This window comes from Streptococcus sp. oral taxon 058 str. F0407 (genome assembly GCF_000235485.1).
GTDB lineage: Bacteria > Bacillota > Bacilli > Lactobacillales > Streptococcaceae > Streptococcus.
In genome coordinates this window covers 1-54664 of sequence record NZ_JH378883.1, presented here as the reverse complement: position 1 = coordinate 54664, position 54664 = coordinate 1, and the positions used below count along the sequence as shown (strand labels likewise).

Annotated in this window: 53 protein-coding genes, 6 pseudogenes and 2 riboswitches; of the genes and pseudogenes, 46 read left to right on the top strand and 13 right to left on the bottom strand. The window is 41.9% G+C overall.

The features are described from left to right. Window positions 1-33: 33 nt before the first annotated feature. The 3 genes from HMPREF9184_RS09605 to HMPREF9184_RS10015 all read left to right on the top strand — a co-directional run bounded on the left by HMPREF9184_RS09605 (window position 34) and on the right by HMPREF9184_RS10015 (window position 1723). Window positions 34-618, top strand: coding sequence for a hypothetical protein (locus HMPREF9184_RS09605; protein ID WP_232196689.1), 585 nt, complete (start codon window positions 34-36; stop codon window positions 616-618). Window positions 619-636: 18 nt separating this feature from the next. Continuing rightward, complete coding sequence (locus HMPREF9184_RS01150; protein WP_000448089.1) at window positions 637-1296, top strand: DUF6572 domain-containing protein; 660 nt, start codon at window positions 637-639, stop codon at window positions 1294-1296. 292 nt (window positions 1297-1588) lie between these two features. Next, the gene (locus tag HMPREF9184_RS10015) at window positions 1589-1723 is read left to right on the top strand and encodes a hypothetical protein (protein WP_269596677.1); all 135 of its coding nucleotides are present in this window, start codon (window positions 1589-1591) and stop codon (window positions 1721-1723) included. 14 nt (window positions 1724-1737) lie between these two features. On the opposite strand, the pseudogene HMPREF9184_RS10040 reads toward HMPREF9184_RS10015, so the two are convergent. Both HMPREF9184_RS10040 and HMPREF9184_RS09355 read right to left on the bottom strand, forming a co-directional pair. Continuing rightward, window positions 1738-1899, bottom strand: a pseudogene (locus HMPREF9184_RS10040) (transposase); the annotation flags it as partial. A 12-nt stretch (window positions 1900-1911) separates the two neighbouring features. Next, a pseudogene (locus tag HMPREF9184_RS09355) lies at window positions 1912-2343 on the bottom strand (ISL3 family transposase); the annotation flags it as partial. Between the two features lie 220 nt (window positions 2344-2563). Here HMPREF9184_RS09355 and HMPREF9184_RS01135 point away from each other — a divergent pair. Next, on the top strand, window positions 2564-3268 hold the full coding sequence (locus HMPREF9184_RS01135; protein WP_000788479.1) for a hypothetical protein: 705 nt from the start codon (window positions 2564-2566) through the stop codon (window positions 3266-3268). A 90-nt stretch (window positions 3269-3358) separates the two neighbouring features. Here HMPREF9184_RS01135 and birA read toward each other — a convergent pair whose 3' ends face one another. Continuing rightward, the gene (gene birA / locus HMPREF9184_RS01130; RefSeq protein ID WP_000835297.1) at window positions 3359-4297 is read right to left on the bottom strand and encodes a bifunctional biotin--[acetyl-CoA-carboxylase] ligase/biotin operon repressor BirA; all 939 of its coding nucleotides are present in this window, start codon (window positions 4295-4297) and stop codon (window positions 3359-3361) included. Between the two features lie 276 nt (window positions 4298-4573). On the opposite strand from birA, the gene HMPREF9184_RS01125 reads away from it, so the two are divergent. The 5 genes from HMPREF9184_RS01125 to HMPREF9184_RS01105 all read left to right on the top strand — a co-directional run bounded on the left by HMPREF9184_RS01125 (window position 4574) and on the right by HMPREF9184_RS01105 (window position 9468). Beyond that, window positions 4574-5767 (top strand): O-antigen ligase family protein, encoded by a 1194-nt coding sequence (locus HMPREF9184_RS01125; RefSeq protein ID WP_033585892.1) that lies wholly within the window; start codon window positions 4574-4576, stop codon window positions 5765-5767. Window positions 5768-5912: 145 nt separating this feature from the next. Beyond that, a complete protein-coding gene (locus HMPREF9184_RS01120) occupies window positions 5913-6362 on the top strand; it encodes a MarR family winged helix-turn-helix transcriptional regulator (protein WP_000359811.1) in 450 nt (149 codons plus the stop codon). A 17-nt stretch (window positions 6363-6379) separates the two neighbouring features. Beyond that, window positions 6380-7234 carry an SDR family oxidoreductase gene (locus tag HMPREF9184_RS01115; protein ID WP_033585890.1) on the top strand — a complete coding sequence of 285 codons (855 nt, stop codon included), beginning with the start codon at window positions 6380-6382 and terminating at the stop codon, window positions 7232-7234. Beyond that, the gene (locus tag HMPREF9184_RS01110; RefSeq protein WP_000575244.1) at window positions 7227-7955 is read left to right on the top strand and encodes an ATP-binding cassette domain-containing protein; all 729 of its coding nucleotides are present in this window, start codon (window positions 7227-7229) and stop codon (window positions 7953-7955) included. Before HMPREF9184_RS01115 ends, HMPREF9184_RS01110 begins: the two co-directional genes overlap by 8 nt. Then, window positions 7948-9468: an ABC transporter permease/substrate-binding protein gene (locus HMPREF9184_RS01105; RefSeq protein ID WP_000183021.1), complete on the top strand. Its 1521-nt coding sequence runs from the start codon at window positions 7948-7950 to the stop codon at window positions 9466-9468. Before HMPREF9184_RS01110 ends, HMPREF9184_RS01105 begins: the two co-directional genes overlap by 8 nt. An 83-nt stretch (window positions 9469-9551) precedes the next feature. Here the strand turns inward: HMPREF9184_RS01105 and HMPREF9184_RS09850 are convergent, their stop codons facing one another. Together HMPREF9184_RS09850 and HMPREF9184_RS01095 are read right to left on the bottom strand one after the other, a co-directional pair. Beyond that, window positions 9552-9884: a hypothetical protein gene (locus tag HMPREF9184_RS09850; protein WP_000935021.1), complete on the bottom strand. Its 333-nt coding sequence runs from the start codon at window positions 9882-9884 to the stop codon at window positions 9552-9554. Between the two features lie 26 nt (window positions 9885-9910). Beyond that, entirely contained in the window at window positions 9911-10465 is a 555-nt protein-coding gene (locus HMPREF9184_RS01095; protein WP_000919139.1) for a TetR/AcrR family transcriptional regulator, read from the bottom strand. A gap of 132 nt (window positions 10466-10597) precedes the next feature. On the opposite strand from HMPREF9184_RS01095, the gene HMPREF9184_RS01090 reads away from it, so the two are divergent. From HMPREF9184_RS01090 to HMPREF9184_RS01080, 3 genes are all read left to right on the top strand, one after another. Continuing rightward, window positions 10598-11497, top strand: coding sequence for a cation diffusion facilitator family transporter (locus HMPREF9184_RS01090; RefSeq protein ID WP_000095921.1), 900 nt, complete (start codon window positions 10598-10600; stop codon window positions 11495-11497). Between the two features lie 109 nt (window positions 11498-11606). Further along, the gene (locus HMPREF9184_RS01085; RefSeq protein ID WP_000939781.1) at window positions 11607-14132 is read left to right on the top strand and encodes an ABC transporter ATP-binding protein/permease; all 2526 of its coding nucleotides are present in this window, start codon (window positions 11607-11609) and stop codon (window positions 14130-14132) included. Between the two features lie 239 nt (window positions 14133-14371). Continuing rightward, window positions 14372-15409: a zinc-binding dehydrogenase gene (locus HMPREF9184_RS01080; protein ID WP_000754510.1), complete on the top strand. Its 1038-nt coding sequence runs from the start codon at window positions 14372-14374 to the stop codon at window positions 15407-15409. A gap of 66 nt (window positions 15410-15475) precedes the next feature. Here HMPREF9184_RS01080 and galR read toward each other — a convergent pair whose 3' ends face one another. Further along, a complete protein-coding gene (galR, locus tag HMPREF9184_RS01075) occupies window positions 15476-16477 on the bottom strand; it encodes a DNA-binding transcriptional regulator GalR (RefSeq protein ID WP_000212491.1) in 1002 nt (333 codons plus the stop codon). A 164-nt stretch (window positions 16478-16641) separates the two neighbouring features. Here galR and HMPREF9184_RS01070 point away from each other — a divergent pair, with 164 nt between their 5' ends. The 9 genes and pseudogenes from HMPREF9184_RS01070 to pyrE all read left to right on the top strand — a co-directional run bounded on the left by HMPREF9184_RS01070 (window position 16642) and on the right by pyrE (window position 25255). Then, window positions 16642-17820 carry a galactokinase gene (locus HMPREF9184_RS01070; protein WP_000191951.1) on the top strand — a complete coding sequence of 393 codons (1179 nt, stop codon included), beginning with the start codon at window positions 16642-16644 and terminating at the stop codon, window positions 17818-17820. Window positions 17821-17838: 18 nt separating this feature from the next. Further along, window positions 17839-19320 carry a UDP-glucose--hexose-1-phosphate uridylyltransferase gene (locus HMPREF9184_RS01065; RefSeq protein WP_000177008.1) on the top strand — a complete coding sequence of 494 codons (1482 nt, stop codon included), beginning with the start codon at window positions 17839-17841 and terminating at the stop codon, window positions 19318-19320. A 69-nt stretch (window positions 19321-19389) separates the two neighbouring features. Continuing rightward, window positions 19390-19794: a PaaI family thioesterase gene (locus tag HMPREF9184_RS01060; RefSeq protein WP_000651222.1), complete on the top strand. Its 405-nt coding sequence runs from the start codon at window positions 19390-19392 to the stop codon at window positions 19792-19794. Between the two features lie 71 nt (window positions 19795-19865). Next, window positions 19866-20042: pseudogene (locus tag HMPREF9184_RS09350) on the top strand (AAA family ATPase); the annotation flags it as partial. A 106-nt stretch (window positions 20043-20148) separates the two neighbouring features. After that, window positions 20149-21501: a UDP-N-acetylmuramoyl-L-alanine--D-glutamate ligase gene (gene murD, locus HMPREF9184_RS01055; protein ID WP_000863079.1), complete on the top strand. Its 1353-nt coding sequence runs from the start codon at window positions 20149-20151 to the stop codon at window positions 21499-21501. Window position 21502: 1 nt separating this feature from the next. Then, window positions 21503-22561, top strand: coding sequence for a UDP-N-acetylglucosamine--N-acetylmuramyl-(pentapeptide) pyrophosphoryl-undecaprenol N-acetylglucosamine transferase (locus tag HMPREF9184_RS01050; protein WP_000724808.1), 1059 nt, complete (start codon window positions 21503-21505; stop codon window positions 22559-22561). 9 nt (window positions 22562-22570) lie between these two features. After that, window positions 22571-23689, top strand: a complete 1119-nt coding sequence (locus HMPREF9184_RS01045; protein ID WP_000031118.1) for a cell division protein FtsQ/DivIB — start codon at window positions 22571-22573, stop codon at window positions 23687-23689. 189 nt (window positions 23690-23878) lie between these two features. After that, entirely contained in the window at window positions 23879-24580 is a 702-nt protein-coding gene (pyrF, locus tag HMPREF9184_RS01040) for an orotidine-5'-phosphate decarboxylase (protein ID WP_001209287.1), read from the top strand. A gap of 42 nt (window positions 24581-24622) precedes the next feature. Continuing rightward, window positions 24623-25255, top strand: coding sequence for an orotate phosphoribosyltransferase (pyrE, locus tag HMPREF9184_RS01035; RefSeq protein WP_000170979.1), 633 nt, complete (start codon window positions 24623-24625; stop codon window positions 25253-25255). 61 nt (window positions 25256-25316) lie between these two features. On the opposite strand, the gene HMPREF9184_RS01030 is transcribed toward pyrE, so the two are convergent. Genes HMPREF9184_RS01030 through HMPREF9184_RS01015 form a run of 4 tightly spaced genes read right to left on the bottom strand, consistent with a single transcriptional unit; the run spans window position 25317 to window position 28278 of the window. Then, the gene (locus HMPREF9184_RS01030) at window positions 25317-26183 is read right to left on the bottom strand and encodes a cysteine ABC transporter substrate-binding protein (RefSeq protein ID WP_000698080.1); all 867 of its coding nucleotides are present in this window, start codon (window positions 26181-26183) and stop codon (window positions 25317-25319) included. A gap of 18 nt (window positions 26184-26201) precedes the next feature. Beyond that, window positions 26202-26960, bottom strand: a complete 759-nt coding sequence (locus HMPREF9184_RS01025; protein WP_000004994.1) for an amino acid ABC transporter ATP-binding protein — start codon at window positions 26958-26960, stop codon at window positions 26202-26204. After that, window positions 26961-27638 (bottom strand): amino acid ABC transporter permease, encoded by a 678-nt coding sequence (locus HMPREF9184_RS01020; RefSeq protein WP_033585887.1) that lies wholly within the window; start codon window positions 27636-27638, stop codon window positions 26961-26963. Then, window positions 27598-28278 carry an amino acid ABC transporter permease gene (locus HMPREF9184_RS01015; RefSeq protein ID WP_000384101.1) on the bottom strand — a complete coding sequence of 227 codons (681 nt, stop codon included), beginning with the start codon at window positions 28276-28278 and terminating at the stop codon, window positions 27598-27600. Before HMPREF9184_RS01015 ends, HMPREF9184_RS01020 begins: the two co-directional genes overlap by 41 nt. 209 nt (window positions 28279-28487) lie before the next feature. Between HMPREF9184_RS01015 and lctO the strand changes: the two genes are divergently transcribed. From lctO to thiE, 8 genes are all read left to right on the top strand, one after another. Continuing rightward, complete coding sequence (lctO, locus tag HMPREF9184_RS01010) at window positions 28488-29624, top strand: L-lactate oxidase (protein WP_000120734.1); 1137 nt, start codon at window positions 28488-28490, stop codon at window positions 29622-29624. 148 nt (window positions 29625-29772) lie between these two features. Then, window positions 29773-29861, top strand: a riboswitch (TPP riboswitch). A gap of 148 nt (window positions 29862-30009) precedes the next feature. After that, window positions 30010-30570 carry an ECF transporter S component gene (locus HMPREF9184_RS01005; RefSeq protein ID WP_000915293.1) on the top strand — a complete coding sequence of 187 codons (561 nt, stop codon included), beginning with the start codon at window positions 30010-30012 and terminating at the stop codon, window positions 30568-30570. Further along, window positions 30571-31956, top strand: coding sequence for an ATP-binding cassette domain-containing protein (locus HMPREF9184_RS01000; RefSeq protein WP_000522134.1), 1386 nt, complete (start codon window positions 30571-30573; stop codon window positions 31954-31956). A 1-nt stretch (window position 31957) separates the two neighbouring features. Further along, a complete protein-coding gene (locus tag HMPREF9184_RS00995; protein WP_000598422.1) occupies window positions 31958-32608 on the top strand; it encodes an energy-coupling factor transporter transmembrane component T in 651 nt (216 codons plus the stop codon). A gap of 10 nt (window positions 32609-32618) precedes the next feature. After that, window positions 32619-33311 (top strand): thiaminase II, encoded by a 693-nt coding sequence (tenA, locus tag HMPREF9184_RS00990; RefSeq protein ID WP_000397224.1) that lies wholly within the window; start codon window positions 32619-32621, stop codon window positions 33309-33311. 3 nt (window positions 33312-33314) lie between these two features. Next, window positions 33315-33839 (top strand): energy coupling factor transporter S component ThiW, encoded by a 525-nt coding sequence (gene thiW / locus HMPREF9184_RS00985; protein ID WP_001244055.1) that lies wholly within the window; start codon window positions 33315-33317, stop codon window positions 33837-33839. Next, window positions 33839-34642, top strand: a complete 804-nt coding sequence (locus HMPREF9184_RS00980; protein WP_009444087.1) for a hydroxyethylthiazole kinase — start codon at window positions 33839-33841, stop codon at window positions 34640-34642. The genes thiW and HMPREF9184_RS00980 overlap by 1 nt, the downstream gene beginning before the upstream one ends. Then, window positions 34635-35267: a thiamine phosphate synthase gene (thiE, locus tag HMPREF9184_RS00975; RefSeq protein ID WP_001078200.1), complete on the top strand. Its 633-nt coding sequence runs from the start codon at window positions 34635-34637 to the stop codon at window positions 35265-35267. Before HMPREF9184_RS00980 ends, thiE begins: the two co-directional genes overlap by 8 nt. Window positions 35268-35314: 47 nt before the next feature. On the opposite strand, the gene thiD is transcribed toward thiE, so the two are convergent. Further along, entirely contained in the window at window positions 35315-36106 is a 792-nt protein-coding gene (gene thiD / locus HMPREF9184_RS00970) for a bifunctional hydroxymethylpyrimidine kinase/phosphomethylpyrimidine kinase (protein WP_000221722.1), read from the bottom strand. Between the two features lie 84 nt (window positions 36107-36190). Then, a riboswitch (TPP riboswitch) is annotated at window positions 36191-36289 on the bottom strand. Window positions 36290-36472: 183 nt separating this feature from the next. Here thiD and HMPREF9184_RS00965 point away from each other — a divergent pair. The 6 genes from HMPREF9184_RS00965 to manA all read left to right on the top strand — a co-directional run bounded on the left by HMPREF9184_RS00965 (window position 36473) and on the right by manA (window position 43037). After that, window positions 36473-36868 carry a CopY/TcrY family copper transport repressor gene (locus HMPREF9184_RS00965; RefSeq protein ID WP_001167187.1) on the top strand — a complete coding sequence of 132 codons (396 nt, stop codon included), beginning with the start codon at window positions 36473-36475 and terminating at the stop codon, window positions 36866-36868. A gap of 10 nt (window positions 36869-36878) precedes the next feature. Further along, window positions 36879-37250 (top strand): cupredoxin domain-containing protein, encoded by a 372-nt coding sequence (locus HMPREF9184_RS00960; protein ID WP_000933322.1) that lies wholly within the window; start codon window positions 36879-36881, stop codon window positions 37248-37250. Between the two features lie 9 nt (window positions 37251-37259). After that, the gene (locus HMPREF9184_RS00955; protein WP_000136341.1) at window positions 37260-39482 is read left to right on the top strand and encodes a heavy metal translocating P-type ATPase; all 2223 of its coding nucleotides are present in this window, start codon (window positions 37260-37262) and stop codon (window positions 39480-39482) included. A gap of 213 nt (window positions 39483-39695) precedes the next feature. Continuing rightward, window positions 39696-41471 (top strand): pyruvate oxidase, encoded by a 1776-nt coding sequence (gene spxB, locus HMPREF9184_RS00950; RefSeq protein ID WP_000191825.1) that lies wholly within the window; start codon window positions 39696-39698, stop codon window positions 41469-41471. 110 nt (window positions 41472-41581) lie between these two features. After that, window positions 41582-41929, top strand: coding sequence for a VOC family protein (locus HMPREF9184_RS00945; protein WP_001052667.1), 348 nt, complete (start codon window positions 41582-41584; stop codon window positions 41927-41929). Between the two features lie 163 nt (window positions 41930-42092). Further along, window positions 42093-43037 (top strand): mannose-6-phosphate isomerase, class I, encoded by a 945-nt coding sequence (gene manA, locus HMPREF9184_RS00940; protein WP_001294304.1) that lies wholly within the window; start codon window positions 42093-42095, stop codon window positions 43035-43037. Window positions 43038-43079: 42 nt separating this feature from the next. On the opposite strand, the gene HMPREF9184_RS00935 is transcribed toward manA, so the two are convergent. Beyond that, the gene (locus HMPREF9184_RS00935; RefSeq protein ID WP_009444086.1) at window positions 43080-44420 is read right to left on the bottom strand and encodes a sodium-dependent transporter; all 1341 of its coding nucleotides are present in this window, start codon (window positions 44418-44420) and stop codon (window positions 43080-43082) included. A 357-nt stretch (window positions 44421-44777) separates the two neighbouring features. Between HMPREF9184_RS00935 and HMPREF9184_RS00930 the strand changes: the two genes are divergently transcribed. Further along, on the top strand, window positions 44778-45518 hold the full coding sequence (locus tag HMPREF9184_RS00930; RefSeq protein WP_000274774.1) for a MerR family transcriptional regulator: 741 nt from the start codon (window positions 44778-44780) through the stop codon (window positions 45516-45518). A 28-nt stretch (window positions 45519-45546) separates the two neighbouring features. On the opposite strand, the pseudogene HMPREF9184_RS00925 reads toward HMPREF9184_RS00930, so the two are convergent. After that, window positions 45547-45786: pseudogene (locus HMPREF9184_RS00925) on the bottom strand (DNA mismatch repair protein MutT); the annotation flags it as partial. On the opposite strand from HMPREF9184_RS00925, the pseudogene HMPREF9184_RS09345 reads away from it, so the two are divergent. From HMPREF9184_RS09345 to HMPREF9184_RS00880, 10 genes and pseudogenes are all read left to right on the top strand, one after another. After that, window positions 45774-45917 (top strand): annotated as a pseudogene (locus tag HMPREF9184_RS09345) (GNAT family N-acetyltransferase); the annotation flags it as partial. The pseudogenes HMPREF9184_RS00925 and HMPREF9184_RS09345 sit on opposite strands and share 13 nt — an antisense overlap. A 163-nt stretch (window positions 45918-46080) precedes the next feature. Then, window positions 46081-46791, top strand: coding sequence for a thiol-disulfide oxidoreductase-associated membrane protein CcdA2 (gene ccdA2, locus HMPREF9184_RS00920; protein WP_000378662.1), 711 nt, complete (start codon window positions 46081-46083; stop codon window positions 46789-46791). A 13-nt stretch (window positions 46792-46804) separates the two neighbouring features. Further along, on the top strand, window positions 46805-47368 hold the full coding sequence (locus HMPREF9184_RS00915; RefSeq protein WP_000759243.1) for a redoxin family protein: 564 nt from the start codon (window positions 46805-46807) through the stop codon (window positions 47366-47368). Between the two features lie 9 nt (window positions 47369-47377). Then, the gene (gene msrB, locus HMPREF9184_RS00910) at window positions 47378-48490 is read left to right on the top strand and encodes a peptide-methionine (R)-S-oxide reductase MsrB (RefSeq protein ID WP_000998581.1); all 1113 of its coding nucleotides are present in this window, start codon (window positions 47378-47380) and stop codon (window positions 48488-48490) included. A 70-nt stretch (window positions 48491-48560) separates the two neighbouring features. Further along, on the top strand, window positions 48561-49298 hold the full coding sequence (locus HMPREF9184_RS00905; protein WP_000222626.1) for a response regulator transcription factor: 738 nt from the start codon (window positions 48561-48563) through the stop codon (window positions 49296-49298). Next, on the top strand, window positions 49295-50986 hold the full coding sequence (locus tag HMPREF9184_RS00900) for a cache domain-containing sensor histidine kinase (protein WP_000831099.1): 1692 nt from the start codon (window positions 49295-49297) through the stop codon (window positions 50984-50986). The genes HMPREF9184_RS00905 and HMPREF9184_RS00900 overlap by 4 nt, the downstream gene beginning before the upstream one ends. A 111-nt stretch (window positions 50987-51097) precedes the next feature. Next, entirely contained in the window at window positions 51098-51661 is a 564-nt protein-coding gene (locus HMPREF9184_RS00895; RefSeq protein ID WP_000659514.1) for a TIGR01440 family protein, read from the top strand. 56 nt (window positions 51662-51717) lie between these two features. Then, window positions 51718-52245: an AAA family ATPase gene (locus HMPREF9184_RS00890; protein ID WP_000426558.1), complete on the top strand. Its 528-nt coding sequence runs from the start codon at window positions 51718-51720 to the stop codon at window positions 52243-52245. Window positions 52246-52478: 233 nt separating this feature from the next. After that, window positions 52479-54194 (top strand): aminodeoxychorismate synthase component I, encoded by a 1716-nt coding sequence (gene pabB, locus HMPREF9184_RS00885; protein WP_000554837.1) that lies wholly within the window; start codon window positions 52479-52481, stop codon window positions 54192-54194. A 118-nt stretch (window positions 54195-54312) separates the two neighbouring features. After that, window positions 54313-54664: pseudogene (locus HMPREF9184_RS00880) on the top strand (N-acetylmuramoyl-L-alanine amidase family protein); the annotation flags it as partial.

Here is a 54664-nt window from a genome sequence, read left to right as displayed (position 1 = left end):
GCAAACTTTATCGGGAATATCGTAGGAGGTTATGTGGCCTCCTCAGCAGCCAGCAAGTTTAGTTTGAACAAGGTGAAAAATCAGTTCTCTCCTGAATGGAATGAATATTTAAATGAATTTCCAAAAATTGAAGTTGATAAAAATCAATTAGATGAGATTCTTAGAATAAGTCCTAATCCTGATGATGGCGTATTTAGACCTAACCCTCTGAAATATCTTCCTAAAGAATACAGGCAAGCTCACAAGGAATTATTTGATGATGGAGTTGCTGCCTTTGTGAAAGATGATTTCTTCATCCAGAAATTTGGTAATTTTGGTAGAGAAGATGGAGCTTTTGTTTTTCCTAAGGATGTAGCAAAGGCTATGATTAAAGAGGCTGATGGAAATCCGAGAAAATTAGAGGCTTTATTGGGATTGGATGAGGGAAGTTTAGGAGACTCTCCCAAAATGGTGCTTCCGCAGGAGGTCCATAACTACAGAATTCCTGATGGAAATGAGGGAGGATCATGTGCCAATCCACAGTGGCGACCAGGAGGGAAAACATACCCTGGGGCAGTTCCTGAAGCAGTAATCGACCCAGTTCCAAAAGATAAGGTAAAATTAGTAGACATTTGGTAAATGATAAAGGAGATGAGAATGGAAACTATTTATTTAAGTCAAAAAGACATGTTGGAAATCTGTCAAGATGGTGACAAGTATTTTTTACGTTATCCAACTTTTAATATTACCATGCCAGAAGTGGTTCAAGAAATCCCAAAAGAAGCTGCCGATAGCTATATTTCGGGAGAACATACTGGTAAAGAGTTGATGAATTATGCGCAATTTGGTTTTTGGAAATCAAAAAAGCAATATACACAAGAAGAGTCAGACAAAATTTTTATACGAAATAATCCTGATCTAATTTTTAATGATTTATCTGATAACCAAAAAATATTTTCTCCTGAAGAATTTAGTCAAATCGTCACACAAGCCATCGTTTCAAAATTGAAACCTAGTGAACTAGACTCTATTGGTGTTGTAGATAGTCATTTAGAGTTACTCCTTGTGGATCCAATTGGCTGGGAGGAAGAAATAGAAGCAGTTCATCTAAAAATCCTTCAAGAAAAAATTAACAATTATATCTACTTTCTCGAAGGCAAACAGTATGTGGAACGATACGGTGATGACTTTGACCAAAAAGTCATCCATATCACATTCCAGTATTCTCCGTCTGATAACGGTTTAGCACTCCTAGCAACTGTTCAGAAGACATTGCAGAATACGGATATGAGCTTGAAGGTAGAATTGCCGGCGTAATAAAGAGAGCGAGCGTTCGCTCTTTTTTAAGTTTAAGTCGGTTGATATTCTATGGTATAATGGGATTATCCCTCTTTTATTGGTATTTCAAATGCTTTTAAATATTAATTGTATCTATATCAAAAACAATCCCCCCTTTACTTCAATATGGAACAAAGAGGGTATATTCTAGGCTCTATAATTTCTGTAGTGGGTAACACCACTGTAGGAATTATGGAGTCTCTTTTGTTGTAAAAAAAGTCCCATAAGACCTATAATGAAAAGCGACCAAACCATCATTAGAAAGAATCTTATGGAACAGTTAAATTTTATCACAAACTTACTCGGAATTAAAGACAAGAACATCATAATCTTGGATGTTCTAGATGCTGGAACGCATAAAGAAATCATGGCTAAGCTAGATTATCCGGCTCTTTGTCAACTGTAGTGGGTTGAAATCAGCTAAAATCTAGAGGGGGCAATCTTAGTCTTCTCCATTTTTATGTTAAGAGCGATAACAACTCGTTTCTTAAAGTTATCAAAGTTCCGAAAGCCAAAGATATTGCGTTTGATGAGTTTAATGAGATGATTGGTTGCTTCTAATTTGGCGATGGAATAAGGTAATTAAAGGGTGTTAAGGATTTTCACTCGACAGCGGACAGCTCTATCATAGCTAAGAAAGTGTTTTCGAATAATTGCTTGTGTTCTGACTTCAAGAACGGTGATGATATTGAGATTCTTAAAGACTTGTACGATAAAACTCATTTTAAAGGCGTACTCGTCCCAGGACATAGTTTTAGGAAGACGGCTAAAGTCATTAAGTTTTCGAATGACGGTTGAAGTTGAAATGGAAGGCTGGTGAGCAATATCGGACATGGAAGTTTTTTCAACTAGTTTTTGAGCAATGATAGCACTTGAAAGGGCGCTTTTTAAGGAGAATTCTAGTAGGCATGCTAGTCGTTTCAAGGTAAGAAATGTTAGACGGCCAGGGATTCATATTAACGACATAATCTTGATATTAGGGTCTTTAATGTCTAGTAGGTTTGTGATAAAATGTAATTGTTCCATAAGATTCTTTTGAATGATGGTTTGATCGCTTTTCATTATAGATCTTTTGGGACTTTTTTCTAGGCTACAGAATCTCCATAGTGGTTTTACTCACTACAGAATTATAGAGCTCTATTATCTAATGCTGTTTCAGTAACTTTCATACTAGAAAAATCATAAATAGACTAGATTTAGTGGTATACTAGGGTTAGGGACTTTAAGTGGCTGGGGGATAATCGAGATGAAAAATGGAGTAAAATTTCATAGTATTTTTTATAGATTTATACTATTTATCTTTGTAGTATTTCTAACTGTGATTTCAATGATCTTAGATGCAAAAAAAGCGCAAATTCGCTTTTTTAACCTATCCTTGATTATCGGGCAAGAGGAGTTGAGGATTGTTACGGTTGCGGTTTTGCTCCTTACTTTTCTTTTATCTTTCATGTTCAAATGGAAGTGTTTAATCCATAAAACTGGGATTTATCTAATAAAAATTGATTTATTTGTAGATTGGGATGAGATTAAAGGTCTTAGCCATGTCTGGATCAATGAATATCATCGTGGACCTCATGGTTTCCCGTTCTATAATCGTAAGACGCTGGTTATTTATAGAAAAAATTATCAGCCGATTTGCCTTTATAATATTTCAATATTGGCCTTATATGTGGCTAAATGTTATCATCCAAAATTGAAAACCAATACAGTCTCAGCAACGTTGGCAAGTCTCTTCAATATGGCTTTAAATGCATGGTTCTTGTACGAGATGTTGAGTAAAAATTTGGTAAATATAAAAGCTGAAGTCTTTATGTTTTGGCTGCTTTTATATGCTGTTAAAGTTTTTGCACTGCCATTGATTATGCTTGGATACGAAAATCACTACAATGGGGTTTCTTTAGCACATAGCACGGCATATAAAAAGAATGCCTCGAAAGCTATTCACATGTAAAGTGTTGATAGGAAGCTATCAGTTGCTTTCTACATTCAAAAAGCACTATATGTTGCTAGTTGAGGTTCTAGACACCATATAGTGCGGTTGTTAAGTCCAGCTAGTGAGTGAGATTTCACCACTATGGAGCCAGATTTCTGTCTGATCATCAAGCTGGATAAGGAGCTGTCCTTTGTCGGAGATGTCCTTGGCGACTCCTTTTTTTTCAGTCTGATCTTGGATAAAACTGACCTCTCTTCCCAGGACGAGAGAGTGTTCTTTATAAAGATAGAGTAGTTCTTCGGGTGCTGTTTGGTAGAAACAACGCCAAATTTCTGAGATTAGTTCGTTTCGTGTAATGGGTGTTGGTGGAGTAAAGAGGCTGCCAGCTTTTTCTTTTATCTCTTTAGGGAAATCGCTGATGGCAAAGTTGATTCCAACGCCGATAATGACGTCTGTTACTAGGCCTGTTTCCACTGACGTCATGGCTTCGGTGAGGATACCTGCCATTTTTTTATTTTTAAAGTAGATATCATTTACCCATTTGATACCCACATCAATCAAGGTGAGGTTTTTAATAGCTTTGTAAATAGCACCTGCTGTAAGTAATGTGTAGGCAGGAAGCTGGTCATAGGGGAGATTTGGCTGAATATGTAATGACATATAAATACCTCCCTGAGCAGGAGAGTAGTAGGGACGCTGAAAGCGACCACGCCCTGCTGTTTGACATGTGGAAAGATAGAGGGTATTTCCCTTGTTTCCATCCTCAATACCTTTTTTTGCATCTGTTTGGGTTGATTTGGTTTCAGGTTTGTAGAGAATAGTTAAGTTGGTTTTCTCTTGAATAAAATCAGGCAATATCAAGTCGCCTTGAATAAGCTTGTATCCTCTATTTTTGATACTGTCAATTTCTAAGCCTTCTTGTTGAAGACGTTGGATCGCTTTCCATATGGATGTACGGCTTAGATTTAGTTCTTCTCCGATTTTTTCTCCGCTAATATAGTCGTTTTCTCTAGCTAATATTTGGTAGACTAGTTGGTGTGATTTCATACTTTTTTCCTTTTTTACTGTCGTTCAATAGTAGATATTTTCACTTTTATTATATTCTACCATAGCTTTTTCTTTTTTAGGAAGTTTACTTCTTTTTCTCTAGCAACTATTGGCCTGGAATGTCTTCGAATATAGTAGAGTATACTTTCATTCTTCCGTAAAAGTTTTTTATTTTGATAACGTGTTCATTATTCCCAAATGACGGAAAAAATGGTAAAATTAAAAGATAGTTTAGCATTTATCTTCTGGAGAAATCCAGAACAGAAAGGATCCGTTTTGAAATCAATTGGATTACTGGATAAGATAAGAGGGCTTTCGAAAAAAGATTTCTTTTTGTATCTGATGATCATGAGTATCTTTTTACCTTTTTATTTGTTCTTAGCACTCTTTGCTTTGTATTTGATAGGTTTACTTGTTACTGGGGAGATGAAGGGAATTATCAAAGGATTAATCAAACATCCTGTACTTCTCTTTTTTATTGCTTACAGTAGTATCATCTCTATCGTTGCCAAGAACTGGCTTGGATTGGTTGCATCTTTACTGATGTTTCTCTTTCTTATTTTCTTTAGTTTTTACCAGAAACGTCTGACGCATGCTTTCTTTCGACTGATTCTGCAGACAATCTTGTTTGGTAGTGTGCTCTCTGCTATTTTTGCTACTTTGGAGCATTTCCAAATTGTAAAGAAATTTAACTATGCCTTTCTTTCGCCTAATATGCAAGTATGGCACCAGAACCGTGCAGAGGTGACCTTCTTTAATCCTAACTACTATGGGATTATCTGTTGCTTCTGTATTATGATTGCCTTTTACCTCTTTACAACGACGAAGTTAAGATGGTTAAAAATTTTTTGTGTGCTAGCAGGCTTTGTGAATCTATTTGGTTTGAATTTCACGCAGAATAGAACAGCCTTTCCTGCCATCATAGCTGGTGCAATCATTTATCTTTTTACAACAATTAAAAACTGGCGTGCCTTCTGGCTCAGTATTGGAGTTTTTGGGATTGGCCTTTGTTTCCTCTTCTCAAGCGATTTGGGTGTCCGTATGGGAACACTAGATTCTTCAATGGAGGAGCGTGTTTCAATCTGGAATGCGGGTATGACTTTGTTCAAGCAAAATCCGATCTGGGGTGAGGGTCCACTGACCTATATGAATTCCTATCCGAGAATCCATGCACCTTACCACGAACACGCGCATAGTCTTTACATCGATACTATTTTAAGTTATGGTTTGATTGGAACAATTCTCTTATCCATTTCTTCGGTTATCCCGGTTCATATGATGATGGATATGAGCCAGGAGTCTGGTAAACGACCAATTATCGGTCTTTATCTCTCCTTCCTTACAGTAGTCGCGGTACATGGAATTTTTGACTTGGCTCTCTTCTGGATTCAGTCAGGATTCATCTTCTTGCTGGTTATGTGCAGTCTACCACTGGAACATCGAACCTTGGTTTCCGAAATGACAGATTAAGTTAATAAATAGTGAAGATCTTCTACTTTAGGTAGGAGGTCTTTTTTTGTTTGGTGGAAATTATTTCTAAATCGAAATAGTTGACAGATGGAATGATAAGTATTACAATAGAATATAATTCGATATAGAAGAAAAAGGAGACGAAATGGATAAGATGATAGGGGGCTACCAAGCTCTACAGATTCGTTTATTGAATGGACGTATCTTTCAAAAACTATTGAGGAAGGAACCAGAAGCTCAATACAGAAGTGAACAAGGGAAAATTTTAACAGTGCTTTGGCAAAAAGAAGATGGTAGAGCAACTGCTACGGATATCGCCCTTGCTTCAGGACTAGCAAACAATACCCTGACCAGCATGATTAAGAAGTTAGAAGACCAGGGCTTGGTTACTGTAAAACCTTGTACTCAAGATAAGAGAAGAAAATTTGTTAGTTTGACCGAATTGGGTTGGGCACAAAAGGAAATTGGGGATCGTGTTAGTAAGGAACTGGGCGAGATTTTCTACCAAGGCTTTTCGGATCAAGAAATCCGAGAGGTCGAGGCTTATCAAGAGCGAATTATCTCAAATCTAAAAGCTAAAGAAAATGAACTATAGTGGAAGGGAAAATGCTTATGATTGGAATTACGGGTGTAACAGGAAAATTAGGCTCCTATGTGGCTGATCTTGTCGATAAGAAAGGAATCGCTTCTGTCCATCTAGCACGAAGTCCAGAGCGTGCAAAAGTCTACGCGTCAGCAGAAATTCGTAAGATGGTGTATGCCAATACTCCAGAGGTGGTTGAGGCCTTAAAGGGTATCGATGTCTTGTTGATGGTCTCTGCTCGGGAAAATCCAGAGCGTGTGAAGGAACACAAGAGTTTTTTAGATGCCGCAAAGCTAGCAGGGGTGAAGCATATCGCCTATACCTCTTTTTATGGGGCAGATGAAAAGGCAACTTTTACCTTATCTCGGGATCATGCCCAGACGGAAGCTTATATCAAGGAGTTAGGATTCACCTACACTTTTCTAAGAGATAATTTTTACTTGGACTTATTTATTGATATTGCGCTTGAAAATGGAGAAATTCGTGGTCCGGCTGGCAGTGGCCTTGTATCAGCTGTTGCCCGTAAGGACACATCTAGAGTTGCAGCGGAGATTCTCTTACATGCTAAGAATTGGGAAAATCAAACCTTGAATCTAACGGGACCAGAGAATCTTTCCATGGAAGAGATTGCGACACTCCTTTCAAGAGCAACCAAACAACTAATCACGTATGTAGATGAATCAGTAGAAGAAGCCTATGAGTCACGGAAAAAATGGCCAGCACAAACTTGGGAGTACGATACCTGGGTCAGTACCTATACAGCTATAAAAGTTGGGGAACAAGCCGGGGTTTCAACAGATGTCGAAAAGGTCCTAGGGTATCCAGCAAGTAGCATATTAGATATTCTTAGAGACAGAAAACTTATTGAGGAAGAACATGATTGAATACAAGAATGTAGCTTTACGTTACACGAAAAAAGATGTCTTGAGAGATGTCAATTTACAGATTGAGAATGGTGAGTTCATGGTTTTAGTTGGGCCTTCTGGGTCCGGTAAGACGACCATGATTAAGATGATTAACCGTCTCTTGGAACCAACGGATGGAAATATTTATATGGATGGTAAGCGCATCAAAGAGTATGATGAGCGTGAACTTCGTCTTTCTACTGGTTATGTTTTACAGGCCATTGCTCTCTTTCCGAATCTAACGGTTGCAGAAAATATTGCGCTGATTCCTGAAATGAAGGGTTGGACTAAGAAAGAAATTGCTCAGAAAACAGAAGAGCTTTTGGCTAAGGTTGGTTTACCAGTAGCTGAGTATGGGCATCGCCTACCTAGTGAATTATCTGGTGGAGAACAGCAACGGGTCGGTATTGTACGGGCTATGATTGGTCAGCCCAAGATTCTCCTCATGGATGAACCTTTTTCAGCCTTGGATGCTATTTCTCGTAAGCAGTTGCAGGTTCTGACAAAAGAATTGCATAATGAGTTTGGGATGACAACCATTTTTGTGACCCATGATACGGATGAAGCCTTGAAGTTGGCGGACCGTATTGCTGTTTTGCAGGATGGAGAGATTCGTCAGGTGGCGAATCCCGAGACCATTTTAAAAGCTCCTGCCACAGAATTTGTAGCAAACTTGTTTGGAGGTAGTGTTCATGACTAATTTAATATCAACTTTTCAGGATCGTTTTAGTGATTGGTTGACAGCTCTATCTCAACATTTGCAGTTGTCACTTTTGACCTTGTTACTAGCTATTTTTATCGCGATTCCCTTGGCTGTTTATCTTCGCTATCATGAGAAGTTGGCAGATTGGGTCTTACAGATTGCTGGGGTTTTCCAGACCATTCCGTCTCTGGCCTTGTTGGGGCTCTTTATCCCCTTGATGGGAATTGGAACCTTGCCGGCTTTGACAGCGCTAGTGATTTATGCGATTTTCCCGATTTTGCAAAATACCATCACTGGACTGAAGGGAATTGACCCTAGTCTGCAAGAGGCTGGGATTGCCTTTGGGATGACCAGATGGGAACGACTCAAGAAGTTTGAAATTCCACTTGCTATGCCTGTCATGATGTCTGGGATTCGGACAGCAGCTGTCTTAATTATCGGTACAGCAACCTTGGCAGCCTTGATTGGGGCAGGGGGGCTGGGTTCCTTCATCCTTTTGGGAATTGACCGCAATAATACCAGTCTGATTTTGATTGGGGCCCTTTCTTCTGCAGTGCTTGCCATTGCCTTTAACTTCCTACTAAAAGTGATGGAAAAAGCAAAATTGAGAACGATTTTCTCTGGTTTTGCCTTGGTGACCATATTGCTGGGTCTGTCTTATAGTCCAGCATTACTAGCTCAAAAAGAGAAAGAAAACTTGGTGATTGCTGGGAAATTGGGACCGGAACCAGAAATTTTGGCCAATATGTATAAACTCCTCATTGAAGAGAATACCAGTATGACTGCTACTGTTAAACCGAATTTTGGAAAAACAAGCTTCCTCTATGAAGCTCTGAAAAAAGGGGATATTGATATCTATCCTGAATTTACCGGTACGGTGACTGAAAGTTTACTTCAACCAGCACCTAAAGTAGGTCATGAGCCAGATCAGGTTTATCAAGTGGCGCGTGATGGCATTGCCAAACAGGATCATCTGGCTTACCTCAAACCCATGTCTTATCAAAATACCTACGCTGTAGCTGTTCCGAAAAAGATTGCTCAAGAATATGGCTTGAAGACCATTTCGGACTTGAAAAAAGTGGAAGGGCAGCTGAAGGCAGGTTTTACACTCGAATTTAATGACCGTGAAGATGGCAATAAGGGCTTGCAATCAATGTATGGTCTTAATCTTAATGTAGCAACCATGGAGCCAGCCCTTCGCTATCAGGCAATTCAGTCAGGGGATATTCAAATCACGGACGCCTATTCGACCGATGCAGAGTTGGCGCGTTATGATTTAAAGGTCTTGGAAGATGACAAGCAACTCTTCCCACCTTATCAAGGAGCTCCTCTGATGAAAGAAGCTCTTCTCAAGAAGCACCCAGAGTTGGAAACGGTGCTTAATAAACTGGCTGGTAAAATTTCTGAAAGCCAGATGAGCCAGCTCAACTATCAAGTGGGTGTTGAAGGTAAACCAGCAGAACAAGTAGCCAAGGAATTTCTACAAGAACAAGGCTTGTTGAAGAAATAAAAGGAGAGGAAAGCCAGGGGTAGCCACTTTCTTTCGTAGACAAAATCCCATCTCGAATTATAGACGAGATGGGATTTTTAGTGTTAGAGTAAGATAAGCAAGAGCGTGATCAAAGCCGCTAGTGTACCCCTTATAATGTGGTGCGATATATGTTGACTTTCTTGCTGTTGTCCATTCCAGTAAGCACCGTAGCAGATGATGCTAGAGCCCACTATCCATAAGATGACCGTTGCAAGCGGGACAAAGAAAAAGATAGCAAGAGATAGTGAGGTGAGACAGCTTCCCACCAAGATACACATATTTCCCCGACAGTAGTTTTTTTCTTTCATGGCTGCGAAAGCAGCTGCGAGATGGAGAAGTGAAAAACCGAGAGCTAGTACGATCGTCAGTATTCCTAGGATAATAGAATTTAACATAGTTGATTCCTTTCTTCGTAACAGGATTAAATCTCAAGTGATTTTGTAGAAGTCATCTCAATCACATCTAAGTAAAATCTCACTACTTGGTCTTCTGTATAAGATTTTCCTTTTTTTAGCCACCAGGTCAGTGTTTCGATAAAATTGGTTACTACAAAATGTTTGAGGTAGGAGGCTGGTATGTTCGGATAGGACTCTTGCAAATCCTCCGCTACCATGGGGTAAACATGGTGTTCAAGTTCCCTGTGTAGTTGGCGGAGGAAGTAGTCATTTTTTGAAAAAAGAAGACTGGTGACACGGTCCTGGTTTTTCTGAAAATGTAAAAAGATATGCGCGAGGTAATCTTCGGTAGTTAAGTGTTCTTCCCTTTCAAAGAGATGATGAAAGAGATAGCGACAGAGTTCATCTAAAAGCAGTTCCTTGCTCTCGTAGTGACAGTAAAAGGTCGAGCGTCCAACATCTGCCAAGTCAATGATATCTTGGACAGTAGTAGCCTCATAACCCTTGTCGTTCAAAAGTTGTAAAAAAGCTTGATAGATGGCTTTTTTTGTCTTGTTGACTCGACGGTCTCTTTTTAGCATACAGACAATTGAGACAAACTGTTCAGAACTGAATAAGACTGACAGTTTGCTTCTATCCTTTCTTTGGATTTTATTAGATAATACAAATGAAAGAAGTATGTATATACCCATTATACCAAAGGAGGGAGAGAAATGAGCTCTAAAACATCAATCTGGCTAGCCTTTTTCTTAAATTTAAGCTATGCTATTGTTGAGTTTATCGCAGGAGGGATCTTTGGTTCAAGTGCAGTTCTTGCTGATTCTGTTCATGACTTGGGAGATGCTATAGCCATTGGCATATCGGCCCTTTTAGAAACAATCTCAAACCGAGAAGAAGATGGGCAGTACACCTTGGGTTACAAGCGTTTCAGTCTTTTAGGGGCCATCCTAACTGCTGTGATTCTTATGATAGGGTCTGTCCTAGTGATATTGGAAAATATCATAAAGATAGTTCACCCGCAACCTGTCAATGAGGAAGGAGTCCTCTGGCTAGGAATCATTGCAGTAAGTATCAATGTGATAGCTAGTCTAGTAGTTCGTAAGGGAAAGACAAAGAACGAGTCAATTCTGAGTCTGCATTTTTTGGAAGATACTCTTGGTTGGTTGGCTGTCATTCTAATGGCGATTATCCTCCGATTTACAGATTGGTATATCCTTGATCCGCTCTTATCGCTTGTCATCTCCATTTTCATTCTAACAAAGGCCATTCCTCGCTTTTGGAGCGCACTCAAGATTTTCTTGGATGCTGTGCCTGAAGGGGTAGATATCAAACAAGTGAAGAATGACTTAGAGCAATTGGACCATGTGGTCAGTGTTAATCAGCTCAATCTCTGGACTATGGATGGTTTGGAAAAAAATGCCATTGTTCATGTTTGCCTAGAAGAGATTGAACATATAGAGTATTGTAAAGAATCCATTCGTAATTTACTCAAAGATTATGGCTTTCAAAATGTCACCATTGAAGTTGATGCAAACCTAGCAAGTCACCAAACCCATAAGCGAAAAATTGAGGAGCTGGAAGCCAGTCAAAGTCATGGACATCATCATTCATAAGAAGTCGATTTTCCATTTGTTGATTATTTTTGATGAATTGTAAATGTAACATATTTACTCCAGTATGAAATTGTGATAGACTACCTATATCACTGAAAGGAGATAGACGATGTTACAGCTACAACACATTTCAAAAGTCTATCATACGGGCAATCAAGAGTTCCACGCGCTAAAGGATATCTCGATTCGCTTCCGTGAGAGTGAGTTTGTCTCCATTCTCGGGCAATCGGGTTCTGGGAAAACCACCCTATTAAATATCATCGGGGGACTCGACCAATACACATCTGGTGATTTACTCATCCAAGGAAAATCAACAAAGCAATTTAAAGACCGCGATTGGGATAGCTACCGAAACCACACCATCGGTTTTGTCTTTCAGTCTTATAATCTCATAGGGCACCAAACTGCACTCTCTAACGTAGAAATTGCAATGACTCTTTCGGGCGTTTCAAAAGCAGAACGTAAGAGACGTGCTATCGAAGTGCTCGAACTCGTAGGCCTAAAAGACCATTTATATAAGAAACCAAGTCAAATGTCTGGGGGACAAATGCAACGAATCGCGATTGCGCGTGCTCTTGTTAATGATCCAAAAGTCGTTTTAGCCGACGAACCGACAGGAGCGCTTGATTCTGAGACTTCTGTTCAAATCATGGATTTATTAAAAGACATCGCCAAGGAACGTTTGGTTATCATGGTGACGCATAACCCAGAGCTGGCACAGAAGTATTCCACACGTATCGTACAAGTATTAGATGGAAACATCTTGAGCGACTCAAACCCATGCGAACCAACAGAGGAGACAAAGCAAGTCGACATCCAGTTCACGAAGACGAAGATGAGCTTTATAACCGCCCTTGTACTTTCCTTTAATAACCTATTGACAAAGAAAGGTCGTACCTTACTAACAGCTTTTGCGGGTTCCATCGGGATTATCGGGATTGCCCTTATCTTGGCTCTTTCCAATGGTGTGAGTGACTACGTTAAAAAGGTGCAGGAAGATACTCTCGTCTCTCTTCCATTGACGATTAGCGAGCAGAACCAGAGCAACTTGTTGGCGACCTCTCCAGATTTGAGCGAGAAGCCTTACAAGGATAATCATGAGCTCGGTATCAATACGATTTTAACGAATTTATTGAAAAAACAAATCGGAAAGAACGACCTAGCTTCCTTCAAGACTTACTTGGAGGAACACGCTTCGAAGGTTGAATCTCTCACAAAAGACATTCGTTACCGATACAATTTACAACCGTTTATCTATGCAAGTGATACTTCCAACGGATCCAAAAGTATTCTGCCTTCAACCTTAGCTGATGAAGTAGAAACAGCGAACCAAACGATGAAGGGATACTTACAAAACCTCAACTACTGGAGTGAACTTTCTAGTGATTCTTCAATGCTAGAAAGCAAGTATGACGTGTTGGAAGGACGCTTCCCACAAGAAAAGTCCGAGCTCGTCCTTATCGTAGATGAAAACAATCAAATTAGCGATTTGTTGCTCTATAGTTTGCGTATCAAAGATCCCAGTGAATTGAACGATATGAAGAAGCTCGACGAACTCTCTTCTCAAACGTATCAATATAGTGACTTTATCGGAAAAACTTTCAAAGCAATTGTCAATACAAACCGTTTTGTGAAAGAAAATAACTTATGGGTCAATAAGATTGCAGATGCTTCTTATATGAAAACTCAAATCGAGAATGGGCTCGAACTTAAAATTGTGGGTGTCCTTCGCCAAAAAGACGGCACAAGTTCAGGCGTGAATGCTCCTTCAGGAGGAATCGCCTACACAAGCGCCCTTATTGATTACACTTCCGAGCATATTCAAAATAGTGATATCGTTAAGGAACAGGAAGCTAATCAAAATCTAAATGTATTTACGGGTAAAGACTTTGCCAAAGATCCTAAACCATTCAGTTCGGAGAATTTAACCGAAGAAGAAAAAATTCAGTTAGCCAAAATGACGCCTGAAGAACAGGCGCAGTATGTCCAACAGTATAACGACAACTCGGCTTCAACTTACGAGGAAAACCTCGCAAAAATGGGCGTCATCAACAAATCCAAACCAGCTGCCATTGAGCTCTATACCTCTTCGTTCCAACAAAAACAAGACTTAAAAGAATTCATAAACGCCTATAACACGGCGAAAAAAGAAGCTGGAGAAGACGATAAGGTACTCGCTTATTCAGATGATATCCAAACTATCATGTCTTCAATTACGACATTGGTTGGCGTAGTGACAACTGTGCTCGTTGGCTTTGTGGCCATCTCACTCATTGTATCTTCTATAATGATTTCGATTATCACGTACATTTCAGTTCTCGAACGTACAAAAGAAATCGGAATCCTACGTGCAATGGGGGCTTCGAAGAAAGATATTCGTCGTATCTTCACTGCTGAAACAGCCATCGAAGGCTTCATCTCTGGGGTGCTCGGTATCGCGATTACCCTCCTTGCGACATTCCCAATCAATGCGATTGTTGCTAAAATGACAAATGTGGAAAATGTAGCGCAATTACCAAAAGAAGTAGCTCTAATCCTTATCGGTATTTCGATTGTCCTCACCATGTTAGCCGGTCTAATCCCTTCACGCATCGCCGCCAAGAAAGACCCAGTCGAATCGCTTCGTAGCGAATAACAACTAAACCTCAAAAAGGTGGATAAAGGCCTACTTATTTATCCACCTTTTTCTATTGGCTGGAAGCTATTAAAAATGTAATCGAAAAATCTCTCCTTAATAAAACTTAAATCTCAAGAAGAAAAGACTATATTGGACTAAACCAGTGCCTTATCGCCGTTAATAATGATTGATAAGAGCGAAAGCTTGACAAAAGGTGTATAATAAAAGTGAAAAATCAGTAGAAAAGGAGAGGTCTTATGAAGAAAACAGTTTATACAAAAGCTGGTCAGGTTGGTCTTATTGAAGTGGAGCATCCGCAAATCATTGAGGCAGACGATGCCATTATTCGGATCGTTCGGACTTGTGTCTGTGGCTCTGATCTCTGGAGCTATCGCAATCCGGATATTGAAGCAGGGCATCAGAATAGCGGGCACGAAGCGATTGGTATCGTTGAGGCAATTGGTGATGCAGTGACGACCGTTAAACCTGGCGATTTTGTCATTGCCCCATTTACTCATGGATGTGGGGAATGTGATGCCTGTCGTGCAGGCTATGATGGGACTTGTGATCACCATATTGGGACCAACTGGTCTGACGGGGTGCAAGCGGAGTACATGCGCTTTGAATACGCCAACTGGGCTCTTGTCAAAATCCCTGGGCAACCGTCTGATTATACTGAAGCCATGCTCAAATCCTTCTTGACGCTAGCAGATGTCATGCCGACAGGTTACCATGCGGCGCGTGTAGCAAATGTGCAAAAGGGTGACAAGGTGGTCGTTATTGGTGATGGTGCAGTCGGTCAATGTGCTGTTATCGCAGCTAAGATGCGTGGTGCTTCACAAATTGTCCTCATGAGTCGCCATGAAGATAGACAAAAGATGGCCTTAGAGTCAGGAGCAACAGCAGTAGTTGCTGAGCGTGGTGAAGAAGGCATTGCCAAGGTGCGTGAAATTCTCGGCGGCGGAGCAGACGCAGCACTTGAATGTGTTGGAACAGAAGCGGCTATTGATCAAGCCCTAGGAGTCCTTCACAATGGTGGCCGATTGGGTTTTGTCGGGGTTCCTCACTATAGCAATCGAGCTCTCGGTTCAACTTTTGCTCAAAACTTAACTATAGCAGGAGGTGCAGCCTCTGTTACAACTTACGACAAACAATTCTTGCTAAAAGCTGTCCTGGATGGGGATATTAATCCAGGTCGTGTCTTTACTTCAAGTTATAAATTGGAAGACATTGACCAAGCCTATAAAGATATGGATGAACGTAAGACGATTAAGGCAATGATTGTGATTGATTAAAAAGAAAATCCTAATGGAGATTTGAGAATCTCTATTAGGATTTTTGACTTTATTATATTAGTTGAGTTATGGAAGAGTACTTTCTCTCAGAGTCAGTCTGGTTCCCAGCATAGTCAGGCTAGGAATTTTCCGACCATGGAGAACTTCCTTGTTAAGAATATCCATACCTGCTCGGCCCATTTCCTCAGTATAGACTGTGATGCTAGATAGGGGAGGATAGACCTGCTTGGTCAGACTAGTGTCGTTAAAAGAAATGAGACTGACACGATCTGGCAGGCTAATTCCAGCTTCTTGAAGGGCACGAAGAGCACCGATGGCTAAACTATCGCTAGCTGCGAAAAATGCTGGAGGGAGTTGATCACCCAACTTGTGAATAGCCTCCTTCATCAAGTCATAGCCAGACTGGGCGGTGAAGCATCCTTGAAAGACCAGTTTATCATGGTAGATGCCTTTTGATAGAGAGTAGTCTCTAAAATATTCTAGGCGTTTATCCCGGATGATTTCTTCTTGGTCGGTTGTTTCTTCAAGGCCGGTGAGAATTCCGATACGATCAAGTCCTTGGCTGAGGAAGTGATCTACAACTTGTTTTACAGCAGTGTAAAAGTCAGTGATAATACAGGTATGACCTAGTGAAAGGGTATCGCTGTCTATAAAGACTAGGGGTTTTTGATATTCTTCAAAGGCAGCAATCTGTGCTCGGCTGAACTTTCCAATACAGAGTATCCCGATTACTTCCTCGCTCAGAGTAAAAGGATGGTCGTTAAAATAGCGCAAGATATCATAGTCCAACTCTTGGGCTCTTTTTTCAATACCGAGACGAATCTGGTAGTAGTAGAGGTCATCCAGCTCCCCCTGCTCGCTGACCCATTGGATAATGGCAATCTTTTGCTTGGGTTTGTGGGATTCGCCTGTCTTGAGGTGCTTGGTATAGCCTAGCTCTTCAGCGACAGTTAAAATACGGTGTCTGGTTTCTTCAGTGACAGATAGGCTCTGGTCGCGATTGAGGACACGAGATACGGTCGCGATAGAGACAGAGGCTAGCTGTGCAATGTCTTTTAAGGTAGCCATAAATCCTCCTCCTTTTAGGTTAGTATATCATATTTTTCCTCTTTTTACCGATTGTTTAGTAAAACTTTAGTAAAAAGGATTGACCTTGGGAAATCCCTTGGATACAATAGAAGAAAACGATTACACGTTAAGGTGACTTAACGGACAGTCAAAGGAGAATTCATATGACACAACATCTTACTGCTGAAGCCCTTCGTAAAGATTTTCTTGCCGTTTTTGGTCAAGAAGCAGACCAAACTTTCTTTTCACCAGGCCGTATCAATTTGATTGGTGAACACACGGACTACAATGGTGGGCACGTTTTTCCTGCTGCGATTTCCTTGGGAACTTATGGGGCGGCTCGCAAGCGTGACGACAAAGTTTTGCGTTTCTACTCAGCCAACTTTGAGGACAAGGGCATTATCGAAGTGCCTCTTGCTGACCTCAAGTTTGAAAAAGGGCACAACTGGACCAACTATCCAAAAGGGGTTCTTCATTTCTTGCAAGAAGCTGGACACGTGATTGACAAAGGTTTTGATTTTTATGTTTATGGGAATATCCCAAATGGTGCTGGCTTGTCTTCATCAGCATCCTTGGAACTCTTGACAGGGGTCGTGGCAGAGCATCTCTTTGATTTAAAATTAGACCGTTTGGATTTGGTTAAAATCGGAAAACAAACAGAGAACAACTTTATCGGAGTCAACTCTGGTATCATGGATCAGTTTGCTATCGGTATGGGGGCAGACCAACGTGCTATTTATCTAGATACAAATACCTTAGAGTATGATTTGGTGCCACTTGATTTGAAGGACAATGTCGTTGTTATCATGAACACCAACAAACGCCGTGAATTGGCGGATTCTAAATATAATGAACGCCGTGCTGAATGTGAAAAAGCAGTGGAAGAATTGCAGGTTGCCTTGGATATTCAGACCTTGGGTGAACTAGACGAGTGGGCCTTTGACCAATACAGCTACCTGATCAAAGACGAAAATCGTTTGAAACGTGCTCGTCATGCTGTTCTTGAAAATCAACGTACCCTTAAGGCTCAAGCAGCCCTTCAAGCAGGTGATTTGGAAACATTTGGCCGCTTGATGAATGCGTCACACGTTTCTCTGGAGCATGATTATGAAGTAACTGGTTTGGAATTGGATACTCTTGTTCACACAGCTTGGGCTCGAGAAGGTGTTCTCGGTGCTCGTATGACAGGGGCAGGTTTTGGCGGATGTGCCATTGCCTTGGTGCAAAAAGATACTGTTGAGGCCTTTAAAGAAGCTGTAGGCAAACACTACGAAGAAGTAGTTGGATACGCTCCAAGCTTCTATATCGCTGAAGTTGCAGGTGGCACTCGCGTCCTTGACTAGTTAAAAGGAGGCTCTATAGTGACCTTAGTAGATAAATTTGTAACACATGTCATTTCTGAAAGTTCATTTGAGGAAATGGATCGAATCTACCTGACCAATCGTGTCTTAGAACGAGTGGGCGAAGATGTTCTGGAAGTTGAGACTGAGCAGGGCAACTTGATTGATCTCAAGGACCAGCTGGTTGAGGAAGCCGTTCGATTAGAGACGATTGAAGATAGTCAGACTGCGCGTGAAATCCTTGGTGCTGAACTGATGGACTTGGTGACCCCTTGTCCAAGTCAGGTCAATCGTGACTTCTGGGCAACCTATGCCCACTCTCCTGAGCAAGCAATTGCGGACTTCTACCAACTTAGTCAGAAAAATGACTACATCAAGCTTAAGGCCATTGCTAAAAATATTGCTTATCGTGTACCGTCTGACTACGGAGAACTTGAAATCACCATCAATCTCTCTAAGCCTGAAAAAGATCCCAAAGAGATTGCGGCAGCCAAGTTGGTGCAAGCTAGCAATTATCCTCAGTGTCAGCTTTGTTTAGAGAATGAAGGCTACCATGGTCGAGTCAACCACCCAGCTCGCAGCAATCACCGAATTATTCGTTTTGAAATGGCGGGCCAAGAATGGGGCTTCCAGTATTCGCCCTATGCTTATTTTAATGAGCACTGTATTTTCTTAGATGGTCAGCATCGTCCCATGGTCATTAGCCGTCAGAGCTTTGAGCGTCTGTTAGCTATCGTAGATCAGTTTCCAGGTTATTTTGCTGGCTCAAATGCCGACCTGCCGATTGTAGGGGGCTCTATCCTGACCCATGACCACTATCAGGGAGGGCGCCATGTTTTTCCTATGGAATTGGCTCCACTGCAAAAGACCTTCCGCTTTGCTGGTTTTGGACAGGTCAAGGCTGGGATTGTCAAGTGGCCGATGTCAGTGTTGCGTTTGATTTCGGATTCCAAGGAGGATTTGATTAACTTGGCTGACAAGGTTTTGCAGGAATGGCGCCAGTATTCAGACTCTGAAGTTCAGATTTTGGCAGAGACTGATGGGACACCGCATCACACCATCACACCCATTGCTCGTAAACGAGATGGGCAATTTGAGTTGGATTTGGTTTTACGGGACAATCAGACATCACCAGAATATCCTGATGGCATCTATCATCCCCACAAGGATGTCCAACATATCAAGAAGGAAAATATCGGCTTGATTGAGGTCATGGGTCTGGCTATCCTACCGCCACGGCTGAAAGCAGAAGTGGAGCAAGTAGCTAGCTATCTCGTGGGAGAAGCTGATATAGTTGCTGCTTATCATCAGGAATGGGCAGACCAACTCAAAGATCAACATCCAGAACTAGCGGATAAAGAAAAAGCCCTTGAAATCGTCAAGGACTCTGTGGGTGCTATCTTTTCGCGTGTACTTGAGGATGCAGGAGTTTACAAGCAGACGGAGCAGGGACAGTTAGCCTTTATGCGCTTTGTAGAGCAGGTTGGAATTTTGTCAGACTAGGAGCTTTCTCCTTGCACAGTCCTATAAAAAGTAGTATCATAGTGTCGTTTGAAATATCAGGAGGAAATGATGAAAGATTTTCATTTTGACGCTATATCTGCCTTTGAAAATTACGAAATTGAACAAATGAGAGATGGTCACGTTGTGGTGACGACCAAAGTAGTGGACTCGTCGCTCAACTACTATGGCAATGCTCATGGTGGCTATCTCTTTACCCTTTGTGACCAGATCAGCGGTTTGGTGGTCATCTCACTGGGACTAGATGGAGTGACGCTCCAATCCTCCATCAACTACCTCAAGGCAGGAAAACTTGACGATGTGCTGACCATTAAAGGAGAATGTGTCCATCAAGGTCGTACAACCTGTGTAGTGGATGTCGATATCACCAATCAAGAGGGTAGAAATGTCTGTAAGGCAACCTTTACCATGTTTGTCACAGGCCAGCGGTCAGATGAGAGACAGGTGAGGATATAAAGTACTAGGAGGTGAACTGCACTCTATGGGTTAGATATCTTTTGTCGAACTTTTTTGAGTGCAGGTTAGTTTTGATTCTCGTAGATGAACCAACCGCTTCACTAGACCCCAAAAATTCTGAGGAGCTACTTTCTATATTAGAATCTCTAAAAAATCCGAATCGTACTATTATTATTGCGACCCACAATCCCCTTATCTGGGAGCAAGTGGATCAAGTAATTCGAGTTACCGATTTATCTCATAGATGATAAGGCAAGATTCTGTTATTAGAAGAAAGAGTCACAAACACACTTTGTGGCTTTTTTATTTCCATAAAAATGGTAAAATAGTAGGAGTAGAAATGGAGTTTGAGACATGAAAGTAATCGATCAATTTAAAAATAAGAAAGTGCTGGTTTTAGGTTTGGCTAAGTCTGGTGAGTCTGCGGCCCGTTTGTTGGACAAGCTGGGTGCTATTGTCACTGTTAATGACGGCAAACCTTTCGAGGAAAATCCAGCTGCTCAAAGCTTGCTAGAAGAGGGAATCAAGGTTGTCACTGGTGGGCATCCTTTGGAGCTCTTGGATGAAGAGTTTGCCCTCATGGTAAAAAATCCAGGGATTCCTTATAGCAATCCCATGATTGAGAAGGCTTTGGCGAAGGGGATTCCAGTCTTGACGGAGGTGGAGTTGGCTTACTTGATTTCAGAAGCGCCAATTATCGGTATCACAGGTTCAAATGGTAAAACGACCACAACGACCATGATTGGGGAAGTTTTGACCGCTGCTGGCCAACATGGTCTCTTATCAGGGAATATCGGCTATCCAGCTAGTCAAGTGGCCCAAACTGCAACAGCCAAGGACACGCTTGTCATGGAACTTTCTTCTTTCCAACTAATGGGAGTTCAAGAATTCCATCCAGAGATTGCGGTTATTACCAACCTCATGCCTACTCATATCGACTACCATGGTTCGTTTGAGGAATATGTAGCAGCCAAGTGGAATATCCAGAACAAGATGACAGCGGCTGATTTTCTTGTCTTGAACTTTAACCAAGACTTGGCAAAAGAATTGGCTACCAAAACAGAAGCCACAGTTGTTCCTTTTTCAACACTTGAAAAGGTTGATGGAGCCTATCTGGAAGATGGTCAACTTTACTTCCGTGGGGAAGTGGTCATGGCAGCTGATGAAATCGGTGTTCCAGGTAGCCACAATGTGGAAAACGCCCTTGCGACCATTGCAGTAGCCAAACTCCGTGGTGTGGACAATCAAACCATCAAGGAAACTCTTTCAGCCTTTGGCGGTGTCAAACATCGTCTCCAATTTGTGGATGAAATCAAAGGTGTCAAATTCTATAACGATAGCAAGTCAACTAATATTTTGGCAACTCAAAAAGCCTTGTCAGGATTTGACAACAGCAAAGTCATCTTGATTGCAGGTGGTTTAGACCGTGGCAATGAGTTTGACGAGCTAGTGCCAGACATCACTGGACTCAAGAAAATGGTCATCCTTGGTCAGTCTGCAGAACGTGTCAAACGGGCAGCGGATAAGGCTGGTGTGGCTTATGTGGATGCGACCGATATTGCTGATGCAACTCGCAAGGCTTATGAGCTTGCGACTCAAGGAGATGTGGTTCTTCTCAGTCCTGCCAATGCTAGCTGGGACATGTATGCTAACTTTGAAGTACGTGGCGACCTCTTTATCGACACAGTAGCGGAGTTAAAGGAATAATATGAAAAAAATCGTTTTTACAGGTGGGGGGACGGTTGGACACGTCACCCTTAACCTTTTGTTAATGCCCAAGTTTATCGAAGACGGCTGGGAAGTCCACTATATCGGGGATAAGAATGGAATCGAACACCAAGAAATCCTCAAGTCAGGTTTGAATGTGACCTTCCACTCCATTGCGACAGGGAAATTGCGTCGCTATTTTTCATGGCAAAACATGCTGGATGTCTTTAAAGTTGCCTGGGGAATTGTCCAATCCCTCTTTATCATGCTAAGACTTCGTCCACAAGCTCTTTTTTCTAAGGGAGGATTTGTCTCAGTACCGCCTGTTATCGCAGCGCGAGTTTCCAGAGTACCAGTCTTTATCCATGAGTCAGACCTATCTATGGGTTTAGCTAATAAAATTGCTTATAAGTTTGCGACTAAGATGTACTCAACCTTTGAGCAGGCTGCTGGTCTCGCAAAAGTTGAGCATGTGGGGGCAGTGACCAAGGTTTCAGACCAAAAAACTTCAGAGCCAGATGAATTGGTGGATATCCGAACCCACTTTAATCCAAAATTTCCAACGGTATTGTTTGTTGGTGGTTCTGCAGGAGCTCGTGTCTTTAACCAATTGGTGACAGAACATAAAAAAGAGCTGACAGAGCGCTACAATATCATTAATCTCACAGGAGATTCTAGCCTTAATGAATTGAGTCAAAATCTCTTCCGTATCGACTATGTGACGGATCTCTATCAACCCTTGATGGAGATGGCGGATGTGGTGGTGACGCGTGGTGGTGCCAACACGATTTTTGAGCTCTTGGCTATGGCTAAACTCCATCTCATCGTACCATTGGGTCGTGAAGCAAGTCGAGGAGACCAGATTGAAAATGCAGCCTACTTTGTTAAGAAAGGCTACGCAGAAGAACTTCAAGAAAGTGACTTGACCTTGAAAAGCTTGGAGGAAAAACTCAGCCACTTGCTTAGTCACAAGGATCAATACCAAGCTAGTATGAGGGCTTCAACTGAATTGAAATCTCTTGATGATTTTTATGCCCTACTAAGAAAAGACTTATCATAAGGAAAATCAATGTCAAAGGATAAGAAAAAAGAATCAAACCAGAAGCAAGAATTGTCTGAATGGCAGAAACGGAACCAAGAATATCTGAAAAAGAAGGCTGAGGAGGAAGCTGCTCTAGCTGCGGAGAAGGAAAAGGTAAAACAAGCTCGGAAGGAGGCCAACTCGAAGCTTTTGGAGGAGGCCAAGAAATCCTCGAGTCAGTCGGACGAGGAAGATACCAGTCCAAGCCAAGAACCCTCCGAGAAAGATGAGAAAGTTCAAAAGGAAGACACAGAAGTTAAAAAAGAGAAAGAGAAGAAGAAAAAAGAAAAGCCAGAAAAAACTGCCAAACCGAAAATTGCTCCCGTTCACATTTGGAGGGCAGTCAGTATCTTGGTGCCGAGCGTTCTATTTCTCCTCCTTTCTATCTATCTCTTGACTCCGCTTTCGACAATCAAAAATATCGAGGTTAAGGGAAATGTCCAGACTCAAGCGGATGACATTAAACAGGCTTCTGGGATTCAGGATAGCGACTATACCTTAGCCCTGTTGTTGAACAAGGAGAAGTACGCTGAGCAAATCAAGTCTAACCACTGGATAGAGTCAGCAAAGATTGACTATAAATTTCCAACAAACTTTACGATTGAGATTAAGGAATTTGATATTGTTGGTTACTATGTGTCTGGTGAAGAATATTATCCAATTCTTTCTAGTGGGACGGTTGAGTCTACTCCTGTTAATCGCTTAAACTTGCCTGAGACTTATCTGACAGTTACCTTTAACGACGAGCAGCAGGTGAAAGAGCTGATCACGGGATTGTCTACTATCAGTGAGGACATAAAGAGTCAAATCCAGAAGATCGAACTAGCGCCAAGTAAGGCAACTGCAGATCTTTTAAAAATCACCATGCTGGATACAGATGAAATATTGGTTCCCTTGTCAGAGTTAAGTAAAAAATTGCCTTATTATAGCAAAATTAAGCCACAACTAGCAGAACCGAGTTTTATCGATATGGAGGCAGGAATTTATAGCACTAGCCTGGCTGATAAACGCTTAGAAGAAGCTGAGGAAAAGGCCAAACAAGAGGCTAAGGAAGCGGAGAAGAAAAAACAGGAAGAAAAAAAAGCTGAAGAAAAGAAACAAGAATAAGAATCTTCAGTTTTTACTTGACAAGTGTCATTATAAATAATAGAATAGTAGAAAACTTTTAAAGCAGTCCAGAGAGGCAGCTAAGGTTAGACAGTGAAAGGGTGGAGACTGCCCGTTTTTCGTGGAACCTAGCTGCTAGCAGGTTCCTTTTTTGAGCAATGGACTGTTAACAAAGAATAGGAGAAAAGAATGCGTGAGAGTCGCCCGGTCATTGCTCTGGATTTTCCAAGTTTCGAGGAAGCCAAAGAATTTTTAGCCCTTTTTCCAGCAGAGGAAAAACTCTATGTCAAGGTAGGAATGGAAATCTATTATGCAGTAGGTCCAGAGGTTGTTCGTTATTTGAAATCGTTGGGACATAGTGTTTTTTTGGATCTCAAGTTGCATGATATTCCAAATACGGTCAAGTCAACCATGAAAATCTTGTCAAGTCTGGGTGTCGATATGACCAATGTTCAGGCTGCAGGTGGGCTTGAAATGATGCAGGCTGCGCGTGAAGGCCTTGGTGATCAAGGGATTCTTATCGCGGTGACCCAATTGACCTCAACATCTGAGGAACAGATGCAAGACTGTCAAAATATCCAGACTAGCCTGCAAGAGTCGGTCATCCACTATGCTAAGAAAACAGCTGAAGCTGGATTGGATGGAGTGGTTTGCTCAGCCCAAGAAGCCCAACTCATCAAGGAAGCTACAAACGAAGATTTTATCTGCTTGACACCAGGTATTCGACCAGCAGGTGCTGAAGCAGCGGATCAAAAACGCGTAGTGACCCCTGGTCAAGCTTATCAAATCGGTAGTGACTACATTGTAGTAGGCCGTCCAATCACGCAGGCAGAAGACCCTGTAGCAGCCTACCATGCTATCAAGGAAGAATGGACACGCGACTGGGTTTAAAGCGTATTTGATTATAGATTTAAGGATAAGAAGGAGTATACCATGACACTTGCTAGAGACATTGCTAGCCATCTATTGAAAATTCAAGCGGTTTATCTCAAACCAGAAGAGCCTTTCACCTGGGCATCTGGTATCAAGTCACCTATTTATACGGATAATCGTGTGACCTTAGCTTACCCAGAGACTAGAACTTTGATTGAAAATGGTTTTGTGAATGCTATCAAAGCAGCCTTTCCAGAGGTAGAAGTCATCGCTGGTACAGCGACAGCAGGGATTCCACATGGGGCTATCATCGCGGACAAGATGAACCTACCATTTGCCTATATCCGTAGCAAACCAAAAGACCACGGAGCCGGAAACCAAATCGAAGGCCGTGTAGCTCAGGGGCAAAAGATGGTCGTTGTCGAAGATTTGATTTCAACTGGTGGTTCTGTTCTCGAAGCAGTGGCTGCTGCTAAACGCGAAGGGGCAGATGTTCTTGGTGTCGTAGCGATTTTTAGTTATCAACTAGCAAAAGCAGATAAGAACTTTGCAAACGCAGGCGTGAAACTGGTGACTCTCTCAAACTACAGCGAGCTCATCCACCTAGCTCAGGAAGAAGGCTACATCACACCAGAGGGATTAGATCTCTTAAAACGCTTTAAAGAAGACCAAGAAAATTGGCAAAATGCTTAAGATATAGAAAAAATCAGGTAATTTCTAGGATTACCTGATTTCTTTTTATTTTCGGAAAGTATTAGTCAACTTTTCCACCTTCAACAACTAGATCATCTGCTTTAGCAGCGTCACCATAGGTTGGGTGAAGTGTTTTTTCATAGGCCTTGTGGAAGAAGTTTTCCTTACCCAATTTTTCAATGTCTTTATTGATGAAGTCGAGCAATTCTTGGTTCCCTTTTTGAACCGCTGGTGCAATGGTATCTGGGTCACCGAGAGAAGTAATTCCAACTTCGTACCCTTTATTTTCAAGAGCCCAAGCTAGAACTTCAGTATTGTCAGTTGAGAAGGCATCTCCACGTCCGTCAAGAAGGGCTTGGTAGGCATCGCTATATTGGTCGTATTTTTGGAGTTTTACTTCTGGGTGATTTTTCTCAAAATAAGTTTCAGCAGTCGTTCCTTTTGTAACAATCAAGGTCTTACCTTCCAGCTCTTTAACATCCTTAATGACCTTATCTTTAGGTGAAACAACACCGAGTGAAACTTTCATGTATGGAAGGGCAAAATCAACTTGTTTCTTACGTTCGTCAGTGACTGTAAAATTTGCAAGGGTGATGTCAACCTTGTTTGAAATTAAGTATTCAGCACGGTTGGCTGCATCGACTGAAACGTATTTAACCTTCACACCGAGGTCTTGTGCTAATTGGTTTCCCAATTCGATATCGTAACCTTGGTAAGAACCGTCGTTATCAACGTAACCAAACGGTTTTTTGTCTCCAAATACGGCGATTCGAAGCTCACCACTTTTTTTGATTTCTTCAATAGTTCGAGCTTTGGCAGTGGTTTTACCTGATGAAGCATTAGAGCTTCCACCTGAGCTACAAGCTGTGACAAAGATAAGGGCAAAGGCAAGTGCAAAAACAGTTAGGATTGGTTTAAGTATTTTCATAATAATCTCCTTTATTTATTATAGATATGAGCCAAACTGGCTAAAGTCAAAGACGTTTAAAAATTCCTGTGCTCGTTTGGTTTGTGGGTTGGTAAAGAAGTCTTGAGCAGTTCCTTCTTCAGCGATTTTCCCTTGGTCGAGAAAGATTATCCGATCCGCAATGGCTTGGGCAAACTGCATTTCGTGGGTTACCAGAATCATGGTGCGCCCTTCTTGAGCCAAGTCATTGATGAGTTCGAGAACCTCACGCACCATTTCTGGATCCAGCGAAGCCGTTACTTCGTCAAAGAGGATAATTTCTGGATGCATGAGAAGGGCACGGACGATGGCTACCCGTTGTTTCTGTCCACCAGATAATTGGCGAGCAAAACTGTCTTTTTTATCAAGTAGTCCGACGCGTTCGAGTAATTGCAGGGCTTCTTCCGTCACCTCTTTCTTGTCTCGTCCTTGTGCCTTGATAGGGCCTAGGATGAGGTTTTGAAGGACATCTAGGTGAGGAAAGAGTTCATAACTTTGAAAGACCATGCCAATCTTTTGGCGAACCAAGTGAAAGTCTTTCTGGTTTCCAATAATGGACTGGCCATCCAGAAGAATATCTCCACTTTGAATGGTTTCTAGGCCATTGAGGCAGCGAAGGAGGGTGCTTTTCCCACAACCAGATGGTCCTAGAATGACGACAACTTCCCCCTTTTTGATATCTAGGGAAAGCCCTTGGAGGATGGGATTATCTCCGAAGGATTTTTTCAGATCCTTGATTTCTAATATAGTTTCAGACATTTAGTTCCTCCAATGTTTTTCTAAGTGAGTGGATAGTTTGGAAATAGGAAAACAGACTGCAAAATACAAGATCAGAATGGTGCCATAAATCCAAAAGGAAGCGGTTGGGATGGTCAAGCGATTGCTGTCAATGATTTGTTGACCAACCTTGGTAACTTCCACAACCCCAATCAAGACAACCAAGGAAGTCGTTTTAATCATCCGAGTGACAAGATTGATAGCTTGTGGCAGCAGTCTTCTCAAGACCTGTGGAATGATAATATGATAGTAAAGTTGGAAGTTGGTTAAGCCCAGTGCCTGTCCGCTTTCAAACTGATGTTTAGGGAGGGAAGTGATGGCTCCACGTACCAAGTCTCCCATTTCAGCTGTACCCCAGAGGGTAAAAACGATAATAGCCGAAGTCTCACCTGAGATATTGATATTAAAGTTTCGAGCCAATCCAAAGTATACGATAAAAAGTAGTACCAGTTGGGGCATGATACGAATAAATTCCAGATAAAAACGTGTTAAAAAACGAATAACTCTAGAATGGGAGGTCATGATGATTCCCATGATTGTTCCGAAAATCATAGATAGAAGGACGGAGAGAATGGAAATTCCAATCGTGACACCCAGCCCTTGTAAGATCCGCAGGAGATTATTTCCCTGAAAGAGTACTTGCATTCCCGAATCCTGCATGGCGGAGCCTCCTTTCTATCCAGCTAAAGAGTAGAGAGATGGGTAGAAGCATGATAAGGTAAGCAACTACTAACATGGCCAGTGCAATGTCTGTCTCATAATATAGTCCAATCAAGTCCTTGGCGACGTACATGAGGTCGGCCAAAGCCACTGCTGAGAAAACAGAGGTTTCCTTGATGAGGAAAATGACATTGGCACTAAAAGACGGTAGAGCAACCGCTGTTGCTTGTGGAAGAACTACATAGCGAAAGACCTGTACAGGTGTCAGACCGATAGCTAGGCCAATCTCGTGCTGGGTTTGACTGACGGACTCCAGTCCACTTCGGAAAGATTCTGCCATATAGGAACCCCCTAAAAAGACCAGTCCCGTAGTGGCACAGACTTCCGAAGACAGGACAATCCCTATTCGGGGAAGTCCGAAATAGAGGAAGAAGAGCTGAATCAAAAGGGGCGTATTTCGTGACAATTCTATATAGGCTGTTGCTAACTGTGAAAAGATAGGAACGCGATAATGGCGAATGACACTAACGATTAGACCAACAAGAAAAGAACCTAAAATTCCCCAAACTGCGATATGTAGGGTCAGAAAGAATGCCTTTTGATAGAGTGGTAGATATTGTTCAACAATGGACCAATCCAAAATAGAACCTCCCGTCTAGGAATAATATAGTTATTGTAGCACTAAAGGGCATGTTTGGATAATATGAATTTTTTATCACAATGATAGAAAAAATTTATCATGACTATGAGTTGAAATTTCCAGACAAAATTTTTGAAAGGAATCTGAAAAAGAGTTAAGATAGTTTATGTAAGAAAAAGTAAACGCTTACTTATCAAGGAGGACACTTTATGTCATATAAAACAAGCAATGCAGAAGGACCTGTAGATTTTATCAATACCTATGATTTGGAGCCAATGGCGCAACAAGTTATTCCTAAAGCAGCATTTGGCTATATCGCCAGTGGAGCAGAGGATACTTTCACTTTACGTGAGAATATCCGCGCCTTTAACCACAAACTCATCGTTCCACATACGCTTTGCGATGTTGAAAATCCAAGTACAGAGATTGAGTTTGCAGGTGAAAAATTGTCTTCACCAATTATTATGGCGCCTGTTGCGGCTCATAAATTAGCAAATGAGCAGGGGGAAGTGGCTACTGCGCGTGGTGTACATGAGTTTGGTTCTCTCTATACAACTAGTTCCTACTCTACAGTTGACCTTCCAGAAATTTCGGAGGCCCTTCAAGGGACACCTCATTGGTTCCAATTTTACTTTAGTAAGGATGACGGGATTAACCGCCATATCATGGACCGTGTGAAGGCTGAAGGCTACAAAGCGATTGTCTTGACGGCGGATGCAACTGTAGGGGGGAATCGTGAGGTCGATAAGCGCAATGGTTTTGTCTTCCCAGTTGGTATGCCGATTGTTGAAGAATATCTGCCAGAAGGTGCTGGTAAATCAATGGACTTTGTTTACAAATCAGCTAAACAACGCTTGTCTCCACGTGATGTAGAATTTATCGCTGAATACTCAGGACTTCCGGTTTATGTCAAGGGGCCACAATGCCGTGAGGATGTTGAACGTTCGCTTGCCGCAGGTGCTTCTGGTATCTGGGTAACCAACCACGGTGGTCGTCAAATCGACGGTGGACCAGCTGCTTTTGACTCGCTTCAAGAAGTCGCCGAAGCAGTTGATAAACGTGTGCCAATTGTCTTTGACTCTGGTGTTCGTCGCGGTCAACACGTCTTTAAAGCCTTGGCATCAGGAGCTGACTTGGTAGCTATTGGCCGCCCTGTTATTTATGGCTTGGCACTTGGTGGTAGTGTTGGTGTGCGTCAAGTCTTTGAGCACTTGAATGCAGAATTGAAGACAGTCATGCAGTTGTCTGGAACTCAGACTATTGAAGATGTCAAACACTTCAAACTTCGTCACAATCCTTACAATCCAACCTTCCCAGTTGACCCACGTGACTTAAAATTGTATTGATAAAACAGATTGCCTCCGCATAATGTGGAGGCTTTTATTCGTGTATAGAAAGATTAAATCGTTATCAGAAACTATATAAATATATTTTCCGGTCAAATATCTTGCTAGGGCTATCATTTTTTGCTATACTGGTCCAGTAATAAAATAATAAAGACATTTGGGGTGCTTTAGGCTGAGATGATACCCATTGAACCTGATACAGTTAATACTGGCGAAGGGAAATGTGAAAAGGTTTTTTTCGTATGTCGAAAAGAACTGTCTAATCTTGTAAGGTAAACTCTAATTCTCGTTTGTAATTGGAGTTTTTTTCTTTATCAAAAGAGGATAGGCTTGTTTAGGTAGCTCTCTGCAAATGCCCCATTTTTCTTTAAAAAAGGAGTTTTTTATGTTGAAAAAATGGCAGTTAAAAGATGTTGTTTTACTTGCTTTCTTGTCTATCTTTTTTGGTGGCGTTTTTGTGGGTTCAGGCTATTTGTTTGATATCCTCACTCTGATTTTAGCCCCTCTTGGTATGCAGGCTTTTGCCAATGAAATCCTCTTTGGTCTCTGGTGTATGGCTGCGCCCATTGCAGCTATCTTTGTTCCAAGAGTCGGAAGTGCAACGATTGGAGAAGTGCTTGCTGCGCTTGCTGAAGTCCTTTATGGTAGCCAATTCGGTCTAGGTGCCCTTTTGTCTGGCTTGGTTCAAGGTTTGGGAAGTGAACTTGGTTTTCTTGTGACCAAGAATCGCTATGAAAGTTGGCTCTCTCTAACTGCCAATAGTATTGGGATTACGCTTGTTAGTTTTGTCTATGAATACATTAAGTTAGGTTACTACGCCTTCTCCCTTCCTTTTGTCCTTTCCTTGCTGGTAGTGCGTTTTATTTCCGTCTTTTTCTTCTGTACCATCTTGGTTCGTGCCATTGTCAAACTCTATCATCAGTTTTCGGCTGGAGGAAAGGCGTAGATGGGCCTGGAATTACGGGAGATTCAGTCCCCAATCTTCTCAGAGCCGATTGATTTTACTTTTCATGAGCAAGCCTTTACCTTGTTAGTTGGGAGCAGTGGTTCAGGAAAATCCAGCCTCTTTCAAGTCATTGCCCAAGTTAGTTCTCTTCCCTATAGTGGCCAAGTCCTGATAGATGGGAGCGAGGTCAGTCAGCTTTCTATCGTCAAACGGGTCCAGACGGTTGGCATTCTCTTTCAAAATCCCAATCATCAATTTACCATGGAGAACTTGTTTGAGGAGCTGATTTTTACCTTGGAGAATATCGGTCATCCCCTTCAGGAAATTGATTCTAAAATAGCTGAGGTGGTCCAGCAATGTCACTGCGAGCCAATCTTGCACCGTGCCATCCATCACTTATCAGGTGGGGAAAAGCAAAAGGCTGCGCTGGCTGTCCTCCTTGCTATGAATCCTAGGGTCTATCTCTTGGATGAGCCCTTTGCTTCCATTGACCGCAAGAGCAGAATCCAGATTTTGGAGATTCTAAAAGAGTTGTCCCTTGATGGGAAGACAGTCATTCTGTGCGACCATGATTTAACGGACTATGAAGCCTATATCGACCATATGGTGGAGCTAAGAGATGGACAACTAAGGGAAGTGTTTCAAATCCCTTGCTCTGAGATGACACAGGTTGCTTCAAAGGAAGTTGCTTCTAGCCCAGAACTATTTCATATGGACAGAACGACTTGTGAGCTGGATCATCGCCCCCTCTTTTCAATTGCTGATTTTACATTCTACCAAGGAATTTCCTGTATCTTGGGTGATAATGGTGTCGGGAAATCAACCCTCTTTCGCTCTATTCTTCAATTTCAAGAGTATAAAGGGCTCATTACTTGGAAGGGGAAAGTCCTGAAAAAGAAAAAGAGTTTGTATCGTGATCTGACTGGTGTTGTTCAGGAAGCTGAGAAGCAATTTATCCGAGTCAGTCTGAGAGAGGAACTGCAATTAGATAGTCCAGACTCTGAAAGAAATCAGCGGATTCTCCAAGCTTTACGATATTTTGATCTGGAGCAGGCGCTTGATAAGAGTCCCTATCAATTAAGTGGTGGCCAGCAAAAGATTCTTCAGCTTTTGACCATCTTGACCAGCAAGTCTTCTGTTATCTTGCTAGATGAACCTTTTGCGGGTTTGGATGATAGAGCCTGCGACTATTTTTGTCAGTGGATGTTGGAGGATAGAATTCAGGGAAGAAGTTTTTTGATCATTAGCCATCGTTTAGATCCCTTGATCTCTGTGGTTGATTATTGGACAGAGATGACGAGAGAGGGTCTCAGTCATCTTCAAGAAGTGACCATCAGCAAACCTCTCTCATCTCTGAACAATGATGCTCTAGGGGAGGTGAGGTAGTATGATCAAAGTAGCAAGCAAGACACCAGTTATCAGTCTCTTCTTTCTAATTTTATCCTTGGAAACATCCTTCATTCCTTCGATTGCTCTTAATCTTTCGGTAGCCGCATTTTGCATACTCTTTTTACTCTATTACCGTCGATTTAAAATGTTGGCTTGGATGATTTTGCTCGCCATTTTGCCCTCCTTTGCTAACTATTGGGCAGTTCAGTTACATGGGGATGCTTCGCAGGCAGTGATACTTGGAACGAGAGCTTTTGTGACAGTTTGTATCGGCCTTGTCTTTGTTTCCAGCATTTCCCTAAAAGAGCTTCTCTTGTACTTGGCTCAAAAGGAGCTATCACGTTCTTGGGCCTATGCCTTGATTGTGGTATTCAATGCCTTCCCCCTCATTCAGCAGGAAATCAAGTCTCTCAAGGAAGCTTGCTTATTGCGTGGTCAAAAACTGCATGTTTGGTCGCCCTTGATTTACAGCAAGGTTCTGATGACGGTCTTTAGATGGTGCCATCTCTACCTGAGAGCTCTATCTGCGCACGGATATGACGAGCATGCACAGTTGGAGAATAGTTATCGGACTTTTTATATTTCTCAGAGGACAAAATTGATTTACCTGCTTTTCTTTTTATTGCTTCAAAGCAGTCTATTTCTATAAAGGAGTTATTATGGAATTTACAGATATTGCGATGGAATTATCCAGGGAAGCTTGGCAGGCTTCCTTTCAGCATCCCTTTGTTTTACAGTTACAAGAGGGAAATTTAGAACCTGCGATTTTCCGCTATTACCTAATTCAGGATGCTTATTACCTGAAGTCTTTTTCAGAAGCCTATCACCTCTTGGCTGATAAGACTTCAAACGAAAAGATGAAAAGACTCTTGAAACAAAATGCTCAGAGTCTAGTGGAGGGTGAGTTGTTTATCCGCCAACAATTTTTCAAGGAATTAGGAATCAGTGACCAGGAAATGGAGCAACATCCAATCGCTCCAACCTGTTACCATTATATTTCTCATATTTATCGTCAATTTGCAGAACCAAACTTGGGCATTGCTTTTGCTAGTTTGCTCCCATGTCCTTGGTTATACCATGATTTGGGAAAGGCGCTTAACCACAAACCATCCCCGAATCCTCTTTATCAACAGTGGATTGAAACCTATATCACAGATGAATTAGAACAGCAGATTAAAGAGGAAGAAGCGCTGGTCAATCAGCTCTATCGAGAAAGCGACGAGACGGACAAACAAAAAATGCTAGAGGCCTTCCACCGCAGTGTCCACATGGAAGCCAAGTTTTGGGAGATGGCTTACCAACACCAAACATGGACGAGTGATTTGCAGTCCTTAGAAAAAGAGAAGAAATAGAAAATGAGAAACCACCAACTTCAAGTTCACAAATTAACCATTTTATCCATGATGATTGCCCTTGACGTAGTTCTTACACCCATCTTTCGAATTGAAGGAATGGCACCAATGTCCAGTGTAGTCAATATTCTTGCAGGAATCTTGATGGGACCTGTTTATGCCTTGGTCATGGCTACAGTCACAGCCTTTATTCGTATGTCTACTCAAGGCATTCCGCCCTTGGCCCTCACAGGAGCTACTTTTGGAGCCCTCCTTGCAGGTCTCTTTTATAAGTACGGTCGAAAATTTCACTATTCTGCCCTTGGAGAGATTCTGGGAACAGGGATTATCGGTTCTATTGTTTCCTATCCTGTCATGGTTCTCTTTACGGGATCTGCGGCCAAGCTCAGCTGGTTTATTTATACTCCGCGATTTTTCGGAGCGACCTTGATTGGTACAGCCATAGCTTTCCTCGCTTTCCGATTTTTAATCAAGCAGGAATTCTTTAAAAAAGTACAAGGATATTTCTTTGGTGAGAGGATAGACTGATGCAGGAATTTACAAATCCCTTTCCTCTGAACTCTAGCTCCTTAATTCACTGCATCACTAATGAGATTTCCTGTGAGATGCTGGCTAATGGCATTTTGGCTCTGGGATCTAAACCTGTCATGGCAGATGATCCCCGTGAGGTTCTTGATTTTACTAAACAAAGCCAGGCTCTCTTTCTCAATTTGGGGCATTTGTCAGCTGAGAAGGAAAAGGCAATCCGTCTGGCAGCTTCTTATGCAGCTCAAGCTTGTCTCCCAATGGTAGTTGATGCGGTTGGCGTAGCGGCTTCCCCCATTCGTAAGGATCTAGTAAGAGATCTTTTAGAATTCAAGCCCACGGTCCTTAAAGGAAATATGTCGGAAATACGAAGTCTTGTTGGTTTAAAGCATCATGGGGTTGGGGTTGATGCGAGTGCTAAAGACCAAGAAACGGAGGATTTGCTGAAAGTCTTGAAAGACTGGTGTCAGACCTATCCTGGTATGTCATTCTTAGTCACTGGCCCCAAGGATCTCATCGTTTCGGAGAATCAGGTTGCAATATTGGGAAATGGCTGTGCAGAATTGGACTGGATAACAGGGACAGGAGACCTGGTTGGAGCCTTGACAGCCGTTTTTCTCAGCCAAGGAAAGACTGCCTTTGAAGCTTCTTGCCTAGCGGTCTCTTATCTCAATATCTCTGCTGAGAGAATCGTTGTTAAAGGAATGGGATTGGAAGATTTTCGTTACCAAGTTCTCAATCAACTCTCTCTCCTAAAAAGAGACGAAAACTGGCTAGATGCCATCAAAGGAGAATTTTATGAATAGAGAAGCACTTAAACTGTATCTAGTAACTAATCGCTACCAAGATTCCTTGGAAAGCTTTCTTGAAAAAGTCGAGACGGCCTGCCGTTCAGGTGTTACCATAGTCCAATTACGAGAAAAAAATCTCACCACCAATCAATACTATCAACTAGCAAAACAAGTTAAGAAAATAACAGATGCCTATCAGATACCCTTGATTATCGATGATCGATTGGATATCTGTCTAGCAGTCGATGCTGCAGGTTTGCATATTGGCGATGATGAACTACCAGTTTCGGTTGCCCGCAAAGTCTTGGGTCCTGAAAAAATCCTCGGTGTCACTGCTAAAACGGTTAAAAGAGCTCTCGAAGCTGAAACATCAGGTGCGGATTACTTGGGAACAGGAGCCATTTTCCCGACTACGACCAAAGAAAATGCACCTATCACCCTGATTTCAACATTGAAAACAATTTGCCAAACGGTCGCCATTCCAGTAGTTGCTATCGGAGGCTTGACGTCAGAGAATATTGACCAACTTACTGGCACTGGTATAGCTGGAGTAGCTGTCGTACGTGATTTGATGCAGGCGGAAGATATTGAGGCAAAAACACAAGCCTTTTTAACAAAGCTGGATAACATGATTTCCTAATCAAAAACTCTCTAATTCCCTTAAAGTAGGAACTAGAGAGTTTTTTCTTAATCTTTAAAAGTTGTATGGTTGACTGGTCCAGAACCATGTCCGAGTTGAGGAGCATCTTGGATGGCTTTTGTGATAAAGGCCTTGGCCTTATCAACTGCCTGGTAAAGACTTCTGCCCTTGGCTAGTTCAGCCGTAATTACAGCAGCAAAGGTACATCCAGTACCATGGGTGTGACAAGTTTGAATTCTTGGACTTTCCCAGACAAATTGTTCATCCTTGGTAAAAAGGAAATCCTTGGCACCACCTTCAAGATGGCCACCTTTGATAACAACGGACTGAGGACCAAATTCTTTTATAATCAGGCGACCAGCACGCTGCATGTCTTCTGGATCATGAATCGAAAAACCAACAATCTCTTCTGCCTCAGGAAGATTGGGCGTGATAATGGTAGCAAGGGGAAGCAGATTTGTTTTTAGGTAGCTTCTCGCACTGGAATCAATCAGGGCGTCCCCACTCGTAGCGACCATAACAGGGTCAAGAACATAGGGACAGTCCAGCTTTTTAAGATAGGGTTGGATGATCTCCATGATCTCAGTAGTTGCTAACATCCCAGTTTTTACAGCCTGAGGCTTGATATCCGAAAAGACACTCTCCAATTGGGCTTCCAGCATTTGGTTGGAGACGTGTTCAATTAATTGAACGCCTCTGGTATTTTGAGCGACAAGGCTGGTCACAACGGCCATTCCATAAACATCTCTAGCTTGGAACGACTTTAAGTCAGCCATAATACCAGCACCGCCACTAGGGTCAGTTCCAGCAATGGTTAGAGCAACGGGTAAATAAGTCATCTAAAACCTCCCAACCAACTGAAGTTTGTATTCTTAAGAACAAGCTAGTCTGTTTCAGGAAAGTAATAGAAGACCAGATAGTCCTCATCATTATTTCCACTTCCATCAGCTAGCATTACCTAGATTGAGTCAAAGGGATCTAACAGTCGTTAATCTCAGCTTTACGCACCCCTAGTGGTTGTTTTCTTTTTTCTTCAGTATAGCATATTTTTATAGTTTATATAGTAAAATTTGACTGCAAATCTCTCGTTACATGATTAGAATTCTATTTTTCGAAAAAATAATAAAAATTATAGTTGACAAATGTAGATTTTCGGAGTATACTAATAACTGTAATCGACAAATGTAGATTTAGGAGGTGTGATTATGCAGATTTCAGATGCAGAATGGCAGGTCATGAAGATTATTTGGATGCAAGGGGAACAGACCAGTAGCGATTTGATCAGGGTTTTAGCGGAGCGGTTCGACTGGTCCAAGTCGACCATTCAAACTCTTTTGGCTCGCTTAGTAGAGAAAGAGTGCCTGACTCGAAAAAAAGAGGGCAAGTCCTTTGTTTATTCGGCCCTTTTAACTTTGGACCAAAGTCGGGATTTACTTGTCCAAGATATCAAGGACAAGGTTTGTTCTCGTAGGATTAAGAACTTGTTGGCTGATTTGATTGCTGAATGTGATTTTACTCTGGCTGACTTGGAAGGCTTGGAAGAAGTGATTTCTAAGAAGAAATCAAGCGCTGTAACAGAAGTAAGATGTAATTGTATGTAAAGGAGACGCTATGTTAAATCTATTTGTATCTATTGTTGTTTTAGGAATGATTGCTTTTATCCTCTTTTGGTTTTTCAAAAAACCGCAAGAAGATGCTAAGAGAGCTCAGCAAAAGAATGGCTATCAAGAAATTCGAGTGGAGGTCATGGGAGGATATACTCCAGAAACCATTATCCTCAAAAAATCGCAACCTGCTCGCATTATTTTTGATCGAAAAGATCCTTCACCTTGCTTGGATCAAATCGTTTTTCCAGACTTTGGAGTGCATGCAGATCTGCCTATGGGAGACCAATATGTGGTTGAAATCACACCTGAAGAAGCAGGTGAGTATGGTTTCTCTTGTGGCATGAATATGATGCACGGTAAGATGATTGTAGAATAGGAGAATATTATGACTGAAATTGTAAAAGCAAGCCTTGAAAATGGTGTTCAAAAAATCCGTATCACGGCAGACAAAGGCTACCATCCAGCCCACATTCAACTGCAAAAAGGGATTCCTGCTGAGATTACCTTTCATCGTGTGACACCATCAAACTGTTATAAAGAAGTTCTCTTCGAAGAAGAAGGGATCCTAGAACCAATCGGCGTAGATGAGGAGAAAGTCATTCGCTTTACTCCTCAAGAATTGGGTGAGCATGAATTTTCATGTGGCATGAAGATGCAAAAGGGGAGTTATACCGTAGTTGAGAAGACTCGAAAATCTCTATCACTTTTACAGCGTTTTTGGATTACTAGTATCTTTACTGTGCCTCTTGTGATTCTCATGATTGGGTTGTCGACAGGAGGAATTAGTCACCAAGTCATGCTTTGGGGAACTTTCTTAGCTACGACACCCATTATGTTGGTATCTGGAGTTCCTTATATCAGAAGTGCTTGGGCTAGCTTTAAAAAACATAACGCCAACATGGATAGTTTGGTAGCTCTAGGAACCTTGGTAGCTTATGTCTATAGTTTAGTTGCCCTCTTCACTGGTTTGCCTGTTTATTTTGAAATTGCAGGATTTCTCCTCTTTTTCATTCTTTTAGGTGCAGTATTTGAAGAACGCATGCGCAAAAACGCTTCGCAAGCAGTCGAAAAATTATTAGACCTACAAGCAAAAACAGCAGAGGTTTTGCGTGATGATGTTTATGTTCAAATACCTCTAGAACAAGTCAAAGTTGGGGATCTCATTCGCGTTCGACCAGGTGAAAAAATTGCCGTTGATGGTATTGTTTTAGAAGGTGAAACTAGTATTGATGAGTCAATGGTGACTGGGGAAAGTATTCCAGTAGATAAGTCTGCCGGTGATACTGTCATTGGTTCAACCATCAATAATAGTGGTACGATCATCTTTAGAGCTGAAAAAGTTGGTTCTGAGACTATGTTGGCTCAGATTGTGGACTTTGTGAAGAAAGCGCAAACGAGTCGTGCTCCTATTCAAGATTTGACCGACAAGATTTCTGGGATTTTTGTACCAGCAGTTGTCATTTTAGGACTTCTTACTTTTTGGGTCTGGTTTGTTTTACTTGGAGATAGCTTTGTAACTTCTCTTCTTTATGGAGTAGCAGTTTTGATAATTGCCTGTCCTTGTGCACTAGGACTCGCGACACCGACAGCACTCATGGTTGGAACAGGACGAAGTGCCAAGATGGGGGTTCTTCTCAAAAATGGTACAGTTCTACAGGAAATCCAAAAAGTCCAAACGGTTGTTTTTGATAAGACAGGAACCTTGACCGAAGGGAAGCCAGTAGTGACAGATGTTGTCGGAGATGAAGGAGAAGTGATCAGCTTGGCTGCTTCACTGGAAGATGTATCTCAACACCCGCTAGCTCAAGCTATTGTTAATCGTGCATCTGAACTAGGAATTAGCCTTTACCCAGTGGAAAACTTCCAAGCCTTGCATGGAAAAGGTGTGACTGGGATTATTAATGGTAAACAAGTCTTGCTGGGGAATGCTAAGCTCTTAGCTGACCTTGCTATTCCACATGATTATCAAGAACGATTTGATTTGCTTGAGAAAGAAGCAAAAACAGTTGTCTTCCTATCCGTGGATGGTCAGTTAAAAGGCTTAATTGCCTTGCAGGATGTCCCTAAGGAAAATGCTCGAGAAGCTATTGCTAAATTGAAAAAACGTGGTCTTAGAACGGTCATGCTTACCGGAGATAATGCTGGAGTAGCGCATGCGATTGCAGAGCAAATTGGAATTGAAGAAGTGATTGCAAATGTCTTGCCAGAGGAAAAGGCACATGAAATTCACAAGCTTCAAAAGAATGGTAAACTTGCCTTTGTTGGAGATGGCATCAATGATGCGCCAGCCCTCAGTGTAGCGGATGTCGGAATTGCCATGGGCTCTGGGACAGATATTGCCATTGAATCCGCGGATCTTGTCCTTACAACCAACAATTTACTAGGATTGGCACGTGCTTTTGATATGAGTAAGAAGACCTTTAATCGTATCCTACTCAATCTTTTCTGGGCTTCTATCTATAACCTCATTGGTATTCCGATTGCAGCAGGAGTTTTTTCAGGTATTGGTCTGGTGCTCAATCCAGAACTGGCAGGTCTTGCTATGGCCTTTAGTTCTGTATCTGTTCTGACCAGTTCACTCATGCTAAACATTACTAAGATAGACTAAAAGCGGGCTTGCTCGCTTTTTTATTATAAAACAGTTTTATAAAGCGTTTCCATTCTGTTCTGTAATAGAGAATGAAAACTTCTGAGCACATTCTTAGGATACTCAAAGTAAATGTGGTAAATTAGGATTGTAAATTTACTGAATCGCTTTCAAACAACATATAAAAGCGCTTTTTGTAAATATATGAAATTATTTTGAAGGAGAGTTATCATTATGACTCAAGGGAAAATTACTGCATCTGCAGCAATGCTCAACGTATTGAAAACATGGGGCGTAGACACCATCTACGGTATCCCATCAGGAACACTCAGCTCATTGATGGACGCTTTGGCTGAAGACAAAGATATCCGCTTCTTGCAAGTTCGCCACGAAGAAACAGGTGCTCTTGCAGCGGTTATGCAAGCTAAATTCGGCGGCTCAATCGGGGTTGCAGTTGGTTCAGGTGGTCCAGGTGCGACTCACTTGATTAACGGTGTTTACGATGCAGCTATGGATAACACTCCATTCCTTGCTATCCTTGGATCACGTCCAGTTAACGAACTCAACATGGATGCCTTCCAAGAGCTTAACCAAAACCCAATGTACAACGGCATCGCTGTCTACAACAAACGTGTTGCTTACGCAGAGCAATTGCCAAAAGTAATCGATGAAGCTTGCCGTGCTGCAGTTTCTAAAAAGGGTCCAGCTGTTGTTGAAATCCCAGTAAACTTCGGTTTCCAAGAAATCGACGAAAACTCTTACTACGGTTCAGGTTCATACGAGCGTTCATTCATCGCTCCTGCTTTGAACGAAGTTGAAATCAACAAAGCGGTTGAAATCTTGAACAATGCTGAACGTCCAGTTATCTACGCTGGTTACGGTGGTGTTAAAGCGGGTGAAGTGATTACTGAATTGTCACGTAAAATCAAAGCACCAATCATCACAACTGGTAAAAACTTTGAAGCCTTTGAATGGAACTATGAAGGGTTGACAGGTTCTGCTTACCGTGTTGGTTGGAAACCAGCCAACGAAGTGGTCTTTGAAGCAGACACAGTTCTTTTCCTTGGTTCAAACTTCCCATTTGCTGAAGTTTACGAAGCCTTCAAGAATACTGAAAAATTCATTCAAGTGGATATCGATCCTTACAAACTTGGTAAACGTCATGCACTTGATGCTTCAATCCTTGGTGATGCTGGTCAAGCAGCCAAAGCTATCCTTGACAAAGTCAACCCAGTTGAATCTACTCCATGGTGGCGTGCAAACGTGAAGAACAACCAAAACTGGCGTGATTACATGAACAAACTCGAAGGTAAAACTGAGGGTGAATTGCAATTGTACCAAGTCTACAATGCTATCAACAAACACGCTGACCAAGACGCTATCTACTCAATCGACGTGGGTAACTCAACTCAAACATCAACTCGTCACCTTCACATGACTCCTAAGAACATGTGGCGTACATCTCCACTCTTTGCGACAATGGGTATCGCCCTTCCTGGTGGTATTGCTGCTAAGAAAGACAATCCATATCGCCAAGTATGGAACATCATGGGTGACGGTGCATTCAACATGTGCTACCCAGACGTGATCACCAACGTTCAATACAACCTTCCAGTTATCAACGTTGTCTTCTCAAACGCTGAGTATGCCTTCATCAAGAACAAATACGAAGACACAAACAAACACTTGTTTGGTGTTGACTTCCCTAACGCTGACTACGCGAAAATCGCTGAAGCACAAGGTGCTGTTGGATTTACAGTAGACCGTATCGAAGACATCGACGCAGTCGTCGCAGAAGCTGTGAAACTCAACAAAGAAGGTAAAACTGTTGTTATCGATGCCCGCATTACTCAACACCGTCCACTTCCAGTAGAAGTACTTGAGTTGGATCCAAAACTTCACTCAGAAGAAGCCATCAAAGCCTTCAAGGAAAAATACGAAGCAGAAGAACTCGTACCATTCCGCCTCTTCTTGGAAGAAGAAGGATTGCAATCACGCGCAATTAAATAATTCCTCTCGTCGAAAATCAAATGTAAAGCTTGTAGACTTTATTCTTTGATTTTCATAGAGTGGAACTTGAAAAGATCGGAGCAATCCGGTCTTTTTGTGGAGGAGAGTAAATGAATTTAAATCAATTAGATATTATCGTTTCAAATGTTCCCCAAGTCTGTGCTGACTTGGAGCGGCTTTTGGATAAAAAGTCCGATTATGTTGATGACGGTTTTGCTCAGTTTACGATTGGCAGTCATTGTCTTATGTTGTCCCAAAATCATTTGATTCCTTTGGAAGATTTTCAGTCAGGAATTATTCTTCACATCGAGGTTGAGGGTGTAGACCAGAACTATCGACGATTGAAAGAGCTTGGTGCCGAGATTTTACACGGTCCAGCTGTAACTGATTGGGGAACGGAATCGCTACTAGTTAAAGGCCCTGCTGGCCTAGTGATTGACTTTTATAGGATGAAATAAGGGCATAGTAGAGTTTGATAGCCAGCAAAAATTATAGCATAAGAAGGGATTTCTTCACTATTTTTATAAAATCTTCTCCCAACTTTATAAGATCGGAAAAAGAGTTCAATTCGAACTCTTTTTTTGCTATAATGAGGGGAGAAAAATCAGATAGGAGATTGACATGTCAGAACCATTATTTTTACAATCAGTTATGCAAGAAAAAATCTGGGGTGGGACCAAGCTACGTGATGAGTTTGGCTACGACATCCCAAGTGAAAAAATCGGAGAATACTGGGCCATTTCAGCTCACCCAAATGGTGTTTCAAAGGTCGCAAATGGTCGCTACGAGGGAACAGACCTTGCTACTTTGTATGCAGAACACCGTGAGTTGTTTGGCAACCGTCCAGAACCCGTATTTCCACTTTTGACCAAGATTCTCGATGCCAACGACTGGCTCAGTGTTCAAGTTCACCCAGACGATGCTTACGGACTCGAGCATGAAGGCGAACTTGGAAAAACAGAATGCTGGTATATCATTGCAGCGGATGAGGGATCAGAGATTATCTATGGCCACAATGCCAAGTCAAAAGAAGAACTTCGCCAGCAAATTGAAGCTAAAGACTGGGATGGTCTATTAACAAAAGTCCCTGTCAAGGCTGGAGATTTCTTCTATGTACCAAGTGGTACCATGCACGCTATCGGCGCAGGTATCTTGATTCTTGAAACGCAACAGTCTAGTGATACAACCTACCGTGTCTATGACTTTGACCGTAAGGATGACAATGGTAACTTGCGTGAGCTTCACCTTGAAAAATCCATCGATGTTTTGAACATTGGTGAACCAGCAAATAGCCGTCCGGTGACTATCAAGGCTGATGACCTGCGTTCAACTCTTCTAGTGTCCAATGATTTCTTCGCCGTTTACAAGTGGGAAATCACTGGAAAAGTTGATTTTGAAAAGACAGCTGACTACAGCTTATTGAGTGTCTTGGCTGGCCAAGGTCAGCTAACAGTTGACGGGAAAAACTATCCAATCCAAAAAGGTAGCCACTTTATCCTACCAAGTGATGTTGAAGCCTGGACCTTGGAAGGGCAAGGTTTGGAATTGATTGTTAGTCATCCATAAAAAAAAGAAAGGGCCTGAGTTCACTACTCAAGTCCTTTTTGATTACATAAATTGGGCGATAAAGACCACGATGATGATAATTGGAATGACGAAACGAAGAAGGAAGAGCCAGACTTGGAAAAGTCCCTGTTTCCATGTTCTTTCATCAAGATGCAGTTCCTCCATGGCAAGGGCCTTCTTAAAGATATAGCCTGTAAAGAGTGAAAGGTAAAGAGCTCCAAATGGCATGAGGAGATTGGAAACCAAGAAATCCATAGCGTCAAAGAAGGTTTTACCAAAAATGTGAACATCCGCCATAACACCGTAAGATAGGGCTGAAGGAATTCCAAAAACAAAGGTCAAAATCCCTAAAATGGTACTCCATTTGGCACGCTTGCTGTTGTCCTGATTGGTGATATTGCCCACATTAATTTCCAGCATAACGACAGAAGAAGTGACCGTCGCAAAGAGGAAGAGCAAGAGGAAAAGGATGTAGAAAATGGTTCCAAAGGGCATCTTGTCAAAGAGTTGAGGCAAGACGATAAAGAGCAGGCTTGGTCCCCCTTCAGACTGGATGTTGAAGGCTGACATGGCTGGGAAAATGGCTAGACCTGCCATGATGGATACCGAGATGTTCATGGCTACAATGGAAATCCCTGATTGGACCAGATTGGTTTTCTTATCCAAGTAGGAAGCATAGGTCAGCATGGCTGTAACCCCTAGTGAGAGGGCAAAGAAAGATTGTCCCAGAGCATAGAGGAGACCAGCACTGGTCAGTTTTGAAAAGTCTGGTTTGAGGAAGTAAAGAACGCCTTCCATGGCATTTGGCAAACTGAGAGAGCGTCCAATGATAATGACAAAGATGATAAATAGCAGGGGCATCATAATCTTTGAGGCTCTTTCAATCCCTTTTTGTACTCCACGTGATACAATAAAGATATTCAACAAGATAAAGGCAGCTTGAGCCCCTAGGGCAATGGCTGGATTTGAAATGATTGAAGTAAATAACTGAGCATAATCACCCGTTCCGCCAAACTGGAACAATTTCCCAAACTCAATGCCTAGATAGACTAAAATCCAACCTCCAATAACACTATAGAAGGATAAGAGGATAAAGAGGGCAAAGGCACCAATCCAACCGATAAAGTTGTACTTGTTATTGTTGCCAAGTTTTCCAAAGGTTTTGATTGCCGAAACACCAGCGCTACGGCCAAGGGCAAACTCAGCAAGCAGTAGCGGGAAACCGATTAAAATGGTAGAAATGAGAAAGACCAGTAAAAAGCCGCCTCCACCATTTGCAGCAGTCATGTAGGGAAACTTCCAAACGGCACCAAGCCCGATGGCTGAACCAGCAGATGCTAGGATAAAGCCAAGTTTCGAGCCCCATTGCGATTTTTCTGACATAGTTAAACTCCAATCTCGTTTTTTAAAATAAGAAAAGGCTACTTGAGTTGTCAAATAGCCTTCTCTCAATGGCTCTTTATGAGCCTTCTGTTTGATTGATAGACTTGACTATCCTATCATGTTTTCTGATGTCTGTCAAGAAAGCCATTTTCAAGTTTTCACAGTTTTCTCAAAAAGTTAAAAAATTTTCGCAAAAACACTTGACTCTGACCTAAGGGGAGGGGTTATACTATCCTTGTAATACTCTTCGAAAATCAAATTCAAACCACGTCAGCGTCGCCTTACCGTACTCAAGTACAGCCTGCGGCTAGCTTCCTAGTTTGCTCTTTGATTTTCATTGAGTATAAGGAGGAAATCATGTACCATATAAAAGAAGCTGCGCAGCTTTCAGGTGTCTCTGTCAAGACCCTGCACCACTACGATAAGATAGGACTCTTGGTCCCCTTAAAGTCGGAAAATGGCTATCGAACTTACAGTCAAGAGGATTTGGAACGCCTTCAAGTCATTCTTTACTACAAATATCTAGGCTTTTCTTTAGAAAAAATAGCAGAGCTGTTAAAGGAAGAAAGGAAAGATTTATTGCCCCATTTGACTAGGCAGTTGGAGTATCTAACTCGAGAAAGGCAACATCTGGATACCTTGATTTCCACCTTGCAAAAAACTATTCAAGAACAAAAAGGAGAAAGAAAAATGACCATTGAGGAAAAATTCACTGGATTTAGCTATCAAGACAATCAAAAATACCACCAAGAAGCGGTAGAGGAGTATGGACAAGAAGTCATGGATCAAGCCCTCGAACGCCAAAAGGGTCGCGAAGATGAGTCTACGGCCGCCTTTAACCAAGTCTTTCAAACTTTGGCGCAAAATCTTCAAGCTGGTTTACCTGCAACAGCAACTGAAAACCAAGAGCAAGCAGCCAATCTCTTGCAAGCCATTCGTACTTATGGATTTGACTGCTCTATTGAAGTCTTCGGACATATCGGTAAAGGATACGTCTATAACCCAGAGTTCAAGGAAAACATTGATAAATTTGGACCTGGAACAGCCCAGTACACATCAGATGCCATTGCAGCTTACGTTCGGACAAATGTAGAATAAATAGGCTAGGAATTTCCTAGCCTATTTTTTACTTCAAATCATAAAGCCAGTCATCACCGTCTTTATAGTAGAAGAACTCACTGATATCATCTTCCAAAAAAACACGAAGCATATCAGACATATCCTTGGTTGCCAGTTTTAGACGAGAAAGATTTTCAAAATCCTCCCACCATACCTTTCCTTCATCTGAAGATTGGAGCTCGCCAGTAAAGTGTTCGGTCTTGTAAAATAGAACGACGTAACGGTAATCCTCGTCGTCATACCAGTCTCAATCCAGCTTCAGGTCGTGTGATGGAAAAAGCGGGAATGTCCTATCTTAAGACGGTCGCCAATGGTGTAGAGAGAAAAGACTACGTTGCGGACCTTATTTATTACCAGATGAGCAGGGAAGACAGGTGATTTTCTTTTCTGTTTCTATCAAAGTCAGACTTTGTCTGGCTTTTTTTGCGCAAGATTTTTAAATAAGCTGATTAAATTCCTATTTTTCCCTATCATTGTCCCTGTTTTTTCTTAGACTTGGGAATTATAATAGACTTATCAAAAGAAAGAAGAGTAAAAAGATATGGACAGTGTATTCTTTTTTATCAGTGTTTTTCTTGCTGGAATTCTTTCCTTCTTTTCTCCTTGTATTTTACCTTTGTTGCCGGTCTATGCAGGGGTCTTGCTGGATGACAAAGATGGTGCTCAGGCTTCTAGCGAAAAATTTTCAATCTCACTTGTTAGTTTATTGCGAACTCTGGCCTTTATAGCGGGGATTTCTTTTATCTTTATCTTACTGGGTTATGGAGCTGGTTTTTTAGGCAATTTGCTTTATGCTTCTTGGTTTCAGTATGTGACGGGTGCGGTTATCATTCTCTTGGGCTTGCATCAGATGGAAGTCTTACATTTGCAGGGACTCTACAAGGAAAGAAGGCTACAATTAAAGAGACAAGGGCAAAAGGGTAACGGCTATAGCCAGGCATTTTTACTGGGGTTAACCTTTAGTTTTGCTTGGACGCCATGTGTGGGGCCGGTCCTGGGGTCTGTTTTGGCCTTGGCGGCTTCAGGTGGCTCAGGTGCTTGGCAGGGAGCTGGTCTCATGTTGGTTTACACGCTGGGTTTGGCGCTACCATTTTTGGTTCTAGCTCTTGCCTCCAGCTATGTTTTGAAACATTTCCGAAAAATCCATCCCTACCTCGGGACCCTCAAAAAAGTCGGTGGTTTTCTCATTATCGTGATGGGAATTTTAGTGCTTTTGGGAAATGCTTCCATTTTGACTACATTATTTGAATAGAGAGGAAAAAGAAATGAAAAAATGGCAAACATGTCTCCTTGGAGCAGGCTCAATCTGTTGCTTGGCAGCCTGTTCGGCTAAAAACATGGCAGACGAGTCTACTATGAAGGAGCAAACCAAAACAGAACAAGTTGGTTCGAAAACTGCGACTAAAGGTCAGGCAGTCGCTGATTTTGAACTGATGGGAGTAGATGGTAAGACCTATCGTTTATCTGACTACAAAGGCAAGAAAGTCTATCTTAAATTCTGGGCTTCTTGGTGTTCCATCTGTCTGGCTAGCCTTCCAGATACGGACGAAATCGCTAAAGAAGCTGGTGATGACTATGTGGTCTTGACAGTGGTGTCACCAGGCCACAAGGGTGAACAAGCAGAAGCGGCCTTTAAGAACTGGTACAAGGGCTTGGATTATAAAAATTTTCCGGTTTTAATTGATCCGTCAGGCAAACTTTTGGAAAGTTATGGTGTTCGTTCTTACCCGACTCAAGCCTTTATAGACAAGGAAGGCAAGCTAGTCAAAACGCAACCAGGTTTTATGGATAAGGATATGATTTTAAAAGAATTGAAAGAAATGGGGTAGAGAAAGGCAATGAACGATAAAGTAAAACTTTTTGTCTTGGCAGGGGTCATTCTCCTAGCTATAACCGGTTTCTATTTCCTATTGATGCGAAATGCAGGGCAAACAGATAGCTCGCAAATTGAGAAAGCGTCAGTTAGCCAAGGAGGAAAAACAGTGAAAAAAACTGAAGTGAGCAAAGACGCAGACTTGCACGAAATTTATCTAGCTGGGGGATGTTTCTGGGGAGTGGAGGAATACTTCTCACGCGTGCCTGGAGTAACCGATGCCGTTTCAGGCTATGCAAACGGTAGAGGGGAAACAACCAAGTACGAATTGATTAACCAAACAGGACATGCGGAGACTGTCCATGTCACCTATGATGCCAATCAAATTTCCCTCAAGGAAATTCTGCTTCATTACTTCCGCATTATCAATCCAACCAGTAAAAATAAACAAGGAAATGATGTGGGGACCCAGTACCGTACTGGTGTCTATTACACAGATGACAAGGATTTGGAGGTGATCAACCAAGTCTTTGATGAAGTGGCTAAGAAATACGACCAACCTCTAGCAGTTGAAAAGGAGGCTTTGAAGAATTTTGTGGTGGCTGAGGATTACCACCAAGACTATCTCAAGAAAAATCCAAATGGTTACTGTCATATCAATGTTAATCAGGCGGCCTATCCCGTCATTGATGCCAGCAAATATCCAAAACCTAGTGATGAAGAATTGAAAAAGACCTTGTCAGCTGAGGAGTATGCAGTCACCCAGAAAAATCAAACAGAACGGGCTTTTTCAAACCGCTACTGGGATAAATTTGAATCTGGTATCTATGTGGATGTAGCAACTGGCGAACCCCTCTTTTCATCGAAGGACAAGTTCGAGTCTGGTTGTGGCTGGCCTAGTTTTACGCAACCAATCAGTCCAGATGTTGCGACCTACAAAGAAGATAAGTCTTACAACATGACACGCATGGAAGTGAGAAGCCGAGTTGGAAATTCTCACCTTGGCCATGTCTTTACGGACGGTCCACAGGACAAGGGGGGCTTGCGCTACTGTATCAATAGTCTCTCTATCCGCTTTATTCCCAAAGACCAAATGGCAGAAAAAGGCTACGCTTATTTACTAGATTATGTCGATTAAGAGGGCTTTCCTAAGCAGGTAGAGGAGAATTTTGCTATACTGATACTAGTAAGTGGTAAAGGAGCAGAGCATGACCTACACAATCTTAATCGTAGAAGATGAATATCTGGTAAGACAAGGCTTGACCAAGCTGGTCAATGTAGCAGCCTACGATATGGAAATCATCGGTCAGGCTGAAAATGGAAGGCAGGCTTGGGAATTGATTCAAAAGCAGGTGCCAGACATTATTTTAACTGATATCAACATGCCTCAGCTAAATGGCATCCAGTTGGCCAGTCTGGTCCGAGAAACCTATCCTCAGGTTCATCTGGTTTTTTTGACAGGTTACGATGATTTTGATTATGCCTTATCTGCTGTCAAACTCGGTGTGGATGACTACCTGCTCAAACCCTTTTCTCGTCAGGATATTGAGGAAATGTTGGGAAAAATCAAGCAAAAACTAGACAAGGAAGAAAAGGAAGAGCAGTTACAAGATTTATTGACCGATAAGTTTGAAGGAAATATGGCTCAGAAAATCCAGTCTCATCTGGCTGATAGCCAATTTAGTTTAAAGTCTTTGGCCAGTGACTTGGGTTTTAGTTCGACTTATCTGAGTTCTTTGATTAAGAAAGAGTTGGGCTTGCCTTTTCAGGATTATCTGGTGCGAGAACGTGTCAAACAAGCCAAGCTCTTGCTCTTGACAACGGATTTAAAGATTTATGAGATCGCAGAGAAGGTTGGTTTTGAAGATATGAACTACTTTACCCAACGCTTTAAACAGATTGCAGGTGTGACGCCTCGTCAGTTTAAGAAGGGAGAAGGTCGATGAAGCGTTCTTCTCTCCTAGTCAGAATGGTTATTTCCATCTTTCTGGTCTTTCTCATTCTTCTAGCTGTGGTTGGGACTTTCTACTATCAATCTAGTTCTTCAGCCATTGAGGCTACCATTGAAGGCAATAGCCAAACGACTATCAGTCAGGCTAGTCACTTTATCCAGTCCTATATCAAAAAATTAGAAACAACCTCGACTAGTTTGACCCAGCAGACAGATGTCCTAGCCTATGCTGAGAATCCTAGTCAAGATAAGATTGAGGGAATCCGAAATCTGTTTTTGACCATCTTAAAGGCAGACCAGGACTTGAAAACGGTTGTGCTGGTGACCAAATCCGGTCAGGTCATTTCTACAGATGATAGTGTGCAGATGAAAACTTCCTCAGATATGATGGCTGAGAACTGGTACCAAAAGGCTATTCATCAGGGGGCTAAGCCCGTTTTGACACCAGCTCGTAAATCAGACAGCCAGTGGGTTATTTCTGTCACTCAAGAACTTGTTGATGCAAGGGGAGCCAATCTGGGCGTGCTTCGTTTGGATATTTCCTATGAAACTCTGGAAGCCTATCTCAACCAACTCCAGTTGGGTGAGCAGGGATTTGCCTTTATTATCAACGAAAACCATGAATTCGTCTACCATCCTCAACACACAGTCTATAGCTCATCTAGCGAAATGGAGGCTATGAAACCCTACATCGAGACAGGGCAGGGCTATACTCTAGACCACCAATCTTACGTCAGTCAGGAAAAGATTGCTGGAACTGATTGGACGGTCCTTGGCGTGTCTTCACTGGAGAAGTTAGACCAGGTTCGGAGTCAACTCATGTGGACCTTGTTTGGGGCTAGTGTCACATCTCTTCTTGCCTGTCTCTGCTTGGTGTGGTTCAGTCTCAAGCGCTGGATTGCCCCCTTGAAGGACCTGAGAGATACCATGCTGGAAATTGCTTCTGGATCTCAAAATCTTCGTGCCAAGGAAGCTGGTGCCTATGAACTGAGAGAAGTGACTCGCCAATTTAATGCCATGTTGGATCAAGTTGATCAGCTGATGGCAGATATTCGAAGACAAGAAGAAACGACCCGTCAGTACGAACTTCGTGCCTTGTCGAGCCAGATTAACCCCCATTTCCTCTATAATACCTTAGACACTATCATCTGGATGGCTGAATTTCAGGATAGTCAGAGAGTAGTTCAGGTGACTAAGTCCTTGGCGACCTATTTCCGCTTGGCGCTCAATCAAGGGAAGGACTTGATTTGCCTTTCTGATGAAATCAATCATGTCCGCCAGTATCTCTTTATCCAGAAACAACGCTATGGCGATAAGCTGGAATATGAAATTGATGAAAATCCTGCCTTTGATAATTTAGTCTTACCCAAGTTGGTGTTGCAACCCCTTGTAGAGAATGCTCTTTACCATGGCATCAAGGAAAAGGAAGGTCAGGGCCATATTAAACTTTCTGTCCAGAAAAAGGATTCAGGACTAGTCATCCGCATTGAGGATGATGGAGTTGGTTTCCAAAATACTGGCGATAATAGTCAAAGTCAACTCAAACGTGGGGGAGTTGGTCTTCAAAATGTTGACCAACGGCTCAAACTTCATTTTGGCGAAAACTATCAGATGACGATCAATTCTGAACCCGAAAAAGGAACGGCGGTTGAAATACACATAAATAGAATAGAAACTAGTTAACTCCCAGTCAATTCTGGGAGTTTTACTTTTTAAAAAATCAGATTGATCAGTTCGCCTTGATAAAATCAGTAAAAAAAGATATGATAGATAGTGACAAAAGAGGTATCAAGTATGAAGGAAAAAGACATTCAAAGAGAAACAAGCCAGATTGTAAAAGATGTATTAGAAAAGGCCAATTTGAAGCAAGGAGCTATTTTTGTTTTGGGCCTTTCTTCTAGTGAGGTGATAGGTGGCCAGATTGGCAAGGAATCCAGCCAAGAAATTGGGGAAATCATTGTGAAGACGATTTTAGATATCCTGGGAGGGGAAGGAATTCATCTAGCTGTTCAAGGTTGTGAACACGTCAATCGTGCCCTCGTCGTCGAACGTCAGGTGGCGGAGCAGTTTGGTCTGGAAATCGTCAGTGTCCTTCCTACTCTTCATGCAGGAGGTTCAGGTCAGTTGGCAGCCTTCAAGTTTATGCAGGATCCAGTTGAGGTCGAATTTATCGAGGCTCATGCTGGATTGGATATCGGAGATACTGCAATTGGTATGCATGTCAAGCATGTGCAGGTTCCGATTAGACCAGTTTTGCGTGAGATTGGCCATGCCCATGTAACGGCTCTAGCTAGCCGTCCAAAACTAATCGGTGGTGCGCGTGCGCAGTATCCAGAAGACTTCATAAGAAAGTCATAAGTGGGCTGAGAATGATCATAAGTCAGAGATAGATTTCAAGTATATAGAGGTTAAAGTTGGAAAATTGTGTTTATATTATTTCGGGTCCCCCAGGTGTTGGAAAGAGCACTGTCAGCAAAGAGTTGGCCTATTCTTTTGACAAAAGTGCAGTTATAGAGGGAGATATGATTTACTTAATGATTAAAGGAGGTCTCGTAGCTCCTTGGGAAGATGATGGATTTTACATGGATTTGTTCTGGGATAATATCATCAGTCTGACCAATAATTTCATAGCCAGAGGCATTACCGTCGTGATAGAGTATGTCATATTTGAAGATCAACTGAAGAAAATTGCAGCCTTCTTAAAGGCAAAACAAATTAAGCTAAAATATTGTGTCCTAATGGCAGAAGAAGAAACCTTGAAAGATAGGGATTCTTCTCGAAAAGAAATTGAGAGAACAGGCGATTTATCAATCCAAGCAAGAAATGAATTCTTAGCTAAAAATAGTGAGAAACATCATTTTCTGTACACGGATGATTTAGATGTCAAAGAAACAGTAGGCATCATTAAAACTTCAAATCAATTTTTAATTTCTGAACAGTAAAAGACAGGGAGAGTAAGGGTATAAAAACCAAGACTCTCTCTGTTTTTTGTTGTTGAATTCTTGTGCGAAGTGTTCCAAATAAGACCATCTTTTACTAGAAGAACTAGTACTATCTGGTGGAGAATTGCCAAAAGTGAAAAAAATAATTTAAAGAAGATTTTTCGTTATGGAAAACAGTAAACAAAGCTGGATTTAGCTGTTCTAGGTCGGCTTTTTTGTGCTATACTAAAGATATGCATAGAAAAACAGTGATTGATTTTAGGGCTTTGGGGGAGAGATACACTTTTACCCAGCCGATTAAAGAGTTAAAAACGAGAGATTTAGCAGAAGTGGTGGATTTGCTGGCACAAGTGGAAAGCTACCAAGAGCAGGGCTATTATGTGGTGGGTTATGTCAGCTACGAGGCTGCACCGGCTTTTGAGGAGAAATTAGCAGCTCACAAGGCTCCTCTACTGGGAGAGTACTTGCTTTACTTTACCGTTCACGATAGGGTGGAAACATCCCCTATTCCTCTGGCTTATGAGGAAGTAGATCTGCCTTCAAATTGGTATGAACTAACATCTGCAGAGGACTATGAAAAAGCTATTTCCCGGATTCACCATCATTTGCGTCAAGGGGACACCTACCAGGTAAATTACACTGTCCAACTCAAGCAAAACTTAAGTGCCAATCCTTTTGCCAGCTACAATCGCATGGTTGTAGAGCAGGAGGCGGGCTACAATGCCTATGTTGAACATGATGAGATGGCAGTGATTTCCATGAGCCCAGAGCTCTTTTTTGAGCAAAATGACCGTGAGTTGACAACTCGTCCAATGAAGGGAACAACTAAACGTGGTCTGACTGACGATGAGGATTTGAAAGAGGCAGCTTGGTTGAAGCAGGATCCCAAAAATCGTTCTGAAAATATGATGATTGTGGATCTCTTGCGTAATGACATGAACCGTATTTCTGAAGTGGGCAGTGAGCATGTAGAACGTCTTTGCCAGGTGGAGCAGTATTCAACGGTTTGGCAGATGACTTCGACCATCAAGAGTCAGTTGCTACCGGATGTGGACTTGGTTGCCATTTTTCGCTCTCTCTTTCCTTGTGGATCCATAACGGGAGCTCCGAAAATTGCGACTATGGAAATTATCAAGGACTTGGAGCCACAACCCAGAGGAGTCTACTGCGGAACGATTGGTCTCTTGCTTCCAAATGGACGACGGATTTTTAATGTAGCCATTCGGACCATTCAACTTCACAAGGGCCAAGCAATCTATGGAGTTGGCGGCGGGATTACTTGGGATAGCACCTGGGAATCTGAATACCGTGAAGTTCATCAAAAGGCGGCTGTTCTCTATCGTAAACAAGCTCGTTTCAAACTGATTTCAACTGGAAAAATCAGCCAGAAGAGGCTGCTGTTTGAAGATCAACATTTGGAAAGACTGACAAAGGCGAGCCGTTATTTTGCCTATCCTTTTGATCCAAAAAAACTGAGACAAAAGATAGAGGAAGAGTGTCAAGCTTGTGATTCCCACCAAGACTACCGTTTGCGAATTAGTCTCAGCAAATCTGGAGAGATGAAACTCAGTCGCCAAATCTTAACACCCCTCAGTCCAAGTTTCTGCAAAGCCAAACTTTGTCTGCAAGAAGCAGATTTGAATCAATCATTTACCTACTTCAAAACAACTCATAGACCACACTTAAGTCTAGGTAAACAGGAAATCATTTACCATAATGCAGCAGGAGAGCTATTGGAAACGTCTATAGGGAATCTAGTTCTTAAAATTGCTGGAAAACTCTACACACCGCCTACCAGTCTAGGAATTTTGCCAGGAATTTACCGTCAGCATTTACTGGAAAGAGGACAGGTAGAGGAAAAAGTCTTGACTTTAAAAGACCTAGCTCAGGCGGAGGATATCTACGGCTGCAATGCGGTCAGAGGTTTGTATGAGTTGGAAGTGATATAACTATGGATTTTTCAATTTAGTTTCAGATTTATTTGTTAATATTTAATATTTAATTTGAAAGAAAAATTAAGCATATGATATACTATGAGTATAAATCATTAAAAACATGGAGATTTTTATGAAAAAATCAAAAAAAATTTTAGTAACCAGCTTAGCAACTGCAACACTGGGACTTATTTCATTTGCAGATACAACTGGAGCCTTTCCTTTTTCGGCTCAGCATGTTTCTGCTCAAGAAAAGGATGCGTCTAAAAATGGTAAGGTTGTAAAAGAGAATACAACTTCGGCACCAAATCAAGCTGAGAAACCGAAAACAACAGCTCAAAACCCTGCTGAGAAACCAAAAACACTAGCGTCGAAATCAGCACCAAAACCCGCGCCGAAGCCAACACCAAAACCAGCACCGAAATCCGCGCCAAAGCCGGAGCCAAAGCCAGCACCGAAACCCGCTGAGAAACCGAAAACACCAG

Excerpts from the sequence above, each read along its gene's own strand:
- HMPREF9184_RS00935 (WP_009444086.1), bottom strand. The coding sequence starts at position 44,420 with ATGTCAGAAAAATCGCAATGGGGCTCGAAACTTGGCTTTATCCTAGCA.
- HMPREF9184_RS00960 (WP_000933322.1), top strand. The coding sequence starts at position 36,879 with ATGTTAAATCTATTTGTATCTATTGTTGTTTTAGGAATGATTGCTTTT.
- HMPREF9184_RS00915 (WP_000759243.1), top strand. The coding sequence starts at position 46,805 with ATGAAAAAATGGCAAACATGTCTCCTTGGAGCAGGCTCAATCTGTTGC.
- tenA (WP_000397224.1), top strand. The coding sequence starts at position 32,619 with ATGGAATTTACAGATATTGCGATGGAATTATCCAGGGAAGCTTGGCAG.
- thiE (WP_001078200.1), top strand. The coding sequence starts at position 34,635 with ATGAATAGAGAAGCACTTAAACTGTATCTAGTAACTAATCGCTACCAA.
- HMPREF9184_RS00900 (WP_000831099.1), top strand. The coding sequence starts at position 49,295 with ATGAAGCGTTCTTCTCTCCTAGTCAGAATGGTTATTTCCATCTTTCTG.
- spxB (WP_000191825.1), top strand. The coding sequence starts at position 39,696 with ATGACTCAAGGGAAAATTACTGCATCTGCAGCAATGCTCAACGTATTG.
- HMPREF9184_RS01090 (WP_000095921.1), top strand. The coding sequence starts at position 10,598 with ATGAGCTCTAAAACATCAATCTGGCTAGCCTTTTTCTTAAATTTAAGC.
- HMPREF9184_RS01135 (WP_000788479.1), top strand. The coding sequence starts at position 2,564 with ATGAAAAATGGAGTAAAATTTCATAGTATTTTTTATAGATTTATACTA.
- manA (WP_001294304.1), top strand. The coding sequence starts at position 42,093 with ATGTCAGAACCATTATTTTTACAATCAGTTATGCAAGAAAAAATCTGG.
- HMPREF9184_RS10015 (WP_269596677.1), top strand. The coding sequence starts at position 1,589 with ATGGAACAGTTAAATTTTATCACAAACTTACTCGGAATTAAAGACAAG.
- birA (WP_000835297.1), bottom strand. The coding sequence starts at position 4,297 with ATGAAATCACACCAACTAGTCTACCAAATATTAGCTAGAGAAAACGAC.
- HMPREF9184_RS09850 (WP_000935021.1), bottom strand. The coding sequence starts at position 9,884 with ATGTTAAATTCTATTATCCTAGGAATACTGACGATCGTACTAGCTCTC.
- HMPREF9184_RS01105 (WP_000183021.1), top strand. The coding sequence starts at position 7,948 with ATGACTAATTTAATATCAACTTTTCAGGATCGTTTTAGTGATTGGTTG.
- HMPREF9184_RS01120 (WP_000359811.1), top strand. The coding sequence starts at position 5,913 with ATGGATAAGATGATAGGGGGCTACCAAGCTCTACAGATTCGTTTATTG.
- HMPREF9184_RS01020 (WP_033585887.1), bottom strand. The coding sequence starts at position 27,638 with ATGCAGGATTCGGGAATGCAAGTACTCTTTCAGGGAAATAATCTCCTG.
- pabB (WP_000554837.1), top strand. The coding sequence starts at position 52,479 with ATGCATAGAAAAACAGTGATTGATTTTAGGGCTTTGGGGGAGAGATAC.
- HMPREF9184_RS00995 (WP_000598422.1), top strand. The coding sequence starts at position 31,958 with ATGATCAAAGTAGCAAGCAAGACACCAGTTATCAGTCTCTTCTTTCTA.
- galR (WP_000212491.1), bottom strand. The coding sequence starts at position 16,477 with ATGGCTACCTTAAAAGACATTGCACAGCTAGCCTCTGTCTCTATCGCG.
- HMPREF9184_RS01150 (WP_000448089.1), top strand. The coding sequence starts at position 637 with ATGGAAACTATTTATTTAAGTCAAAAAGACATGTTGGAAATCTGTCAA.
- thiW (WP_001244055.1), top strand. The coding sequence starts at position 33,315 with ATGAGAAACCACCAACTTCAAGTTCACAAATTAACCATTTTATCCATG.
- HMPREF9184_RS01030 (WP_000698080.1), bottom strand. The coding sequence starts at position 26,183 with ATGAAAATACTTAAACCAATCCTAACTGTTTTTGCACTTGCCTTTGCC.
- HMPREF9184_RS00965 (WP_001167187.1), top strand. The coding sequence starts at position 36,473 with ATGCAGATTTCAGATGCAGAATGGCAGGTCATGAAGATTATTTGGATG.
- HMPREF9184_RS01085 (WP_000939781.1), top strand. The coding sequence starts at position 11,607 with ATGTTACAGCTACAACACATTTCAAAAGTCTATCATACGGGCAATCAA.
- pyrF (WP_001209287.1), top strand. The coding sequence starts at position 23,879 with ATGCGTGAGAGTCGCCCGGTCATTGCTCTGGATTTTCCAAGTTTCGAG.
- HMPREF9184_RS01095 (WP_000919139.1), bottom strand. The coding sequence starts at position 10,465 with ATGCTAAAAAGAGACCGTCGAGTCAACAAGACAAAAAAAGCCATCTAT.
- HMPREF9184_RS01045 (WP_000031118.1), top strand. The coding sequence starts at position 22,571 with ATGTCAAAGGATAAGAAAAAAGAATCAAACCAGAAGCAAGAATTGTCT.
- HMPREF9184_RS00905 (WP_000222626.1), top strand. The coding sequence starts at position 48,561 with ATGACCTACACAATCTTAATCGTAGAAGATGAATATCTGGTAAGACAA.
- msrB (WP_000998581.1), top strand. The coding sequence starts at position 47,378 with ATGAACGATAAAGTAAAACTTTTTGTCTTGGCAGGGGTCATTCTCCTA.
- murD (WP_000863079.1), top strand. The coding sequence starts at position 20,149 with ATGAAAGTAATCGATCAATTTAAAAATAAGAAAGTGCTGGTTTTAGGT.
- HMPREF9184_RS01110 (WP_000575244.1), top strand. The coding sequence starts at position 7,227 with ATGATTGAATACAAGAATGTAGCTTTACGTTACACGAAAAAAGATGTC.
- pyrE (WP_000170979.1), top strand. The coding sequence starts at position 24,623 with ATGACACTTGCTAGAGACATTGCTAGCCATCTATTGAAAATTCAAGCG.
- HMPREF9184_RS01115 (WP_033585890.1), top strand. The coding sequence starts at position 6,380 with ATGATTGGAATTACGGGTGTAACAGGAAAATTAGGCTCCTATGTGGCT.
- ccdA2 (WP_000378662.1), top strand. The coding sequence starts at position 46,081 with ATGGACAGTGTATTCTTTTTTATCAGTGTTTTTCTTGCTGGAATTCTT.
- HMPREF9184_RS01000 (WP_000522134.1), top strand. The coding sequence starts at position 30,571 with ATGGGCCTGGAATTACGGGAGATTCAGTCCCCAATCTTCTCAGAGCCG.
- HMPREF9184_RS01080 (WP_000754510.1), top strand. The coding sequence starts at position 14,372 with ATGAAGAAAACAGTTTATACAAAAGCTGGTCAGGTTGGTCTTATTGAA.
- HMPREF9184_RS00895 (WP_000659514.1), top strand. The coding sequence starts at position 51,098 with ATGAAGGAAAAAGACATTCAAAGAGAAACAAGCCAGATTGTAAAAGAT.
- HMPREF9184_RS00980 (WP_009444087.1), top strand. The coding sequence starts at position 33,839 with ATGCAGGAATTTACAAATCCCTTTCCTCTGAACTCTAGCTCCTTAATT.
- HMPREF9184_RS01060 (WP_000651222.1), top strand. The coding sequence starts at position 19,390 with ATGAAAGATTTTCATTTTGACGCTATATCTGCCTTTGAAAATTACGAA.
- HMPREF9184_RS01070 (WP_000191951.1), top strand. The coding sequence starts at position 16,642 with ATGACACAACATCTTACTGCTGAAGCCCTTCGTAAAGATTTTCTTGCC.
- HMPREF9184_RS01005 (WP_000915293.1), top strand. The coding sequence starts at position 30,010 with ATGTTGAAAAAATGGCAGTTAAAAGATGTTGTTTTACTTGCTTTCTTG.
- thiD (WP_000221722.1), bottom strand. The coding sequence starts at position 36,106 with ATGACTTATTTACCCGTTGCTCTAACCATTGCTGGAACTGACCCTAGT.
- HMPREF9184_RS00945 (WP_001052667.1), top strand. The coding sequence starts at position 41,582 with ATGAATTTAAATCAATTAGATATTATCGTTTCAAATGTTCCCCAAGTC.
- HMPREF9184_RS00955 (WP_000136341.1), top strand. The coding sequence starts at position 37,260 with ATGACTGAAATTGTAAAAGCAAGCCTTGAAAATGGTGTTCAAAAAATC.
- lctO (WP_000120734.1), top strand. The coding sequence starts at position 28,488 with ATGTCATATAAAACAAGCAATGCAGAAGGACCTGTAGATTTTATCAAT.
- HMPREF9184_RS00930 (WP_000274774.1), top strand. The coding sequence starts at position 44,778 with ATGTACCATATAAAAGAAGCTGCGCAGCTTTCAGGTGTCTCTGTCAAG.
- HMPREF9184_RS01050 (WP_000724808.1), top strand. The coding sequence starts at position 21,503 with ATGAAAAAAATCGTTTTTACAGGTGGGGGGACGGTTGGACACGTCACC.
- HMPREF9184_RS01025 (WP_000004994.1), bottom strand. The coding sequence starts at position 26,960 with ATGTCTGAAACTATATTAGAAATCAAGGATCTGAAAAAATCCTTCGGA.